The following is a 57,671-nucleotide window of genomic DNA, read 5'->3' as shown; positions in this document are numbered from 1 at the left end:
TGAATCCTGTCTGCTGGAGCTTGAAATTCGTGGTGCAGATGTAGCGCCAGGAGGCATCCAGGGCGGCCCGCAGGTGTGTAAAACGCAAGGGCCGGGCAACAACAGCCCGAACCCCTTTCTTTGCTCGCAACCGGCAACTGCCAATCAGTTAGGCATCACCGTCCTTGCCGTGCCTCCGATGACCAGTTTAAAAATATCAACCAATGAGCTGGCTATCGCCAAGCAGGGGATATTTACCGCAGCATCCGGCACTGGCCCTGCTGTCTCCAAAGCAAGACAGCTGATTATCACCAACATCGGTACGGCCGTGGCGCAGGATGTTGATTTCAGCATCAGTCCGGGTCTACCTGTAGACACTGACATTACGCCCAGTAGTACCTGCGGCAACATAGCCCCGGGCAAGGCGTGTATTTTAACGATTACGCCGGGTACGACCGCCAGTGGCGCACCAGCTACGGCCCCAACGCCCAGCGTCCTCACAGCCCAGGGCACCAACACCAATGCGGTGACCTCGGATATCATTATCCTGACCTATGGCCATATTTTCAAAGGCGGTTATGTTTTTTCCATTGATGACGCAACGGATATTGATCTTAGCGTGGGAGGAAGGGTAGTTTTGGAATCAGACCAGGTGGGTAATTTCGCATGGGGCCCTGCTGGTGTAACAGGCGCCGACAGTAAAGACAATGGCAAAACCAACACTGATAAGCTTGGTAGCACTTACCCAGCCGCCCAGCAATGCATCGGCCTGTCAGCCGGCGGCTTTAAGGACTGGTATCTGCCGGCGATTTGTGAGCTGGGGTATCAAACAGGTAACAGTTCTAATTCTGGCTGCGGCACTGAAGTTAACCCCCTGATACAGAATGTACACTCCAACCTGGGCCTTGAGGGAAACATTCCTGACTACGGTTTTGTCAGCGCGTACTACTGGAGTTCTACGGATGACGGTGTGTTCAGCGCCTGGCTCCAGAACTTCGGCAGTGGCGACCAGGAGATCTTCGGCAAGAGCAGCATCGGCATCAAGGTCCGTTGTGCCCGGGCTTTTACCCCTTAATCCCTTTATCCCTTTTCTTTTGAGGCAGCTTGCTGCCTCTTTGAAAAACCGCGTAAGCGGTTTGGTTTATTTTTTTTGGTTACTATAATGGCGTTATACACAGAATTGCCCGTTTACAAAGACGCTTATCAGCTGGTGCTGAAGGTATTTGAGGTGAGTCGCGATTTCCCAAGAGAACACAAATACAGTTTAGGTCAGGATATGAAGCGTGACGCTCTTCATTTGCTTCGCTGTATTTACCGGGCCAACAAGCATCAAAACAGACTGGACTTACGCAAAACCCATTAACTTGAGAAATAGATCACACATCGAAGAGCGAATGGATCAAAGATTAGTTATCTGAGTCATATTAGGGCAGGATCAAACTGTTATGATAATGCGGTCATGGAAAGCTTTTTTCATACCTTGAAAATTGAAGCGATTTACGGGGTTACTTTTAAAACTAGAAAAGAGGCTCAATTAGCTCTATTCGATTACATTGAAGTGTTTTACAATCGCAAACGCATCCATTCATCTCTAGGGTTTCAAACTCCCAGCAATTTTGGAATGGCTGCATAATGTTGGTGTCCGGTTTTTCGAGGTAGGATCATTATCAACGACAGCAACTGATTCAACATCTGATTGAATGGCTTTTTTTACTAGCTTTTCTTGGCTAAGTGAAGGTAATACCGATAGTTTTGGTTTTGAACTTAGGGTCGAGACACTTTCATTATCACTGGATGCTAAAATTTTATTTATAGGTATTATTCCTACAAGCTTTTGCGTATCAGAAACCACGTATACGACTCGTATATCTCCCCAATCCCGTTCAGATAATTTTAATTTGATTTTATCAAGAGTATCAGTGAGGTTTGCAATAGGGACAAGCGTAGTCATTAGACTGCCAGCTGTTTTTTGAGAATAGATAGACTGAGTGATACCCATACTATATTTGATTATCCAAACAAAAAGTGTACCAATAGCTTATCTAATAATACGTTGTAGTTGAATAGGACGGCTTAAATATCCCGTGACAAATGAATTTGTGTATTTAGCTTCACGGTTTTATAGCTTTGTTATTTTCTTGTGTCGCCACTTCGAGCACTTAATGGGATTCCTAGTCTCATTATGAGTCGCTAGGTGTAATTTGCTAGTTAGGGCTTTATGTTACAAAATATGTTATACGCCACAAATCATGATATGCCTGCTATGACGACTATATCTCAAGGAAAACAAGCACTGATTGATGCCTTTCAACGACATGTTGACGCGGAATTAAGAAAAGACTTAGACGCAACCTTGGCAACAATGACATCTGATCCGCATATAAATAATATTCCTACCATGATAGGAGGGGCGGGACAAGAAGGTGTGCGCAAGTTTTATAGCGAATTCATTCAGTCAGGAAAATTTTTTCCACCAGATACTGAAATGGTGCCTGTTTCAAGAACAATTGATGAACATCAACTGGTCGATGAAATTATTTTCAAATTTACACATAACTCCGAAATTGGTTGGATGTTACCTGATATTGCCCCGACAGGAAAAAGAGTAGAAATTCCTTTAGTTGTGATTGTCGGATTTTCCCAGGGGAAGGTGACGCATGAACATATTTATTGGGATCAAGCAAGTGTGCTTGTGCAAGTAGGTCTATTGGATGCAAGGGGATTGCCAGTTAACGGGATTGAGTCGGCCAAAAAGATGGAAGAAATACGTCAATGTTATTTTTAAACATTGCTATAGCATATCCATCCAGTACTCAATTATCATCACCATAGCCAAGGTATCCAGCTCACAATACCGCAATAGACCGTTTCTTAATCCTAAGCGTTCAACATCACTCATATCTGTGAACTGTGGTAATCACCCCCCCCTTTGTTAGTGCCTTGATCTTAATAAATCAGTGTCCATTATGAGGCTAGCCTATTTATTAGCATGATCAAGTTGTCTTTTTCTGTTCTTTGTGACGATATTATATGCTTGTTAGTTTTAAAATGAAAATTTTGATTTAATGTGGGGCTGGGTGTTTTTAAGAGGTAGATATTTCCGATGGGTATACATCCATACTTAAACAGTATGGACTCTACCCCAAATGTAGGGGCACTTTAATTGGATTATAGTAATCTAATTCTTTGATTCCCCGATCAAAAGAGGATTAAAGTGCCCCTACATTCTAGAGCTTATGGATTTAGAAATCTGAAAATTATTGATTATGAGTTAGAGTGCTGTGTGAGTGAGTGAGTGGGTGAAGTGCCCCCGGATTTGGGGAAGAGCTATGCTTCGCCGCACTTCGTGCTCTTCGCTGCGCATTTTGTCGAACCTCTTTCGGTTCGAACGCTTCCGGGACAGTAGTCCTGGTTTGCGTTGATATATCACACTATTTTATATTTTCAGTGTGGCTTTTTAGATGGCGCGCCCGGAAGGATTCGAACCTCCGACCCCCTGGTTCGTAGCCAGTGTCTTAAAATTAAAATTCATTTAAAATCAATGCCCTGCAATGCATTCCTGTGACGAAATACTGCCTAGAACTGCGTTAAGTACACTGTGTACAGCGACAGTTTGGCACGTTTTGGGCACAGTAAAAGAAATAAAATTTGTGACCAAATAAATAGATTGCTAACATTATTAACTATTTTAAATGGTATTATTTAAATGTATCCAGAGATAACTACGCAAAGAACTTTTATGCGCCTCATTTCAATTGAGGATCTTGAGCCTGTCGCAAAACTCAATGCTAATCCTGATGTAAGAAAATTTTTTCCTGATGGTATTCAAAGTAAAAGTCAAACGAAACAAAGAATATTTCAATTCCAATCATACTATAAAGATTTTGGACTGCCTTGTTTCGTTGTATTTGATAAATCAACTGGTAATTTTATTGGCCGTTGTGGCTTTGGCCCGCTAGAGACTGGTGAAGTAGAAGTTGGTTATCTAATTATAAAGGATTTATGGGGACAGGGTTATGCAACTGAAATTTTAAACGCGTTGCTTAACTGGTGCTGTGAAAATATTTCAACAGATTATATCGTTGCTCTAGCCCCATTAAAACATACAGCTTCTCATCGGGTTATGGAGAAGTGTGGTATGGAATATTACAAAGAAGAGCAGGGGTATGGAGTTTCATGTAAGTATTATCGATACTTCTTAAATAATGAGAAATAAGCGCCATCATTATGCAACTCTTTCAGCGGCTTCCTGCAAGAGCTGTCCAGACAAATGTGCATATCTTAATACAGTCTCATAATTGGACCACCCACCCAGCTGCTGTAATTCATGTAGTGAAGTACCATTTTGTACATGCCAGCTCGCCCAAGTATGCCTTAAATCATGCCAGCGAAAATTTTTAATTCCTGCACGATTTAGCGCTTTTCGCCATGCATGATTATTGCAACGGCTTACAGGATTCCCTTTGTAAGTGAATATAAAAATTGGGTGATTTCCTTTTTGTTGCTTAAGTATTTCAATGGCTTGTGTATTTAATGGAACTGGAATCCCTTTTTTGGTTTTAGATTCATCGGGATGAATTAAAGCATGCCGTCTATTTAAATCGATATCTTTCCACTTTAACTGTGTGACATTTGATTCTCTAAGGCCCGTTAAGAGTGTGAATCTTGCCATATCTCGAAGGTGGGTGGGGAGCTCTATAAGAAGCCTATCTGCCTCTTTACGAGTTAGCCACCTAATTCGTTTGTTATCTATTATACGCATCCGGATCGGGGGAACAGTTTGTAACCATCCCCATTGAGTTTGGGCTTTGCGGAGGATGGAGCGGATTATTTCTAGCATCCGGTTTACAGTAGCAGGGGATACGCCAGTTTCTTCTCTTGCTTTAGCAATTGTTTCTATATCATCTTGATTTATTTCAGTTAATAATTTGTTGCGTATAAAAGAATCGGTCCAGCGCAGGTGAATTTTATCATCAACTAAAGTTTTTTTATGCTGTGACTCGTTTAACCACCTAATAACTGCATCCATCCAGGATTTTTTAGGGATAGATGGTAGCACATTTTCCTGCCATAAATCATTTTTTAATTGATCATGTAACTGCTGTGCTTTAATTTTTATTTTAGTCCCAGTACTTTGACGTATTCTTCTTCCATTGTGTGTGATGTCGATCCACCAGATGTTATTTCTTTTGGTGATTGCCATTGTGTACTGCTCCTGCTCTTATTGTTTATTTCCAAGCTTCTATTATTTCTGTACAAAGATCTTACATATGTGATTAAATCTTGCTCGATAAATACCCATGCTCTACCTATTTTGACGCCAGGCAACACACCTGATGCGACCATACGTCTAACAGTTTCTTTATGCGCACCAAGAAATTTAGCTGCCTCAATTATATTCAGTGTTTTTGAGTTATCTGATTGTTGATAATTCAATGTAGTAGTACCCGAGGGAAAATTGGACTTCATAATTCAGCTCGAACAAAACATAACGTGTTTTTATTTGAAAACAAAACGTGTTATTTGTCAACCATGAGTTTATTAATAAAAATTAATAAGTGAACGTCGATTAATAAAATGTGTTTGCTTAGTGTTTAAAAATAGTTCTACTACTCAATTCCCAGACTTCATTTTTATCGTTATACTTTTGACTTAGTTGTTGGATTTAGCATCATGTTTTTGGATGCATATGGATTTACAATGAAAAACGCTAACTCAATTAAAGCTCTTTTAGCCGGTGTATCAGGTACAACTCTCCAATGGTATGACTTTGCGATATTCGGTTATTTTGCACCAATCATAGCAAGAACTTTTTTTCCAAGTGAGAATCATACTGCATCTTTACTGAGTACGTTTGGTGTATTTGCTGTGGGGTATTTGCTTGCACCACTCGGTGCAATTTTTTTCGGTTATATTGGTGATCGTTATGGAAGAAAGAGAGCGTTAAGTTTAAGTATTCTCTCAATGGCAGTTCCTACGGCCATGATAAGTTTAATTCCAAGCTATGCTGTAATTGGTATCAGCGCTCCGATTTTAATTACCTTATTTAGGGTGTTGCAAGGGTTTGTTGCCAGTTCAGAGTTTACTGGCTCAGCTATATTTTTGGTTGAACATGCAAAACCAGAACGACGAGCATTATTTGGTTGTTTAACCAGTTCAGCCTATAGTGCTGGAATGTTATTGGCAGGATTAGGAGCCTCTTTTTTCACCGCATCTTTTATGCCCTCATGGGGATGGAGACTTGGATTTGCTGTTGCGATTATCGCCGGAATATTGATTTTCTTTCTACGACAGCATGTAGAAGAAACACCTGCCTTCCAATCAATGGACAGCAATAAACCCAGGGTACCCTTTCTAACCGCTGTCAAGGAAATGCCATTGACTGTTATTGGCGTGATTGGGATAGCTTGGTTAGTTAGTATTATAACCTTTGGGACCTATGTATTCTCTGCAACTTATTTACACAGTTATTTTAACATTCCACTCAGTCTAGCCACATTAATTATTACTATGTCGCTGCTTGTAGATGCCTCTTTAGAACCACTCATCGCTTTACTTGCTGATAAGATAGGACTTTTAAAAGTATCGGCTACAGGAATGATTGCCCTTATGATTTTTGCCGTTCCTCTTTTTCATCTGCTTGCTTCTGGTAATTTAGCTTTGATTGCAGCAGGGATGGTTTCAATGTCAGTTCTAATTGCAATCATCTATGCGCCTTTAAATGCTTATATGGTTTCATTATTTCCATCACACTATCGGTATAGTGGTTTTGGCGTGTCATTCAATGTTGGCATTTCATTATTTGGAGGTACCACACCTTTGTTTATGATGTGGTTGGTGAGCAAAACGAGTAATTTTATGGCGCCGGCATGGTATTATGTGTTTGGTTCCGTAATAGGAATTGTTGCTTTGATGATTTGTGAGAAGAGCCAGAAAAAAGAAAGCCAAAACCTCAATCTGGTATTCAGTTAATAAGGTGTTTATATGAAGTTTTTTACCTCTGCTAAGCATAAACTTACTTTTACGAGACTCAGCGATTGTCTTGATTGTGCTCCAATTGCAGCAAAGTGGGCTGAAGATGAATGGGGGTATATTAGAAATAAGGGTGTTGAATATCGGGAACAGGTGCTTCGTGGAATCAGTGAAGATGTATACATTGGTTTTTATGCAGAACAACCCGTTGCAATGTTTGCATTATTGCCTCATAAATATCATATGGAACTGGCCACACGATCAAGTAAGTTACCCAACGCAACTGAACTAATGTATGTCTATGTTGATGAAAGAGTTCGTGGATTAGGTTTTGGCCGTCAAATCGTTGATAAGGCTAAAGCAGTCTCTCACGATGTGGGTGCGCGATTAATTTACTTTGATACTCTGAAGCAAAGCTTAAATCGTTTTTATGAAAATCAAGGCGCAAAGCAAGTTTGTGAAGGGCGTTTATTTACTGAGCCAACGGATGTTTTTTATATGAAAGCTTGAAAAACGGATTCGGCATTACATTAAGCTGATATCAAGACTAGCCGATCTTAAAATAATTGGTAGTCAGATCAATTATTTCCACACTGATAGCCGCATTACTAATATTTAAATCCTGGATAAAACGATTCAGAATATTGAGCACTTGCTTACCTACGCTACGTTTAACCTCATCTGTTCTACCAGGCATGATCTTTATTGTTAAATGTAAGAAAGAATTATTTTCAAAGTTAGCACCGATATAGTATCTGCCGTATGTAATGACCCTGCTTTTGCAGCTTGATATTTGAGTAGGCAATGCATCAGCCAGTAATTGGTGCAATTGTTGAAACAACGTTTTAAACTCGTTGATAGCAGCAATATTATCGCTACATTCTAGGATTAAATGTGGCATTTTTATGAATTCTCAAAACTTTTAATAAAATGGATGGAATGCGAAGTATAAAAGAAATTGAAAGCAACAAAACTATTGAAGCCCATATGGGCTTCAATAGTTAGAAAAAACGTGAACATATCCATTGAGTTCTACCGCACAAAAATCATTGATAAAAAGATCACGGGCAAATGCGTCGTAATCAAAATAGGCCATCAAATTGTCCGGTAGTTTCTCGCAGTAGCATTCATCGATAATTTGTTCGGCAAAATCAACTTCAGAGTCATAACAACCGTGATATTGATCCTCTATCATCACCTTGGCAGCATCGAAGCCGAAATCCGCAATTAATGCCTGTCCAAGTTCTTCGTGCTCGGCAATAAATTCAGCGTAGTCCGCTATGGTGCTGATAGATTCAAATTCATGAATCTCAATATCACCGAATCCTTGATAATCATGGATTGCCCAATCGCCTGGATCTGAAACAGGACTATCTTCAAGCATGGCTTGAATATCCTCCATAATCGCATCTTCAGATTGATTTGCATCAATCCATTGACCATGCAGGTAGCCACTATTATAAGATGCCAAACAAGCAACGTAGATTTCCGGTTTATCCATAGGGGTTGTCCTCCTTTTATATGACAATCAGAGAGCAAGCCCCTGCGGGAGCTTACTCCCGCAACTTGGGTTATGATTAAAACGGTAGGTCTTCTGAGTTTTGTTGCAACATTTCCCGCATTTGAGCCATATGGTTTTCCGCGGTTTTGTTAGCAGTCTCATCAACTGGTTTGGAATGACCAAGAAGCTGAAGATTATTTACCACAATATTGAGGCTATGGCGGCTATTGCCATCACCATCCGTCCAATGGTTAGAACGGAGTTTACCTTCAACATAAATCTGTGATCCTTTTTGTAAATATTCAGAAATTTTGGTCAACTTGCCAAAAATTACCAGCTGATGCCACTCAACTCTGGTTTTCCATTCCTCATTTTGTTTGAATGCTTCATTGGTTGCCAAGGTTGCGGTGACAAAAGACTGACCGTCTTTGCCGGCGATAGTTTTCGGATCAGCGCCAAGGTTGCCTATTAAAGTTACACGATTTAAAGCTGCAGTCATAAGGTTCTCCTGTTATTGATATGGTGCGCCACATAACAGAAAAACATCCGCATAGAGCAGGTGGTTTTCTGTTATGCGGAAATGGCTGGTTTAAATGCTTCAACAAGCAATTTGTCGTTGGGAAGCAATTTTGACAAAAGAGATTAGCGCTTGAAGTTTAGACAAACTCAGTTCTGCTTGATGAATGTTGTCCAAAGAAATCTGCATCCGGTAACCGTGCAGATCATTCACACAACAATTTAATTCAAACAGAATATGCTCAACCTCATTTTGTAAGATTGCTGATTTTTGCATGGTATTCTCCTTTAAAATAAAAGAGGATTATCCCCAAAAGGGATGATTAATCCCCAATGGGTTATGCAATGAAACAATCACCGACATATCGGTTGATTTGCCTAATTGTTAAAGATGATATGCTATTAAGCATTCCATCGGCGAAAAGCCGTAAGACATGTCCATAAATTTCCCGACTAAACGTTCCGCCACGAATTAGGGAAGAAAGATGGCGTTATCACAAGACCTTAAGGTTTCGCTAGATTCTCGCTAGCTCGTCAGTTGTGTTAAGTTCATAATAACATATGACGTGTAAATGTAAACACGAAATGTGTTTTATGTTTTAAGCATATATTGCCACGCCTCGATGATCATCACCATAGCCAAGGTATCCAGCTCACAATAGCGCAATAGACCGTTTCTTAATTCTAAGCGTTCAAAATCACTCATATCTGTGAACTGTAATTTTGCATAGGCAATTGTTGCAGCTCCACCTTCTTTTAAATCCTTACTTTCAAATAATAAGGGAGCATCTTCATCAGAGATATCTTTATTGATGGGCGGTAATAGATGATATGGGTCTTTGATTTTCTGATTTTCTTCGACTATCCAGATTTGATTAACAAAATTATGGCTAGGAATGCCATTAACAGCTCCATAAATAGGTTGACTGTATTTTTCTTGAAGGTATTTTGAGCGGTTAAGAATTGCAGGAAATACCTGCTTTATGGAATTGGAACCATTGGTCAGCGGATCATAATAAAATCGTTTGATCAACTCTAAAATATCCACCATACAACGTGGGCCTTCCCATTTCTCTTTGCTTTCAGAAGGTGATTTTGTGATTGAACGGATAAAAGAACAGAGCATTTCTTTATCATTGGGTGGAACAGGCATTTTTTCCAGTTGATTAAGAATGAAGTTGAGGTAAGTGTTTTCGTGATTGCTGTATCGAAAAATTGTCCCCTCATCATTTTCCAATTCTCTTTTTAAATGTCGAATAAAATCGATTGTAGGATTAACGCCTGGCTCAGAATTAAGATATTCACCAACATGAGCAATATCGCCATTTTTATCCAATGTATGATGTGAATATTGGAAGGCAATGCCTTGATAAGGGTGAGCGCCTTTATTGAAAGGAATGGGTAACATGGCTGTTTCAAAATCGATGAAGTGAAGCGGGTATTCCCATGAATTCATTTCAGCGTGCAGGTTATCTTCGTCTATCCAGACGATATTATCCTGATTTTTAACTTTTTCTATTTGCAGCCATTGCCGTTGAGTTCTGGAAAGCCCTGCTTCATCCGGCTCTTTGATTTTTAAATCAGACACATCGATATCTTTTAATTTAATTAGCCCATTAATAAAATATTTAGGCTTATCTCGGCAGTCCCATAAATCCAATATGGTGGGATCATTAAAGTCAGATTCTTTATATGCAAGAGCCTCTCGCCAGCATTCCTTAAAGCCAGAGAGCAAATTACTATCTGAACCAATGGTTTTAAACTGGCAAGAACCGCACTCCTTCTTCGCTTTAGGTGGAAATTTCTGATCATTGAAATAAAGTTGGCTGAATTGAAGAAATTGGTCTTTTACCGTTTCCCCGTTATCATTCTTCTCTTGCCAGAGTAATTCAATATGGTAATCAACATTGATTTCTTTAAGAATTTTTACCGATAAATCCTCTTCAGTAAGAGGCGCTGTGAGCGTAACTTTAGCTTTTCCCAGTTTATCTTTTTGTACCAGGAATTTTTGATTCAAGCCATCAGTAGGGCAAAAGGCATCTTTATCAACGAGCATTAAATAGCTGCTAATGGTGAAAGAGGGAAATAATTGTTTTAGAACCCATTTTTGAAAAGCGATATCAGCAATATAGGGACGCCATTCTGAATTAATAGCACCTTTTTTCGTTACCATTTTTGATTCATCTTTCTTACTGATTGACTTGGCTTTGACTTCAATTAATTTGATATGCCCAGGTCTTTTTTTCAGTATATCAGCACGTAGAAAATAATCCTGGTATTGAAACGACGCTTCAAATAAAGTCACTGCGTCTGTTTGAAACAAGTGCTGGGTCGCGTGAATGGCCTCTTTAGTACTTGAGGCCGTTATTGGTATTCCATCAGGATAATAACATCTGGCCAATGCTTCGACTTGTGCACCGCCTTCAGCTAATGCTTTTAAAAAAGAGTCTTCATCCTGCTTATTGGTATATTCATCTGGGCGATCGTAATACCAAAGCTTTGTTGGGCATTCCAAGGCCAGTTTAAATTTTGATTTGGTTAAAAATTTTGCCATTTCCGTCCTTGTAATCAACAGTTAGAATCGCTCCATTATTAAGTTTAGCAAATGGATTAGTTGGGGTTTTTTCTAGACACCAGAGACATCTCGTTATCCTAGATAGAGTCTGGTAATTGAGATACGCGAATGACCAAGCAGGGTACTGAGTATTTCTCTCGCTGTCCTATCAATGATTTTTTCTTCTGAAGAAAGATCTTTATAAGGTTTGCCACCTTGGATAGGACACAATAAGGGTGTTTTGGTAGGTGATAGCTGAGCGGTTAGTTCATGATAACGATTTTGAGCATAAGCATGGCGAAGTCCATGAAGTTTATTAACCCCAAGCAGTTCGATTTGCTTTTGGTAATGGCTTAAATGGCTTTTGTAGGTTCTGTTCTCGGGTATCAGTGAATGATGAGGTCTGATCGTTTTTGATACTTTGTATAACCAGTTTTGTTGTGCTTGATTGGTGATTGGCAGTGTTCTGCCAATGCCACCTTTGGTCCAGCTGGGCTTAATGACTAAGGCATTTCCTTGCCAGGCTTCTGATACCACCAATTTCATTGATTCCTCTCGCCGAAGGCCAAATAATGCTTGGGCTTCCAAGGATAAGCGTATATGTGGATCAGTGCATTTGTTGAGGTCGATATTGAATATCGCCTTGTTTTTGGTTGGGATATAAGTTCGGCGAGGGATATTGTAGCTGTCATTATTTCCTTTGACCAAATTGGGTTTATCAAGCAAATTGGCCGTTTTACGAAGCTTAGCCATGTAATTTTTAATCGTAGCGGGGTTTTTATTTTGTTCTTTCCAGTGCGCTACCAATACATGAATATGTTTTGGCTTTAACCCGTTGATATGGCCTAATTTGTAACCCAGTTCATGCAGGTCTTTTATGCACCGGTGCAGCATATGGCGCATATCAGCAAGACTTGCATGAGAATAATTGTCAATTTTATTGACGAACTCATTAACCGAAAACTGAGCATTGCGGAGTTTATTGCTCATTGAGATATCTCCACAGACTGGTTCTGGATTTTACGCCCAATTCTTCCATAATTACCCAGTTTAATTTGTATTGGCTTAAGGCGGATGATAGTTCCTGATTCAGCCATTTAGCGTAGAGGTATCGCCAGGATTTTGATTTCGGCAGTTTGAGCTGGTTATGGCTGCTTCGTAGTCTGGCCTTGAGGTTTTGTTCTCCATACACCTGCAATAGACTATAAGGACCTTGAGTTAATTCTTTTAGTGAATCAATAATGCTTGTCTGTATTTCATTGCGATAGGGTACTATTCTGTCTTGGCCGTTAAAGGTTATTTCTCGTGTCAGCCATAAATTGTTCTGTTGGGTGTGAATATTGGGTTTGATTCGTATGGCTTCACTGTAAGTCAGGCCAAAATGAACTTGTAAAACCAGAATGATGCGAATCAGAGGGTCTTCAATCTGCTGCCAGAAATCCTGCGTAACTGGTATCTTCTTTTTTTTCCTGAAATTGCGCACAATGCCCAACTGTCGATTGGTGAGAGTGGTTTGTTTATTACCAATATCATTTAAAAATTTTCTGATGACGGTAAGGTGATTTAACATGGTCGCTGGTTTGATTTTTTGCTTGCGCCAATGATTGGCTAATTGCTTTAAATGATCATTATTGAATGATAACCACTCATTGGGGGTATTCTTGATGATGTATACATCCTGAGTGAGTTTTGAGATGACATGATTACGAAAACGGCGGGTCTTTAAATCACCATGGCGATTATTTTTGATATATTGCTTGGCTTCCTTTCTTAATGAAAATTGCTGCATAATCTCACCTGAAAAAATTATTTGCCCTGACTTTGGTTTAGTGTTGGTCGAGCGGCTCACTCAAAGGCGATACCCAGCGAATGCTGCATGGCTCGAAAAGCTGGCAAATCAGTTATTGAACGTCAAATCAATTTGCCGTTCGGTTTTCTGGTTGTTTTCCTCCTTATTTTTAAAAAGTGACAGATACGACAAAGCCTAAGGCTTTATCCCGAATTCATAGATCATGAGAAAATGATCGGCTACCGAACGGTAACGACTCCTGAACAGCAATTTCCCGACTGAACGTCCAGCCACAGGTTAGGGAAGGGGAGTGGCTTGAGTACTAGACCTTAATGGTTTCGCCTGTTGCACAGGCTCATCAGTAGTACTTAGTTAAAAATTATCAAACTGGAGCAGGTTGGGCAAGGATTTTAGGGGTTTAATTTGTTCCATCCCGCAAATCGGGAAGGAACAAATGGTCGGAATGTACTGATTTTACTGGGTAAAATCAAGGATGGTTTTCTGCGTCACTGCATATGAACTGCAGTGACGCAGGTAAGGGTAAGGGAACTTTACGCTTGTCTGTGGACTTAAAGGTTTATCGTCAACCTACATTTAAGAATTATTCATAGCGCACCGGTTCCCTTCTCCAGTAGTACATCTGGATAAATTAAACTGCTTCTTCTATAGCCCGACAATAAGTTTCACGTATGAAAGGAAGGATGAGCAAAGCCAGGAAAATACCGACTGGTAAAATAGCCAATCCTATGTGATAAGCGTCTAAAGAATAAACTCGTACATTATTGACCAATTCGCCAGCCCACATTTTGTCTAAAGCATAACCGATAAACGGTTGGGAGAACGCAATGCCTATCATATTGAACATATTCATAAAACCAAGACCCGTTGCCACGTAATGCTTGCTGCACAACTCTTTTGCAACGGAAAATGACGGGAGAAAACCTGCTGAAAATATTCCAAAAGCCAAAAGCAGGCATTCCATTATCCAAGGCGTCTTAATTGGAGCGTAGATAAACAGCAGTGAAGTGAGTAGCGCGCCAACTGCTCCGATATACAAAGGAGGCTTTCTCAAGCCAATACGATTGGAGAAAACTCCCCATAAAGGGCTGGCAATGACCCAGCCAATCAAAACTAGAGAAACATAATTAGCCGCGACTGCTTTTACAATATTCATTTTGAGCATTAGGAAGGGTACGCCCCACAACCCACAAAATACTGGAGTTGCCATGAACATTAAGCTGCCATAAATTGCTATTAGCCACAACTGATTGTTTTTTAAAAGAATAAGTAAACTTCGCAATATAGGGGCTTGCTGATTACTCTCTTGTACTGTTGAAGAGTCGATTTGCTGTGCAGGCTGATCATTTACAATGATGAATATTAATAAGGCGAGGAAAAGGCCAGTAACACCAATTCCAAACATACTTTGTCGCCAACCATACTGATCAACTAATAAAGCCAGCGGTGCCTCACCACCTATAGCTCCCAGCATTCCAATAGTGACCATAAGCCCTGTGAGCAAAGCAAAACGCTTTGTGGAAAACCAGTTGGAGGCAAGCTTCATGGTACCTACTGCAGCAAATGCAGAGCCAAAACCTATCATTAAACGCGACATAAAAGCGATGAACAAGCTATCGGTCATTGAAAAAACAATAGTGCTCATGGCGCAAATAATTGTTGCAATGGTAAGCATTCTATGTGGTCCGAAACGGTCCATTAATATACCGCATGGCAATTGCATAGGAGTATACGAGTAGTAATAAAATCCAGATAAAACACCTAGTGTTTGGCCTGTAATTGAAAAATCCCGCATTAATTCAGTGCCCATTACGCCAGGGGATACTTGCAGTAAAAATTCGTAAAAATAAAAAACACAACCCAATATCCAGACAACCCAAGGTAAAAAAAATCTTGGGGAGGTATGAATTGTAATACTTCCGGAAGCTGCAGGCATGGCTAATAAAGTTCCTAATTCAATATTAAATAAACATAAAAAATCAAAATCGTAGCAGGTTGCCTAGGAAATGTCTATCCTATCCATCGTATGTCCCAGCCGTTTAAGTATGTCCCAGCCGTTTAAGTCACTCTTTTAAGAAAAAATCCCGCTTCAACAAAATAAGAACGATTTATATACAGAGCTCTCCCGAATATTAAATGCCTTTAAATTCAATGTGCTTTATTAAATGCTTGATTGGGTTATTGACGATCAACAATGAAGCAATTAATATGCAAATAATTAAAAGACAATTAAAAATCCATTTTTATTTATTAGTGCGTTATCCAGTGTCCAACCTTTAAAAAGCATTTTATCCATGGAAAGGTGATAGTACGCATAATTATGGCAGATCAACTGAATGAACAATCTTATTATATTGTTTAACCCTCCCTTTCGTAATAAGGTATTTCCATTTCACTCACATGAAGTGTTGAAAAAATTTCGTTCATTTATATTGGTCAATCCGCTCGATCTCGAAGCGCATCACCAACTCATTAAGAATCCTGAGATTGAACAGATTATTGCCTGTGACTTCAAAATGGAAACTCTTATTAGCCAATGTGACACTATTATTAACCACTATGGTCCAGTCTTTAATATAGTTTATCTCGCAGAGGAATGTGTTCAAGTTTGCGGGTTGTTACGCAAACATTATGGCCTATCAGTAAATAATTTAGATAGGTATATTGATAAAAACTTGATGGTTAAAACACTAAAGGAAGCTGGATTAAGAGTTCCATTAAGTAGAATATTTGATGAGCAATACTATCAAGTCAATAAAGAAAACTATATCGAAGAGTTAGAAAATCAATTATCGCACTTTCCTCTTTTTATAAAACCAATCAATCTTTGTGGCAGTGTTGCCACCACTAAGGTGAATAATAAAAAAGAATTTGAGAAATGGGTACTACAAAAAGCTAATCATACTTATCTCATCCAAGAATATCTGGAAGGCACTTTGTTCCACTGCGAAAGTTTTATTAAAGACGGCAATATTTTATATTCTTGTGTATTTGAATACTCCAATCCTGGTTACTTTTTTGCTCAAGGGTATCCGATAGGAAGCATCTCTTTACCAACAGAAGATCCAATGGCTCAAAGAGTTAAGGAGTTCGCCAAAGTTGTTCTAGATAATCTAGGAATTTTTGAGAATGGAGTTGCTCATGTGGAAATATTTCTGACCCAAGCTAATGAACTCGTTTTTTTAGAAGCCGCTGCCCGCCCCCCAGGCCTGGAAGGTGATCTTCTGTATCAAAAACATCTGGATATCAACATTAACGAAACTCATTTTTTATTGCAAGCTGGTGATTACCATGGTGATTTTTCTACAACGCAAATCATTTATTACGCTGCCCGCTATATTTTTCCCATACCGGACTCTGGCCGCATAAAAAAACACTGCAGCAAAATGGAGCTTAACTCTCAGTTTGTCGAACGATTTAGGATTGAAAAAGACGATATTGTTTTAAAATCTAAAGACTTGTTTCAAGTAGCCAGTACAATGGTTTTATGGAATAAGGATTACTTAAAGTTAAGAGAAGATTTCAATAAGCTTAAAGAATTTATTGCTGTAGATATTGAATGAAATTAATTAGCAAATATCAAATGCCATATAACCTGGAATTAGAGAGTCACGAATGAATCAATCAGTTAACCTCATCTCGAAAAAAGTTATTAAACACCTAACCAACAAGTTAGACAAAAGAGCTTATTATGCTTTTCTACTTGATAACATAGGGCCCTTTCCGGAAGAAATATCTCAACAATTACCTCCTAAAGTTTTTGATACCATTTGGCAAAGTTTTTATCATTATCTTTCTTTGGTTTCAGAAACTGCATATCCTGGTGGCGGCAAAAAGTTCATTGAATATGTAGAAGATAATACAAATAACCAATCATTAAGCAATCTATCTCATATCACCGATTGCCTTGTTTTTGATACTTTAGCTAACTGTCAGAATAAAATTAGCCTTGATTTTTGGTTAAATATCAGCAGTTTATTAGAATATGGCTTTCTTTATAACGACTTGTCACCTACGGAGCAACAACAGACTGAACGGTTTGAGTACCTTCAAGAACTCGACCATTTTAGTGAAATTATGGATTTGTCGCTATTAACCAAGCATCTTTTGCACGAGTTCCATTCACTATCGGTAACTGAAAAAAAACAGTTTATGGAACAGTATAAAACACTCTTTAACAAATATTTGGGTCTTGATACCGCCTTAACCAGCAATGAAGATACTTATAAACCAATTGCAGGAAGAAGCAAACATATCAATTTAGGTCTGGAACGGATGCTTGGAGAAGCATCTGCCAAACGAAAAAATTGTCACTACCAACTCTATACAGCCAAACATAATTTGGGTGAGTTCTCTGTAAAATATTATCCCATAAGATCTTCGGCGCTTGCTGAAGCAAAATATAAAGTTTTAGATCCTGCAAGCATTGGAGAAGTAAGGACTAATTATCCATATATCTCTTTATTACTCACCTCAAACTCCCCTGAAGCTCTTTCCCAAGCTAAATTAAAAGAGTTAAGTGGAATCTGCTCAAGCCTTATTATGCGTTATGGTCTGGAAATGGGTCTTGCTATGTTTGATGGATATATCTTTGATAATCATTATACAAAATATTATTTATCTTTAGTGATTGGCCAAATTTTTAAAGAAAATGAATACAGTCCTATTCAATTAAAATTGATGTCGATAGGCTGTGGAGCAATTTTAATTTATCAAAATAAGAAAATAGAGCATATTTCTGTCAGTGGCACAGAAGAACTTAATAGTTATTTAGGACATACTGGCTCAAGACATAAGCGTGAAATTATTACTCTTGATAACAATCTTCCTATTAAAATTGTTCTAGCGCCTTACTCCTATGGCCTTGCCTTGCAGACTATTTCTCCTAGTGACGCAGTACATCTGGCCAATCAAAATGCACATAATCCGTTGGCTTGGCTGATGACTACTTTTATAAAACCCTTTACCATACCTATCACTGCACGGAATATCCTACTCTCCAATATTAAGCCTAATGAATTGGAAATTATTGAGCGTCCCAAATGGATTTCGGAGCAAATCAAACAAATCCCTGAGTTTAACTTCCTCACTCAGCGGTGCAAGGACTATTTACAGTATTACCAGACTCTCGAAGTAAATATTTTATATGCTCATTTACATGCCGATCGTATTGTAGACATTCATCAGGAAATTTCTATCGATGTTGCACGAACATTAAAAAACGAAGCATTGGAATCAAATATAGGATTCACCCTGCAACCTTTAATCGATAATTTACATGTGCGTGATGTATTTGATTACAAAAAATATAATGATTTATTGGTACAAAAAGAGCTTGAACCTGATGTTATTCTTACTGAAGATAGCTTGCTTATAGACCGTATAGGTCAAGGAATACTTGACTGCTTTGTCAGTCAAAACGCTCAAGATAATTATCAAATCGTATACGAAGGAAATCGAGCGCTTAATGTACTGTTTCCTGATAACACTATTGTCCAGCTCATTGATCATATGGATAAAGAAGGTCGACTTTCTTGTGTCACCTTTGATTTAGCTCAAATTTACTATCGTCAAGCCCCCGAGCTATTTGAACAATTATTTCGTGAAGATATTCTTTTAAACTATTCGGAGTCCATTCTTGCCAGATGGTTCCAACAGTTTCCAGATAAAAACTATCATCAAATCATTTATGATCAAGTATATACCAACAGTGACATTCAACAGCGAAATAAGTTATTCCAGACAATAAAACAGGAAGTAAGACCAGATATTCATAACATTAGCTGTACCAAATTCATGCGTCATTATATTGATAAATTAAAGGTAGAGTTAATTGAAAGGGAAAGATCATGCGCTAAGAAAGTTATTTCCTTATATATTCTTGAAGGCAGTTATGATGCTCAATTTGATCGCTACGCCAAAGTTCATGCAGCCTTTGCCTTACCTGACATCGACACCTATCGTATTACTTTCACCTCGGAGGAGCTGGGTTTTAACGTCATGTGTATTAAATCCTGAGCACATGGATACATAAAACATCACTCATACTAAATACTAGTTAGAAGCACTTATATGCTGAAAGAAAAGAACTATCAAGAAGCAAACTATGACTGGAATAACACCGATAAAGAGAATCTGGATAATAAATTAATCACCCACTTATTTGAAGAGCAGGTGCGAAATACGCCTGATGCTCTAGCTGTAATTTATCATCAGGAACAATTAACTTATAAAGCGTTAAATGACAAAAGCAATCAACTGGCTCGATATCTCCAGTCGCAAGCCATTATTAATCCGGATACCTTAATAGCAATCTGCTTGAACAGAGGCCTGGATATGATCATTGGCATACTCGCTATTATGAAAGCAAATGGTGCTTACGTTCCTATCGATCCGGGATACCCCCAGGAACGAATAGGTTATATTTTGGAAGATACCAAGGCACAGCTGCTGCTTACCCAATCAACCTTTCATCCCCAATTAGAAGCCCTAACATCGGCTCATATAGTGGTATTGGATCGCTGCAATTATAGCTCTTATTCAACCTCAAATTTATTTACACAATGTACAGGAGAAAATTTAGCTTATGTTATTTACACATCAGGTACTACTGGTCAGCCTAAAGGTGCTACGACAATCCATTCCCTGTTAGTTAATCGATTATTATGGCAAAAAGATACCTATGCTTTTTCTTCACATGATAACGTGCTTCAAAAGACCCCTTTCGTTTTTGACGTTTCAGTTTGGGAATTACTTTTGCCTCTTATCGCTGGCAGCAGACTAGTTTTTGCCAAAACCAACGGTCATAAAGATGTGGAATATTTGTATAACATTATCGAAAGCGAAAAAATTAGCAAATTACACTTTGTACCCACCATGCTTAGCGCGTTTCTTTCTGGTTTAACAATCAATAAAACAAAGAATCTAAGCGGCATCAGTGATGTATTTTGCAGTGGAGAAGCATTACCTGTCAGACTTGCTAACCAGTTTAAACAATTATTTCCAACAGTAAAACTGCATAATTTATATGGTCCCACTGAAGTCGCTATCGATGTGAGCGCTTATAGCGACATTCCAGCCAATGCAGATCTAATCCATATTGGTAAACCCATCAATAATATTGTTTTTTATATTTTAGATAAATATAAAAAACCTGTGCCTCCTGGCGTTATTGGAGAGCTTTATATTGCAGCTCCACATTTGAATCGAGGTTATCTTAATCAACCGGTTCATAGTGCGGAGAAATTTATTTTAAACCCTTTTGCTACGGACACTGATATTAAACAAGGCCGTACACAAATATATAAAACAGGTGATCTCGTACGATGGCTGGTTGATGGAAATGTCGAATACATAGGTAGAAATGACTTCCAAGTCAAAATTCGTGGATATAGAATTGAGTTGGCTGAAATTGAGCATGTCTTAACATCCATCGATGGAGTAACACAAGCCTGTGTATTAAATAAATATAAAAATGAGACTCAATATTTAGTTGGTTACTTAATTATAGCGTCTAACTGTGAATTAAATGATGACTTTATTTTCAATCAACTTCAAAAAAAACTACCTGAATACATGGTTCCTGATGTATTAATTCGATTGACCTGTTTTCCATTAACGATTAATGGAAAGTTGGATAGGAAAGCACTACCAGATCCTCAGTTTATTTCCAATAGCGAATATGTGCCGCCATCGACTGATTTAGAAATTCAGATAGTTTCTATTTGGCAGAATATTTTAAAAATAAATAATATTGGTCTGACAGACGACTTTTTTAAATTAGGAGGAAATTCGATCTCTGCGATTTGCCTTGTCAGCCAAATCAATCTCGAACTTGGGGTGCAAGTTAGTGTAAAAGACATTTATAAACACAAAACAATAAGCCAATTGTTGAGCATAATTCAGCACTCTACGGGGAATTTTATATACCAAGATTTTTTAATCACAAAGGGGTTTACTGATGAGCATCTCCCCTTTGAGCTCACCAATGTTCAACAAGCCTATCTCTACGGCCGATTGGCTGACTTTGAAATGAGTAATGTATCAGCACATCATTATTCTGAATTATTCTTTAGTCATTTTCATGTTGCTCGATTTGAAGAGGCTTTGAATCAGCTTATTAATATACACAGTTCACTAAGAACTGTTTTCCAGGATGCGTCACAAAGCGTTATTGCTGATGTTCCCTTTTATAAAATTAAACAACACGGTCAGATTACCCAAAATGAGTTTGCCCAAATTCGCGCTCGTTTATCGCATAAAGTATATCAAAGTGATTGCTGGCCATTATTTGATTTTGAATTAAGCGAAGTTAATGGTCAATTAATACTGCATATAAGTATTGATGTTTTAATTCTCGATGGCATTAGCATCCGGTTATTTTTCAATCAATTAGCTCAGCACTACAATGTCAGTAACAGTGCCCCCTTAAAAACCACTCATCTTGAGATTAACTTTAAAGACTATGTACAAAAATACCATGAAGTACGTGCCAGCTCTCTTTATCTAGAAGCCAAACATTATTGGCTTAATAAATTGGATCAGTATAATTTTGAAGCCAAAATACCACTCGCGGCTATTCCAGGGACGATAATACAACCTAAATTCATTCGTAAATCAGCAACTATTCAGCAAAAAAAATGGCAATTAATTAAGGACAAGGCTTATCAATTTAATTTAAGTCTTACCTGTGTCGTGTTGTATGCCTACGGACTCATTTTATCAAAATGGAGCGGTCACTCTCATTTTTGTATTAATTTGACTTTATTCAACCGGTTGCCGTTACACAAACAAGTTAATGAGCTTTTAGGGGATTTTACTGTTTTGGAATTATTTAATTTCAAAAGAAGTCCGAATGAAACAATTTATAGTGGAATTGAAAAAGTCCATAATGAATTATGGGAAGATATTGAGCATAATTTATTTGATGGCATTGATTTTCAGCGGTTAATTCGTAAAAATTTGGGAATAAGTCAGGAACAATCTTTATCACCAGTAGTATTGACTAGCTTGCTAGGGGGTACTACAGACTCTATACCTTTAGATGGACATATAGGCAATGGTTACTCGATAAGCCAGACATCTCAAGTCTATCTAGACAACAAAGCATATGAAAATGAAGAAGGATTTATTGCTGAATGGGATTATGTCGAGCAACTGTTTGCTCCTCATATAATAGAAGAAATGCATGATGACTATTGTGCTGTCCTTGAACTGTTTGCAGAATTGAAATGGGATCAGCCACTACCTCCATTGACCCTTTCTACCAAAGACCAATTCCTTATTACTAAGGCGAATAGTGACATCCAGCCTGAAATTAAACAAACCCTAGTTGATCTGTTTCTATCCCATGTAAAAACAGCTTATAAACAGATCGCAGTAATTGATAGTCAGGGAACATATACTTACGGTGAGATCTATCTTTTTAGTGAGTATATCACTCATCATCTGCTTTCGCGCATCACCGATAAATCTCAGAAATTAATTGGTATTTTAAGTGAAAAAAGCTATCAGCAAGTAGTTGCGGCCTTGGGAATTATGAGAAGCGGGATGGCTTATTTACCACTGCATATTGATTGGCCTGAAGGAAGAATCAGCAGTATTTTAAAAGAAGCCGCTGTTAACACCATACTAATATCCCAATCGGCTTTTTCAAATTATATTAAGGGGAAACAAATTGAGGATGAGTACTGCTGGCTAATTATTGGCACACTGATTAACTCACCCCCGCCAATAAAAAACAGTCAGTTACCCAAGATTAATTTCGACGATGTTGCTTATGTTATATACACATCAGGAAGCACAGGAAAACCAAAAGGGGTTACCATTGCTCATCAAGCAGCTGTTAATACGATTACTGCTGTCAATAATCGTTTTCAAATAAAATCAACTGATAAAATTTTAGCCCTGTCCGATTTGGGTTTTGATTTATCTGTTTATGACATTTTTGGTGTACTTGGTGCAGCCGGAACAGTGGTATTTCCCGATCAGGAACAAATAAAAGAGCCTTCCCATTGGTATGAATTAATCGTTACTTATCAAATTACTTTATGGAATACTGTTCCTCAATTAATGCAACTGCTGGCAGTTTACGTTACAGATAGAGGGAAATTATTAACACCGTTAACCACTATTTTATTAAGCGGTGACTGGATTCCTTTGCAATTACCAAACCAGCTTAAATCACTAACTAAAAATGCCACTATAATGAGTCTGGGGGGCGCCACAGAGGGTGCTATATGGTCGATATGGTATGAAATAAAGAACATCCAATCTGAATGGGCATCGATTCCTTATGGTTACGCGATGCCTAATCAGAAAATGTATGTTCTTAATAGCTTTCAAGAACAATGTCCTGTTGATGTAACCGGTGAAATTCATATAGGGGGGATGGGGGTTGCACTTGGCTATTGGAACGATGAGGAAAAAAGTCAAGCACGCTTTATTAATCATTCTGATTTGGGAAGACTTTATAAAACCGGGGACTCAGGTAAATGGCATCAAGACGGCTATATAATTTTTCAAGGCCGTAAGGATTTTCAAGTCAAGCTTAATGGATATCGAGTAGAACTTGAGGAAATATCGCATCATCTCACTCAATTAGAAGGCATTGATGGTGCGTTAACTCGGGTACATGAAAACCGTCTGATTGCTTATTTATTATCATCTTCATTTAAAAAGTCACAGGAGAAAGAGAATAAAGAGCATTTTATTCTTGAACAGCACAATATTAGAACTGATTTGGCTTGGAAATACTCATTAAACCCCTTATTATGTGAAAAGAAATATCGTCGTAGAAAAAGTTACCGATATTTTCTCCATGAAAAGAATGCTACACCATTCTTACCCGCACCACATCACTTGAACAATTGGAAAAGGCCTTTTGGAAAACCAATTTGTCTTGGGCAATTAACAAGCATACTTCAGCCTTTAAGTGCCCTTATTTTAAAGGATAAAATAACACCTAAATATATTTATCCTTCGGGAGGGAGTACCTATGCAATCCAGAGCTATCTATCTATCCCTGCTAGACGAATACATGGTGTCGAAGCTGGAGAATATTACTACAATCCTGTGACATATCAGTTGCAACACACTAACTCCAGCAATAGTGTGGATTCTTTTAAAATTGACTTCAAACTCTATTTGCCGGCTATAGAGCCTTTGTATCAAGAAAAATCTTCCCGGTTAGCTTATTTGGAAATGGGACACATTCTTTACTGTTTAGAGCAAGTTCTCACGAATCTTAATATTGGCTATGACATTGAAATAAGAAATGAAAAAAACGATATGTATCATTCGCTGTTAACGATTCATTTTGATAATCTGTTAAATCCTTACCGAGCACCGGCACTAAAAAAGGTAATGCTTGTAAATCAATCAGGATATTTTCATCACCCCCTCCATAGCTTTGATTTAAAAAAACAATCCATTTTTATGCAAATATCCGAACAAGGCCAACTATTAGCTAATGCGGAGGGAATATTGGCCCTTGAGGGAACACATACCCCTGAACACTATATTCAGGCAGGATTCGAGGCGCAAGGAATATCTGAACTTTGGTATGAACGCAATATAGGTTCTTGTACTATTGGCTTAATGCCTTATGATGAAGCCATCTATGCTCTTGCCTTTGGCAGCATTAACAAGGCCATGTTGGGTGAGTCCCAAAGCATGGCGCAGCCTATCAGTCTCGATCGCTATATAAGCGAACAGTTAAAACTTAAGCTTCCATTTTATATGGTTCCAGAAACCTACTTTAAGTTAAATCATTTTCCTTTAACAGCGAATGGAAAAATTGATCTTCAATCCTTGCCTCTACCTGACTTCAGTTTGGAAAAAAAATACATAGCGCCTGAAACGCAGCTAGAGAAAGATATTGCCCAAATATGGCAGGAAATTCTCCAAATCGAACGAGTCGGTCTCAATGATGATTTTTTTAGAATCGGTGGGAATTCGATACTTGCAATACAGATGGTTAACAAATTGAATAACCATACTGGGCTTCATATTAAGGTTACTGAGCTGTTTAAAAATAAAACTATAGCCACATTGTTAGAACGTCTAACTGGTAGTGGTAATGCTCCACGTATTAATGCCACTGAGCGAACAACAGCTCCGCTATCCTTTGCTCAAGAGCGATTATGGTTTATAGAAAACTATGAGCAAGGAACCAATGCCTACCATATTCCTTTATGCATTAAACTAAATGCTTCTGACTTAGTTGATGCAATGAAGAAGTCGCTTCAAACTATACTTGTTCGTCATGAGATTCTCCGCACTGTTTATCTTCAAAATGCTCAAGGAGAATATTATCAAGAAGTGACTAATTTACCTTTGATTTTCCTAGAAGAGACTATTAGCGAACAGCAATTGGAATATAAGCTTTCAGAACGTATTAATCAGCATTTTGATTTACGCCAGGAATTACCTATTCGAGTGGTGATTTTTCGTAGTGCAGTTCATTATTATTTTTCAATAACCATTCATCACATTGCATTTGACGGCTGGTCCTCAGCAATATTTATAGATGAACTAGCTCAGTTGTATCATTATTATCTCGGTAAAACACCATTAAATTTAAGTAGCCTCCCCATTCAGTATATAGATTTTGCTCTTTGGCAGAGAGATTATTTTCAAGGTGATATTTTAAAAAATCAAATAAAATACTGGCAGAAAAAACTAAAAAATACTGAGATACTCTATTTTCCATGCGATTATACCCGTACAAAAAAAATAGATTATCGGGGTAATCGCATTTTCTTTACCCTCGATTCTCAAATTACACAGAAGATAAAGAATTTAGCCAAAACCGTACAGGTTACTCAATACACTTTATTATTATCGGGATTTTATATCTTACTCAACAAATATACAGGACAGGAGGATATTCTAATTGGCACCCCGGTCGCCAATCGCCACTACAGTCAAATTGAACATCTTATTGGTTTTTTTGTTAATACGCTAGTCATTAGACAAACTGTTTCCCCTCAAGGAAGCATTAAAGCGTTAGCTCACGATATCCATCAAACAGTTTTACAGGCACAGAAGCATCAGGATTTACCTTTTGAAAAATTAGTTGAAATTTTGAATATCGAACGTGATCCAGGCCGACACCCACTATTTCAGATCATGTTCAGAGTGCAAAACTTCATAGATAACAAAGATTTTGATTTTTATGAAGTCGACAAATTTCTTAAAGCATCGCAATTCGATTTTGATCTGTTAATTAATGATAACGGTCCTGAATTTAAAGGACAATTTACTTATTTAACTTCGTTATTCAAAAGGGAAACTGCTGAACGGATTATTGCTCACTATGTTCATATACTGGAAAGAATGTGTGAAAACCCTCATCAACTTATTAAAGATATTTTAATTATCAGCAAGGAAGAATACCATCAGACTGTTTATCAGTGGAATAACACCGACAGGGACTTTCTAGATTATAAAAGAATTGAGCAACTGTTTGAAGATCAGGTTTTAAAAGCCCCGCATCATATCGCCCTTGTTCATCAAAACAATCAAATGACCTATTTTCAACTCAATGAAAAAGCCAATCAATTAGCTAGATACCTTCGGTCGAAAGCCGTCCTAAAATCTAATACCATTATCGCTCTATGCCTGAATAGAGGTATGGAAATGATTATTACACTATTAGCGATCATGAAAACAGGTGCAGCTTACTTACCTGTCGATCCAGAATATCCTAGCGCACGAATTAACTACATGCTGAACGACTCACAAACGCCATTAGTAATAACCCACAGCAGTTTCGTTAAAAAATTACAAGGTGGCTTTAATGCTCATCTGCTCCTATTGGATACTGAGTGTTATAAGTATCATAATTCAACTAATCTGAATATTAAGGCTTCGATGGAGGATTTGGCTTATGTCATTTACACATCGGGTACAACTGGGAAACCCAAGGGGGTAATGATTAGCCATAGTTCGGTTTTTAACTATTTAAAGAATGTGGAGCCCTTGTTACACTATGTTAAAAATATGGATTACTCCAGTAATCTTTCTTTTGACTTATCAGTGACTACAACTTTGCTTCCTTTAATTTGCGGGAAAAAAATTTGTATTTATGATGGTCATCTCACTGAATTTAAGCGCTATATAAATCATTTAAATAAACACAAAATCGATTTTTTAAAAGCCACTCCCTCTTTTTTAAATCATCTTCCACTTGAACTACTTACTCATAAAATACATGCCTGTTTTATAGGTGGTGAACAAAGTGATGTAAAACAAATAGATTACATCAAAAACTATATTGACAATATATACGATGAATATGGTCCTACCGAGGCTACAGTAGGAGCCACTAATTATTTATGTAAAAATAACTCCCACTCTATAGGAAAACCTTATAATAATTATAAGGTTTATGTGCTAGATAAACAGGGTAATCCGCTTCCTATCGGTATCGTAGGTGAACTGCATATTGCGGGAGCAGGTTTAGCTCGTGGCTACTTGAATAATCCTGAATTAAGTACAGAAAAATTTGCTGTTAACTCCCTGGCAACTCCAGAAGATATTGAAAAAGGATATATGCGACGTTATAAAACTGGCGATCTAGTTCGATGGTTACCTGATGGTAATCTGCAGTATATTGGTCGAAATGATTCCCAGGTAAAAATCCGAGGGCATCGAATCGAATTATCTGAAGTCGAGCAGGCACTTAGTTCTATTGATGGAATAAAACAGGCTTGTGCGGTTGTCAAAACAACTGTGTCAAGCCAATTCCTAGTAGGCTATGTTGTACTTGAAATCAATAAATCTATTACTACAGCCCATATATTAACCCAGCTTCATGAGCAATTGCCAGATTATATGGTACCTGATGTATTAATCCACTTACCCGTCTTCCCATTGACAGCTAACGGTAAATTGGACAAAACTAATTTACCTGAAGCTTTTTTCATGGATAAAGAAGTTGACCAGCCTCCTTCAACCGATCTTGAGAAGCGTCTTGCAGCTATTTGGAATGATGTTTTAAAAATTAAGAATACAGGTGTTACCGATGACTTTTTTAAAATAGGAGGCACCTCTCTTTCCGCGATGCAGGTAAGTTACCTTATGAGCAATGAGCTTAAGTGCGATGTAAAGGTGGCTGATTTATTTCGGTATAAAACCATTTCCCAAATAATTAAACATAGTTTATTAGAAGCGAAACCTGATAGTTCTTGTCTGATTTTGCTCTCCGCCAATGAGTGCATCAACAAAGAATGTATTTTTTTGGTTCATGGAGTAGGGGGGAATATATTAAGTTATTATCAAATCATCAAACAGCTCGAAAAAGATTATAATGTCTATGGAATTCAAGCAAGAGGCCTCCATTCAAATCAAAAATGTTTTGAAAGCTATCAACAAATGATAACGGTTTATTCAACAGAAATGAAAAACGTGTTAAAAAATAATGGTGCTGAAAAATATCATATTATAGGTTGGTCTTATGGTGTAGCGGTGGCATTGGAACTAATTTCCGCCCTACAAAAAAACGCTCGCTGCAAAAACGCCTTTTTAATTGACGGATCGTCAGTGGCTGATAGAAACCTCAAAAGCTTACATTTTAAGTTAAATAACAGTGACTTATCTGATGATTTAAAAACGCTGATTCTATTTTATAAGAATACTTATAGAAGTGAAGGTGAAATAAATAATCTGACAGAAGATGAGCTTTTTCATTATGCACATCAGTTATTTGGCTATCCTTCTACTGAAAAAGAATTTAATAAAATCAAGAGAAGAGTAAACGTTGCCTTACACAATATCAAAAACCTCTTATCCTTTTCCCAATACCACACTCCTACGTATTGCGCTGATAAGTTCCACATTATCAATGCAGACCAAACGAAAAATGGAAAGACTCAATGGCATGATATACTCAACTGCGATTATATAAGCACCATGAATTTTGAGGCTGACCACTGGTCTATAATGGTTTCAAATCAACTTTTAACCTATTTAAAATGCCAATTATTGCAAGTAGAAGAGGTTATTGCTTGATAAAGATCTTTGAAAAAAACAGATATTGAAGTTGTTTTAAGCAAAAATGCTCCTAAAGGGTAGGTTATTAACAAACCGTGGTTGATGGCATAGGCAGCCTAGTTTTATAAACTTTCCCACCACTTACCAAAACAAAAGCCTGTCCTTTAGGCAAAGAAACAATATCTTCAACCCCGATCATTGGCACATAAGAAATCTGTACCCGATCCTCATTAGTCGTATTAAAATAAACTCCATCATTCCCATGCGGGGTATCATTAACCATTGAAACCTGGGTATGACCAATCACGCCAACCTGCGGTAGGACTTTGACTAGCAAGTTTGCTGTTTCCTCGTTTTTCACCCGAAGCATGATCAATGTATTAAAATTTCCTTCCGAAACTTCAGCTTTGGGTCGTGATCCAAGGGCTACTTCCATATCCTGAATGGTTTGGGCATAAGCAGTAACTTGAAAGCCAGCACCTCCGGCTTTATTAAGAATTTTAACGAAAGAATCCTGGATAATCTCTGATAACTCATCACAGTGCAGATTTAATGTGTAATGGGCATTTTCTTCTTTATAGATTTTCCCAGCAGTTGAGACGAGATCAGATAAAAAGGCTTTGCCGACTGCTTGAGCAATGTTGGGGTTGGTTAGGCTATCAAGACCAATGTAGAGGATTTTTTTGTTTTTAATGATGTCCATAAGCTCGATGTTTTCTGGTTTTGATTTAGATGACAGGATTTTTGATGCGTTGCTTTTATTAATTTCTGATAACACTGGACCAACACTGGCAGTAATTTTATCGTAGTAATTTTTGTCCATGACAGCGGCATCAAATAGGTCAATCAGGATTTGGTCATGAAGGCTTTCCGTGTTGCCGGTTTTAATCGTTTTATTGATATGGTCTTTGACGTATTGGATAACGGCTTGATGGCGTTCCATCGGGGATTTTGTTTTATTGTTTTTGCCAATTTTACTGTCATGCTCTTCGATAATTTGTTCAATATGCTGGTGGTAATCGGAGTAATGGGAAGGCAGGATGGTATCGGCGTAGGTCATAAGCAATTGATCCAGGCGGCTGATGTAGAATGCTATGGATTGGTAGTTGATTTCCTGCTTCATTTCTTCAAGGCAAATGGCAACAATGTTGACGTACTTCCAGGCGAAGGCTGCGAATTGTTTGCCTTCTCCTTCAGCGGCGATTGCGTCGGTAATTCTAGTAGCGACCTCGCTGACTTGGTGGTAATTTTTCAGTGGGTTGTAATGGGCGGATTGTTCGGGGAAGCCTAGGTGGACGATATGGAAGTCCTCGCTTCTACCGGTGACTTTGGCGGCTGCTTTCATGTCTCTGACCAGGTCTTGATCGCCTTTTGGATCCACCACAATCACAGCATCACCATTGCGGATGTCCTGGTTGATTAGGATGCTTGCAAGTCTTGTTTTACCAACCCTTGTGGTGCCGACTACGAAGGTATGGCCATTTCTGACATCTTGTGGGATGTACACCGGTTTGTCTTCTTCACCAACGCCATGCAGAAAAGGGCTACCACCCACGGGCGGATCAGGGCAGAATGGATTGAGTCTTGATCGGCTATTTAGCCATTTTGCCAACCTGGTTTGTTCGTGGTTTTGGCAAAAGCGTCTGGCGTTTTGATATAGCTTGCCTCGTTGCATGAAATGTTCATTTTTGACTTGTTTAATTTGGTGCAGCTTTTGAGTATGGCTGGGTTTCCAGCGAAATCCTTTACCGATGAATAGCCAGTTTTTTGATAGTGGAATTTCTGTGGTTGATAGGGCATAAGTGGGCATGGCGAGTAAGCGTCGGTGATAGCGTTTGACTTTGATGGCTTGCCAGGTTCGGTATAGTCCTGGAATCAAAAGGGTAATGACTGCATAGGTTGTCATTTTTTCAGTGAGCAGGAAAATGTGTGGTTGGTTGTAAGCCAGTAGCGCGAGAGTTAAGCAAGTTAAAGCTGACCATGCTTCTGTTGGTTCTCTTAAATGATTTTCTATTGGGTAATGGCTCATAAGGTGACTATCCTTTTGCAGTACATTTAACGTCGCATAAAGACCAACAGCATGTTATTTGCTGGCATGGCGTGGCGCTGGACTAAGGTCAGTTGGTTTATATGAGCTTCTTGTTGAATATCGTTTAAGTCCCGTATGCCCATTTGTGGATTTTGGCGGCGCAAGGAGGTGTCGAATCGTTCATTGGAATCGCTGGTGAATTGGCCATTAAGATTAAAAGGGCCATAACAAAATAAGAATCCTTTTGACTTTAAGCAACTGCCGGTAAGTTTAAAGAGGCAGGTGACTTCTTGCCATGACATGATATGCGTTGTATTGGCTGTATACACTGCATCATATTGAATCTTTGGCCATTGAGTAGGATCTGAAACATCTAGCGTCAATGGTGGTTGAACATTATTAAAGCTACACTCTTTTATCCAGGATTTAATGCCTACATGCTTCGCTGGCAAATCTGAGGTTTGCCAAGAAACTTCTGGCAAATGATTGGCAAAGTAATGGGCATGCTGACCTGTGCCACTGCCAACTTCAAGTATTTGCTCGCTACCTGATAAATATTGGTTAAGAGTTTCTAAAATAGGTGCTTTATTGTTTTCACAGGCCTGGCTAAATGGTTTATTCATTCATTGACTCCTATGCACGTTATCAAATCAATCAAAAGAAAAATGCAGAGCAAATACCATCTTGCTTGAGTGGCAAGTTGTATTTGTCTTGGCGTTGTTTCTTGCGTCTTCAATGCAGTTACAAGCCTGGGCCATAACAGAATGAAGGTAAAGTAAAATAAGCCATGCATGATGAATAGGGTATATTTTATTTTTGACAAGTAAGAATCCCAACTGGCAAGTGTTGAGCCTTGGCTGAGCAACCAGGGTCCGATGATTAACAGCACCAGAGTTGGAAAAATGGTTTGTGCTGTGACTATAATAGTTGAACGCAGATAATTTTTTTTCATAGGGAAGTCTCCAAATGCGCAAGGTATTTCGATTGTTGGGCATTATTGCCGAAGCAATTTTTGATATTGCCGAGGATAAGCCTGTAAAAAATAAGGTATGTATATTTGAAGCTAGACGCTTGTATGAGTCTGGTTCGATCAGCATGGAAGAATATAACGAAGCATTTGAAGCTGATAAGTAATCGTGTTTTTTTCATCGTATTACCTTTGCAGCTAGTTTTGATCCAGTTAGCCCTGTAGCCAGTTGTGCACCAGCCTTAGCCGTTTGTGCCCCTGAGTTAGCAAGTTCACCACTTTGCTTATTTGATGCACTGACTAATTCTGAAAGACTTGCACCAGCATCACCACCAAAATGACTGGATAATCTCAGCAAAAGCACAGGTGCGACAAAATAAAACATCACCGCCATATTTTTCATCGCAGAAATCGCTTTATTCTCGCCTAGCGGATCAAGCACGGATCGCTCAACAAAGCCAACCAGATGCCAGAGGTATTGCAGAAATATGCTCATAATAAATAAACCGCAAAGGCTTCCAAGTGCTTTAGGGCTGTAGTTACTCAAAGAAAGCACAATTGGGGTGAGGATGATTAAAAAGAACATGAAAAACGCTTGCATCACGGGCAGGGTTTGCATGATGGATTCTCGTTTTAGAGGTGTTGAAGTCCAAGACTTAGCCAGTTGACCTACATTGACTAAACCATTGGTGATGACACTGCCGACTCTGCTGTTATTATTATCCATCATGTTCTTGATAGAATTGAGCTGCATATCTTTGCTTTCATTAAGCAGCATTTTTGCGATGTAATCCTCTGCAGCGATATCCGCTTGCCATGCTTTGGGGTGTTTGAATCTGTATTCTCTAACTCGCCCTAACATGGTGTAGTAGTTCAAATGTTTGTTAAAGAAACTGGCTTTGTTGGCAACTTCAATCAGATCCGTTTTGATTTTATTCCACCATTGTTGGCAGCTTGGATAGCCATTTTCTGGTAACTGTTCGCTGGGCAAGTCGCCTCGATTGGCTGCTTTTTGCAGGTTCGGACTCGGTGCTTGATTGAAGGTAAATCCTTTAACCGGATGACGGGCATGGATTTTAGTGTAATACATTTGCTGCAGGATTTTTGAGCCCATCCATGTTAGATCGTCTTCACCACCATAACGGTTTAATAAAGCATTTAACTCATTGGGTTCATGCTTATCGCTGTTGAACTGTGTTCTGGCTTCAATAAAGCATTGTCTGTGAAAATCCAAAGCCTGTTCACGCACATTGTGAGGCAAATAGGTTGATACCAAATCCCCCTCAATTGCTTGCAGACTATCGGTACAGCCTGTGACTTTCATTAGGCTGTAAGTAAAGCTGGACATGAAATTCTGGATAATGGCAAAGCCGATGGGGATTTTGATTTGATGGGTTAAGACATCAGCAAAGGCTTCATCATAGGTTGTGCCCGTATCGCCAATGGTGGCGGTAGAATCGATTTTTAATCCGCATAAGGGTTTAAATTGCAGTGCTTTGGTTTCTAATGGAACGCAAGGGTAGACAAATATACCGCATATTAAAACCGTAATCGCCAGCTCATAGAGAAAATGGTTAAGGGCGTGCTCCACAGCGAAAAAAGCAGCAGCCGGCACCAGTACATTTTTTAAGAAACGATAGCCGACCGCAAGAAAGCCGAGATATAACAGCCCTGTTTGCCACAGGGCATTAAAGATGATTTCGTATTGCTGCCAGCCAAGGTAGGTGGTGTATAAAGAAAGTGGATTAAAAACAATCATATTATCCCCTTTGTTGTTCTTTGAGATAAACAGCGCCATTTTTCACTGCTGGTTGCTCGTGATCCTGACCTGGGATACTGGCGTTTTGCGCTTGATGACGGATGTCCATAATCATAGTGAGTGTGTCAGTCATCATTTTTTTGCGTACTTCGTTTTCAAAGGCCAATGAATGGATATCATCATCGAGTTTCTTTAAAGCAAAACGCACCATGTTTAGAGCAGGTTTTAAGTTTTGCACTTCCTGAACTTGAAGGCCGGCCTGTAGTATTCGCCGCATCATCAAGGCTTTATCCAGCATGTTTTGTACGGCGATTTCTTCGGCCAGCTTGGATACGGTGAGCAGTTGTTCTTCACGGGGTAAATGTTGAATGGTTAGGATGATTTCATCTGTAATCAAAAGGTTTGAGGCACTGACTTTGTGAAGATTTTCTTCGGTTAAGGTCCAGCTGCCATTGACCAGATTCCATAGTGCTTTGGCGATATTCTGGCTGCAGGTATTGGCATTATCACAACTTTGCAATAGCGCAGATAAACCCATGCCTGCTTGTGTCTCATGGTTTTCTTTGTTTTCACTGCTACTGACGTGAATGTCGCCTAACACTTTAACTGCCCAATTGGCCGCATCATTTGGGGTTGCCCAAGCGTGGGTCATGGGCGTTTTCTCAAAAGGCTTGGTGGTTGAATCAAGCGGTTTGCGCGTTAATAAGATGTTGTAACCTGCAATCACCACATCATTTATGACTTTGATGGGCCGCTGAAATTTACCGCCGGCATTGCCTTTATCGCTACCTATCCAGGGTAGGCCGTATTCATCCCGTTTTTTCGCAATGCTTTTTGAAGTTTCGGTCACATCAACGTTCTCTTTTTGGGCTCGCCTGTATGCATCAAGCCAGCCCTGGCTGTCCGATACCGAAAGCATGCTTTCTACAGGAGACTGATTTTGTTCTAAGGCTTCTTTGACCTTCTGGCAGTCTTTGACTTTGAGGGTAAATTCATTTTGCGCACTGGATGCTGTATTTTGCAGGACATTATATAAAGCAGGCATGGCTTGTTGCAGCTTATAAAGTGGATAGCCTGCAACAGAACCTTTTAAGTTGCTAATCACACCAGCCGGAATGTTAAGTGATGATTTTTTTAAATCCTGCATGGTGTTGGTAATGGACACCACCGGATTAAATCCGCTGCAAGAAAATCCCATCCGTTCATCAATATCCGCACCAATTTTCAAGGTCTGATCTTTGTTGATGGGAGGCACAAATAAATTCGACGCACCACCCAGCTGATAATAATAATCCGATTGGCTGGGCATAAAGCCACTGGCATAGAGGCTTACTGGAAATAGTGTGGTCAATACTAATAATTTTCTCATAATAAACCCTTATCGTTTTTGAGGTTGCCCTACTTTGGGAAAGGTTAAAAAGCGAATCAGATTGCCATGGTGTTGCACGCAGCCTCGGTATTTACGCCAGACTACAAAAACATAATTGCCATTGCCTTTCTTATCATCTTCAATGCCAAAATCTTCTGCGTCACCTGGACGAAAAGTACGGTTGTTTGGATAGACTTCCTGCCAGATGACTTTTTGGTTATTGGGATCAAAAACGGCATTGGCCACCACACAGTTTTGACCGCAGCGGTTAGCTGTGGATTTGGTAACATGCAATGGATTTTGGTTGGTGACGATATCAACGGCATGCATGGCCGCCACAACCGATGCGCGGAAATTATAGGGCTGGGTGACTCGCATTAATCTTGGAATTTCTGTACCCCAGATGTGCGTTGCAGTGCCTATATCATGATTGATTAACAGTTGTGGGTGAGAGGCCATATACACCAGTTCGGCGGCTTCTGTTCTATCCATTACCGCATCTAGCTCGGATAGATAATAAGGCATGCCAAAGTGGGTTTCCGGTTTTAGCGACAAAAAGGGAAAACGGTAAAAGGCAGCGGGGCTGCCAATGACATCAACGACCCGTGTGCGCTCATCATTACCATGCAAGCTGGTGGTTTGACTGCTGTCATTGCCAAAACCTAAATCCATACCAGTCGCAAGTTTGTAGGCTTTTTGGTAGGCGAATCGATTGGCTTTGTTCTCATACAAGGCTCTTGCTTCAAGCCAGGGGTTTTCTTCAGGTTTATTGCTGACGGTCACAATTAAATCAGGTAAAAATTGTTCAACCGCTGCTGTAAAAGAAACTTTGGGTGGAAAGTGTCCATGCTCCCAGGCGCAAGATCCAATGATTTTATAGTGGGAATTATGAAATACCTTGGCCAGCACTCTACCGGAAATGGTAAAAGTATTCACTGGATGGGGCGGTTTCGTGCTTTCAGTCGCATGAGTTGGATTAATCATAAAAATAAGCCCCAGCATCATGCTTAACTTTAGGCTGCTCCAGAATTTCTGCCATAATTTCAGCAGCTTTAAGTACGCCATAATCTTTCTCCAGTTGGCCTCTGGCTACCTTTTCACTTTTTTCATTCATTAAAAGAGCAAGAAGATAACGGGGTGGGATGACTCGGAATAAACCTTGATAGCGCGAACCTAAAAGCACTGCTTCTGCATACAAACCTTTTTGTGAGTCAATCTCTCGAATCAAGGCTTCTTGCTGTGGTGTCAGATGCTTAAATTGCTTGATGTCTTTGAGCTCATTTTCATCCAGACCAAGGACAATCCAGGTTTCCATCAATGACAAAATCTTCGTTGCTTTGGCTGAGCGCATGTCAGCCACATTTTGGGTGACTGGAATGAGCCAAAGTCCCAGTTTTCGGGCGACTTTGGCAATGAGCAGGGCGCTAGAGACAATGACATCAATTTCAAACTGGATGTGCGCCTCATCGATGATTAAAAACATCGGACGTGAATCGTTTTGGGTGCGTTCTGCCATGGCCAGTATTCGGGGTAAAAGAGAGACCATTACTAAGGCTAATTTGCCACGGTCATCTTTGATGGCGGAGATGTCGATATGAAAGATATCAAAATCATCCAGCGGTTCAGTTGGGACATTAAAAAAACGCGATTTTGAACTGTTAATGACGTAACTTTTAAGGCGATCGGCCATATCCTGCAGGCGTTCTTTTTTCTTAGTGGACGTTTCATTTTCTATGCGCTGTTCAAAAGCTGAAAGCACATGCTCGGTTAGCATTTGAGGAATGTTGTTTTTTGCTGACGCAACGATGGCATCACTTAATATTTCTATGAGCAGGGTTTCATCGGCAAGGGTGAAGCCTTCTTCCTCTTTGGCGTTGGCTTCAGTAATCATGGTGCGAAGGGCAAGCGTTAGTTCAGCCAGATAGGATCTTGACTCGTCTTCGCAGTAGCGTTCTGATTCGTTAGCAGGCTTGGATTTGTCCTGTTTTAACTGCTCCAAAAGTGCTATTGCTTCACTGGATTGTGCGCTGATTTCAGGCAAGGCTTTATAGGCATCGCAAAAAGGATTTAAGGGCACGGCTTTGTCTTTTTGATTGGAGAGCAGTAATTGTTTGCTTTTTAAACCATGCTTTTGGCAGTGGGTCAGAATGCGGTCAAACGAATTTCCCATTTCAAATAAAACAATACGGGCGTTTTTCATCGCCAGTAGTGACTGCACCATCCAGCCGGTTAAAACGGACTTACCTCCACCTGAGTTGGCAAAGATGGCGCAATGCGAATTTTGCGACACAAAATCATGATGCAGTAAATCCAAAAATACAGGTTCACCTAAACGATTGAAAAAGATAAAGCAGGGTAGGTGTCTTGCGCCTTGGTTTCGTCCATACACTGGCAACAATGCTGCCAGTTCTGATGCATACATCAAGCGGTCATAACATAAATAACGTCTTGCGTATTGCGGTATAAAGTTAAAGGGCAGGGCGTTAAGGTAGGAATTTAAGGGATGGATATCAAAACGAGACTCAATCAAAGGCATTTTTGCTTCCATAAAAATATCTTGTAAGCGCTTTTCAATGTCTTTTGCTTCTGGCTCATCCTGGACGCGGTAAAATACGGCTTGATTAACCCAGAATAAGCGATTGCCCATGGTCAACTCATTACGGGCGGTCTTAATATCTTCCCGAACTTGAGATGGTTTTAAGCTGGTGCCGACTATGCCTTTTTCCAGTCGGGTTAAATGGGCATCGAGTGAGGCATCATGCGAGAAGACCACTTGAATGGTATAGATGCTGCCTTCAGGTAAGGTATCTAATAACGCATAGCGGTGTTTTGGGTTGGCTTGAGGCCGTTCACGGGATATAAGACCAATTTCTGGGGCTTCTTTTAATCCATCCACATATAAAATGCGATGTTTCAAGCCGTTAAAAATAAAACCTTTATCATCACTTTGCGGTGGCGTGAACAAGACATTTTGTGCCAGATTAAAGCCTGCTGGTTTGGTTTTGGGGTAGGGGTATTGCTCTAACAAAGACTCCCCATTGGCAGGATTAAACCAGCGAACCCACCATTGATAATAGTCTTTACCGGTCAGGCGTTTTAACTGCAAGCCAGGTGAGCGGAGTTTGGACTCAATCTGGGCGATAATCTCCTGATGTTCCTTTAAAGCGGTTTGGCGATCAGGGTTGGAGTCATTCAATAGCCGATAAAACAAAACTCGAATACGCCTTCTTCTGCCTCTATAAGGAAGGTCTGTTTTTGGATCAACAAATAATCCTTGTGGCCGGCTCATTTTTTTGAATAAATCCTGCAGTCTTTGCAAGTAATCCTGTGTCATGCGGCTGTTAATGAGTTTTTCATCAACATGATTTTTGATATGGTCAATCACCGGTTCAAGGTTATAGTCATCCTGAACAAACATCTGCATGATCCAAGGATCAACCTGATGAAGCGGCACTACTGAGGCAAAGGTATCACGAACTTTACCAAATACCGCCTGCAAATATTCGGGTGCTGCAGCCTCTGCCGGAATATCACTTAGTTCAAAGCCAGAGCCCAGACTTTTGCCATCTGCCAACAAAAAGACTTGATGCTCGTCATCAAAATCCGCAATAGCGAGCTTATCGGCAAACGAGGGCAGAGGATTCGCAAAACGTTTTTTTACCGTCTTTTTCTGCGCTCCTTGTGGATTATGAGCGCCTAACAGCCAGTTAATCATGTTCTTCATAATCCACCTCAATACAATTCTGATGCTAGTGCATACTGGTTGTGCTTATAGAGAAAAAAGCGCGTGGTGTAAGCAGGCTTTATGATTTGCTCATCACCAATATTGGCGACATGCGCAAAGACATGAATGGGTACTTCTGGATTAGGTAAGGCTTTAAACTGTTGTGAATTTTTTTGAGCTTGTATTTTGGTTGCGCTTTTCTTGGGTAAAGGTGCCGGTTTACTGTGGTGGTAAAGCTGGCTCACCGTTAACCCTTGTTCCGGTATGGTTCCCTGAGATACTTTTGCCGTAGAGCAAGCACTTAAGCTCAGACTAACGCAAAGCATAATCAGCGTGTTTTTCTTCTGTGCGACCATAATCTAATACCCTCCCGTTGAGTTCTTTATCGATGGCTATGGTTTGATTGAAATGAAGGTTGAAGTGATTGGGAATAAATCGGTTTTGTACCTTAAGACTGGCAGGTACAAAGACCATATCAAAGCTGCCTTGAATCCGTTTTTCCATCCAGTCGGTAATTTTCTGACTGCCTTCGTTTAAAGCGCCACCTGCTGAAGAATGTCCAAGCTGGCCTGTTGGGGTGGCAATGGCGTTACCCCCTTCGGCCTGATAGGTCATCTGCCATTTAGATAAGGCGTTTCCAGCACCTTGAAGTCCGCCTGCAGCCATAAAAGACGTTAATACCTGTGGGGCGTTGGTGATGTACTGACCTTTAATGCAAGGATTGCCGTATTGGGTGGTGAGATAGCCAATGCTGTCATTGTTGATTAGCTCGGCGGAACTTTTCATTTGCTCCTGACCCACGGTGACAAAATGACCGTCATCAAAAACAAAAAGTGCTGAGGTCACATAGGCGCGTACACAACTGATGTTATCGAGAAAAGAGCCGACACCGATGGAATAACCGCTCAGTTTCATGCCAATAATTTCATCGGGTAATTGCATGCCGTTGGCGGTCATTAAATCGCCGCGGGAAATTATGGCTGAAAAGGGGAACAGCGGTTGCATAAGTTTTCCTTCAACCGGTACTTCACCAATCAAGGCTGATAACAACATTACTTTACTGAAATCACTGCCGGCTGGGATGGTATAGAATGGCGTTGCTTTGGGGGCTTCTTCCTTTTCTTTTTGTTCATCCCATAAAGACAGTTCTTTATGTTCAGCTGCCGGCTTGTCTAATAACTCATCCAGATCTTTGATTTGCTTAATTTCAACCTTGCCTTCCACCGGATAAGACTTGGTTGTGCTTTGGGCAATGGACGCAATTTGATCTTTTAAAGCCAGTATTTCTTCTTTGAGTTGATAGCTACTGTCTTGTTTGGGTTGTTGAAGCTTGGTTTGCAGGGTTTTATTTTCCTGTTGCACTTGCTCCAGCCGTTTTTCCGTTTCTTGAAGACGGGCTGAGACATCACGAATATTGTCGTTAAACTGGCTGGCAATGGCTTCATTAAAATTGTTGGTGTTGGTTGTAGATTCTATAGCCGGTGGGGTGCTTCTGCTGTTAAAGAGAATTAGGATCGCAACCAAAGCCACCGAGCCTGATAGGATTTTGATTCCGCTGTTTTTATTCATCGGCTATACCTCGCGTGCTGAATTAAGGCTTCATGAAATGGCTTATCGGATACTAAAAAAACGGTGGTACTTTCGTGCTTGTTTCGGGAAAGCAGTCGGTTAGTTGGATAAAAGCTTGCGGTTTGCCAGTGACCAATCAGGTTGTCTGGTTTCAATTTGATGGTTTTATTGAGCAGGTTTTTTAATTCAATCGCTGTAATATGTAATGCGCCACCGCGCCATGAAGCGATAGGGTGGGCTTCAATACTGGCACCATAAAATAACGGAATGGTTTTATGCGTTTGCATTGGCGTGCGGTAAACGCCATTTGGAATTTGTTGCACACGTTCCGGCGCGTATAAAGCCTGAATGGCAAAACGAGTCAGTTGAATGGCGTTGTATTCATAATGACTGTTGGCAGCTTGACCTTCTCGTTTAGGATCATCGGTCAGAATTTCAATGGGTGTGGTATTGTTAAACTGCTCATCGGCTTTCAAATTTAATAGGATCACTTCACCGTCAGGGATCATCTGCACAATAATTCTTGCGTGTTTAAAACTGTCTTGCGCTATGAGATAAAGACTGCCTTTGACTTTCAAAATATCCAGCGCAGGGCTTAGGTTTTGATCGATAATTTTGATGACTTGTGGAAATTGAATCAGGCGCTCCTGCTTTATAGGCAATTCAATATTCAAAGGGACTTTTTCCCAGACCATATGTTCGCTTTGCAGGGCATAACTCATATTGATAAAGCAAATCCACAAACTTAACGTTTTAATTATTCGCATATTCATCCTCCGGTTGAACCAGTAAATCTTTGACTAATGTTTCGGGCTTACTGTAGCCATCTAAGGCCAGTTGGAAGGGGTTATGCAGACGAGATAAATTAAGCTTCACCACCCGTAAGTGATAAGCCACGACTTTATCGGCAATGACCATGGGAGAATTGTCTTTTAAGCGTTGGGTAATCCGAAGAACCAGCTTCACTTCCCAGCTGTTGGGGCCGATTCGTTTAATGTCATCGGGTTCCATAAAACGATAGAGACTGGTTATTTGCGTACGATTAAACAGTTGTGCGTTTTTATAAACGGAGAAGGTTTGCTCGAGTAATTGCTCATGACGTGGTGTGAAATAATAATGAAACGCTTTCATATTACGGTTAAATTCATCTCGGCCATTGGCTTGCCAGCTGTACAGCGTTGGCATTAAGGATGTGACAAACCCTTGTACATATTCATTAGGGATATCACGGGCCTTGATCAAACCACCATTGGCTGCCATGCCTGGGCTTAGCCAGAATTCATAGCGCTTGGGTAAGGAGTATAAAGTGATGATTAAAGCCAAAACGATGATGCTTAATAAAGCGACAAAAGCCAGCAATAAGCGGTTGTGATGATGCAGGCTGTCGATTTTCTTCCAGTAGTTAAACATGATGTTCTCCTACTGATTTGTTCTTGTTCCACTGTCCTTTATAATGAATCCAGGGCGAGTGTTTGAGCCTTAATCGCACCAACAGTTGAATGGAATTTTTTGTGACATAACCATAAGGCTTGCCTGCTTTTATGCAAGCAATGCTTTTTGGACAGACGGTAATCGCCAGAATAAATCCGACAATAAAGCCCACACAGCCACAGGCAATTGGATAGCCAATCAGACATCCCAATAGGATAAAAACCAGGGTGGTCAGTGGTGTTGCAGTCACTACAATCCAGAACAACTCCCGCAGACTTAAGCCTTTCCAGGCAGGAAAGTCATGGGATAAATGGCGCGATGAAGGCTGACTCATAATTTCACCTCCTTAGATTTTGAACTTGGTAATCATGGAATAACCGACATAACCTGAAGCGATACTGATGGCAAGATAAGTAATGCCCATCACGGCAAAGGTACCGAAAGCTACCATCGAACCTTCATTTTTCTTCGATTCTTCAATGCCGTGTTGCACGGTGGTAATGAATTTGATGAACGTTACGACGGCTGTGATAAAGAGCAATAACCCCAACCCTTGTTTCACATAACTCCCCGTCACTGACATCATGTTTGTAGTCCCATTCTCAATGTTGTCGGCATCGGAAATCTTGGGAAACCAACCATCGGCTGCAAACAGGGTGGGTGCGTAAAACAGACTGATTAAGCTTAAATAGATGATTCGCGCGATTGTTTTCATAGTTATCCCCTAACCGTTAGCAATAAAATAAACACCATCAGACCAATGACGAGCCTGATAAGACGAGAGCCCAGACGATTTAGAAAACCATCCTGTTCTTTTTCATCAAGACTCATGAAGTGGTTCACAGACCACATGACCGCTAAAATCACCAGGGTAATGGCGATAAAGCGGATACTGTTGGAAAAGACGCTAACCGAAATGCCTTGGCTTGACTGCTGAAAGCTTGTAGCAAAGAGCTTTGCGATTTGGTCTTTACTCATTAGGGTTTCCTCACAAAATCACGGTTTAGTGGTTTGACTTTGCGAGGGGAAACGACAGGCTCGTTGATGTAATCAATCAGGCCATTGCGAATCATTAACAAATCTTCGCGAACGCCAACGTGGTGATGGCCTTCATTATCGTTAAAGCTTTCAATGTGTAGTTGAATACGCGCCTTGGGATTGAGTTCAGATTGCGCTTCATCCAGTAAAGGCGTGATGGCATTAATCTGATTGATAATGCGTACCAGTGTTTCATTAAGATTTGGGTTACTGGCCTGTGCAGTAAGACTTAAGAAAAAAATGGTTGCCGTGAATATTTGTTTCATGATTTCTCCTTATAAATATTTCTTAAATCGGCTGGCAGTCATTGCCACCATCAGCGCCAGCATCAGACTAATGGGAATAAATACAAAATCTGGTGTGATACTGATTGGCGTGCCTAGCCAGGCCATCAGTACAATGACCAAACCTTTTTTGAAGTAGTGATTTAAACGATGAAACACATAGGATGATTCACGTCCAAGACAAGCGGTTCGGATGGCTCTTTGGTTCAGACCATCAACTAAGCCTGCAACCATTGCCAAAGCGAATAAAGGTATGGCTGCCAGAAGAATCATGAGTTTGATTAACATGCATTGACTGGTAAGCAGCATGAGTTTGATAAATTGCTGTGTTTTTGTGACTAAATCAGTGGTTAATTCGTTAAAACTAAGCTTGGTGAGATAAGGATGTTCTAGTGATAATTGAAAACGGGTTTCCAAAGGCAGGGCTGATAATAATGATCCCTGATAAACCGGTGTGATGGCTTGCCTTTGATTGTCTACCAGTGTGCTGACCGTATCGAAAGCATGCACATATCCATGTAACATCCATTGCCCAATAGCCCATATGAATAAGAACAACCACCCCAAAAAGACAACCAGGGTAAGTTGTATGGTCATTTTTCTGGAATATTGTTTTATTGCCATACTTCCCCCTGGGCTATGACGATGGGGTAATGTGTCACGCCCAATAATTTCATGAGCGGATCAACATTGACCGGCAACAGGGGTAACTGGCTTTGTTCTTGCAGCTGGATAATCGTTTCAAAGTCATCGACATTGGTTATAAACCCAATGGCCTGCATGTCTTGTAATTGTTTTTGGTGTTTGGTTAACCACTGCTTAGAAAGACGGTCGGCGCCAATCACAAATAACGTGTCATGAAATAAATGGGTATCAGCTTTCCTGTTATCCACTTTGCCGAAAGTAGCTTGGCTTTTAGCCGGCACCCCAATGGGGCTGGATAAATCCAGCTGACTGGATGTTTCAGAATGGCTCAGCGTTAAAGGAATCACCTGCAGGCTAAATGCTTTAAACGCAATCAACATTAAAAACAAAACACGCATCGTTAAAACCTCCCCATATCGACAATCTGAGTGGCCTTGCCATTGGATAACAGCAAGAGGGGTGTGTGCTTTTTCTTGACCGTCAAAGCATCGTATTGCTGTTTGCCATCGTTTAACGTAATTTGCTGGGAATTGACCAAAGCCAATGGGATCTGCTGGCGGTTCGCCCATAATTGAATGGCATCTGAATCCATATCGACAAAAAGTAGGTTTAACTTGGTCTTGGATGTTCGGCTAACTGCATCAACGAGCTGCATTAAAATGGTTTTCACTGCATCATCAGCTTTAACAAACAAATACAAATGTTCACCCGATTTCAACTGAATCGGTTGGTGAGCAAAGGGTGAATAAGGGGATGGATCAAAATCACCAACCACCGGCACATCTTTAAAAAGCTTGTTATACGATTGATAAAAGGCATTGTTCCAGGCAATATTTTGCGCAACTTTCTGGGCTTCCTGCTTGGCCGCCAATTCGGCGAAGTGTTCTCGTTCCGCATCATCACGGGCATTGAGTCCTAAAATATCAATCGGACTCATACGAAGCCCTTGGTAATATAAACCGCTTCGGCTTTGCATTAACTGGATGTAGCGCTTTTCTTCAGCATCCGTTAGTTGCCAAACCTTGGCTTCATGTTGTTGGGGCTTGGAGAGTTCAAAGTTTTTTTCATCAATCACTTCATCCTGAAAATCAGCGACTCCTGCCTTGGCCAGCGCATTATTAGCCGTTTTAATCGAAGGGCTGATAAGACTAGGAATCGAGAGATTGGCAAATGTAGCAGAGCTAACAATAAGTCCAAAAGCCAAAGCGGATAACTTAGCCATGTGTCACCCCATTGGATTTCAAAGTGAGTGAAACATGAGCCTTGTCCGTATTTTCAAATTCAATAAACTGCCTGGCAAAATCAACTTGAACCACCAACCAGCCAGCCAAAGAGTCGCCTATTTCTAAGGCTTGAGTTTTATAGTTGAAAGCCACCGATGCAACACTGACATCCTGAATGCTGTCAATGCTTAATACTTGGAAAGGCAGGCTTCTTGCTGGTAAGGTTTTGACGGGGTGTTTTTGCTCATCCAATCGCGAAAGTAATTCGACAATGCCATTCAGCTGCTTTTTAATTGCAACCTGGCCGGTTGAAAACACTTCACCCAACTGGTGATCATCTTTATTTTGCAACTGCTGAATGAACTGGCTTAATTGTTTGAGATTATGGTTAATTGACGATAAATCAGGTTCTTTAGCAGGTTGCCGCAGTTGAGAGGTAATAGCTGTCAATCGATTTTCTAAGGATGATAAATCCTGAATTTGGGTTTTAACGGGTTGGCTTTTCAAACATACAAATAAAACCAGCACCGCATTGAGTAGAACCAGCAATAACAACCATTTACTATCCAGATAATGTCTCATGCCTTGCTCCTTTTCTTAAGGGTAAAATTGACCTCCCGTAACAAGTCATCATGTCTCAGTGAAAACAAATGCTGGCCAACCAACACGGTTAAGCCATCTTCAATAGATAAAGGTCCAAGGTTACGATCCACTTGGGGTAATGGTTGTTTGAGTATTTTCTTTAAGCCAGAGCTTTGTTTGTCTTGTGAAGCCAAGTGATAACCGGAGTAGGTAAGCCAATGATGAACGGCATCGCTAATGGTTTGAATCGAGGATGGAAAATGAATCTGTTGAATGGATTTCAGTGGATTGACTTGCGCTGGTAGTGGCTTATTTCTGACGGTTGCATAACGGCTGACTTGAGTGACATTGGCTGCCTGTACTTGAAAATTAATTACTGATAAAGCCAAACAAAATAAAATCTTATACATACACACCTCCGCCGGCTTACGCCGGCATTATTTATTTGATGATTTCTGCTAAGCCTTTAGAATTAGTTGGTTTCCCAATATTTTTGTAAAAGATTTCTTCGCGAACAATGTCAACTTGCTTGGAGGCGATAAAGCCTAAGTGAACCTGGCCTCCTTGGACTTTGATGACTTTGATTTGTATTCGTCCTTTATCGATAAAAATGCTTTGTTCTTTGGCCCTGCTCAATATAAGCATGTTTGAACTCCTTGTTTTATAAACGGGTTAATGTAGCTTTCATCATTTTGATGTGATGCTTAGCCACTTCCGGTGATGGTTTTTTAATGGGTTCAGATGTCATTGTTGTTAGTCGCTTGCGTGCTTCTTTATCCTTACAGCAAGCAATAAATTCAGGAATGCTGGGCGGGAATCGATGTCTTTCACGAAATTGGAGTAAAGCTTCTTTGACAATGGCATTATTGAAAGGCTTTAAACCTTCTGACCATTCTTTTTTTGCAAAATAAAGGGTTCGTTCATCATTGAAATTATTGATCCAAAAATGCCCATAAATGGCAGCAAACCGGACAAAAAGTGTATCAATCCGCTTGTCATAAATTGCGTTTTCGTCCGAATTGGATGACGTTGTCTGGACTTTTGGATTCTTCTTCAAAGTCGAAGCTTGCCTCTCGGCAGGATTCGCTGAGAATGTCTGCTGAAGTTTTGCGCTGACGATTTGATCGGCTCTTTGCATTTTGCTGCTCCTTTGTAACAATGGTTTCAATTTCTTCTAACCAGCATTGCTGCAATAGCCAGTTGGCAGGGTATTTCCATTTGGGTACCCAATGACCTGCAGCAACTAATTCGTGGTGGTTTTTGATCTGTGCCTGAATGGCTGTGATAATTTGTTTGAATAAATCTTCAGAAGGATTGAGTTTTACAAACACATCGAATGCTTGCCCACGGTTTTTCTTCTGTGGATAAAGAGTCCAAAATTTTTCAAATTGGTCGCGCACATACACACAATTATTTACTGAGTTATGAGGTATGTCGGCTTTTGCATTAAGACCTGTGTCGCCTTTTTGATGACAACTACCGTATCCATCTGATTTTTCTTTACTTTTTGATTCCGGTTTTGTGTCGGCTTGAGGTGTCGGGATAGTGTCGGCTTTATTTTGGACAGAATAATTCCCATCCGCTAAAAGGCATTGTAAAACAAGGTGTTTGCTGTTTGAGTGAATCGCAATTAAGCCTGATCGTTCAAGGCTTTTAATGACACGGCGAAGTTGTTGTTTTGATGGCGAGCCAGATTGAACACCAGGATGCGGTTCAATATATAGGGCTTCAGCAAGCGATTGATAGCTGATTCGTCTCTTGATACCTACAAAGCCAGTTTGACGGTCCATAAAAGGGCGGACTCCTATTAAGTAGGCTGATTGTTGAATATAAGGCAATCCGATCAAGGCTGATAATTCCCGTGTATTTACAAATAAAAAGTCCATCTAAAACAAACACCTTAATAAATTATTTACACGACTCGATAATTGATATAGCATTATTCCAATCAGAATCATTGAATAAAAAACACAAAACGTTGTTTTAAGATTATATAATAAATCAATATGTGTATGTGTCAATGGTTTTTTGAAAATGAATGGACGAATGATATGAACATCAAAGAAAAAATTGGCAATCGCATTAAAGAATCCAGGAAAGCCGTTGGATTAACCATTAAAGAACTGGCAGAAAAAACGCATGAGCTTTCCCCTGCAAGAATTGGGAACTGGGAGCAAGGTACAAGAAGTCCTGGTCCTGTTGAGGCTAAGATTTTAGCCGATCATTTAAATGTTTCAGCATCCTATCTTCTTTGTTTAACTAATAGCCCACAGGGTGAGCTAACTCGTCATGCTAATCATGGCATGCGCCATATTCCTGTTTTGAGCATGAAGGATGCGCATCATTATAAAGAATTGCTGAATGCAGCTGATTATAGTAATGAAAAGACGATTGTTATCGACAGTTTTAATAAGGCTTTAAATGCTGAGAAATTATTTGCTGTGGTTGTTGAAGACAATAGCATGGAACCAAAAATTCCTGCTGGTTCAATTGTTGTGATTAATGGGGACCAATCTCCCAATCCTGGTGATTATGTCCTTGGCTACTTTGAAAATAAAAGTCAAACGGTGTTGCGAAAATATGGTGAAATAGATGAGAGTCTTTTTCAGCTAATTCCTAGTAATGATCTGTGGGCAATAATTAATATAAAAGATAAAAGCGAGATCCGTATATTCGGCGTGGTTGTTGAGATGAGGAATTATCAAATATAAATCATATTTGTATGAAATTTATCTTTTTCTTTTCACATTATATTGTTGCAGCTTTTAGTCGATAGTAGAGTGATTGCCTTCATCAATAACTTTATTGCAGTCTCCGGTCTCTCCGTACTTTGGTTGCTTAACTTACCGTGCTATTAGTAAAGTAGTATTATATCTAATATCAAGGGTAATAAATATTTGCCTTAATTGTGTATAACTTAGGTGGCAAACTTGCCGTTCCCCCTATTTTCGTTTATTTTCTCATATAGAACCAATTTTCATTCAAGAAAGGTGCTTCGTTAATGCAAACAGAAGAAATTTTTACCTTAAAGGAATTATCAGCATATCTTAAACTGGCTGAAAAAACTGGATATCGACTTGCATCTGAAGGAAAAATACCTGGTTTTAAGGTGGGTGGTTCATGGCGTTTTCGGAGAAGTGAAATTGACTCATGGATTAAACAACAAGAAACTAACGCACGTAATGGAAATAACAGCTAAAAGAAGTGTATTAACAATGTCCCCAACTAATACCAATCAGCAAAGTTACACTCCCCATCAGTGCGCTTATTTGGCGTATTCTTTAACATTAGGTGGCTCTGCTGAAGAAAAGATTTCTAAGTCACTAGCTGCATCAAAAGTTGATATGAACCCACACCAAGTTGAAGCGGCAATTTTTGCCCTCCGCTCTCCATTGTCTCAGGGGATTATTTTAGCTGATGAAGTGGGATTGGGGAAAACTATTGAAGCGAGTTTGGTTATTGCTCAGAAATGGGCAGAGAGAAAAAGAAAGATTTTGTTAATAGTACCTGCCATGTTGAGAAATCAATGGACACAAGAATTATTAGAGAAGTTTAATATACCTAGTTATATACTTGAATCAGCATCATATAACTTACTTAAAAAATCAGAGTATTTGAATCCGTTTGATTATAGAGAAGACCAAGTAATCATTTGTTCGTATGAGTTCGCATCAAAAAAAAATATTGACATTAAAAGCATCAATTGGGACTTAGTAATTTTCGATGAGGCGCATAAATTAAGAAATATCTGGAAAAAAGATGGTGCAAAGATTGCCAAAAAATTACAGGAAGCACTAGATGGTAGAAAAAAAATTTTATTATCAGCAACACCACTTCAAAATTCGCTTTTAGAGTTATATGGATTGGTTTCTATCATTGATCAGCATTTTTTTGGTAATGTCGAATCTTTCCGCGCTCAATATATTGGTAGGAATGCTTCTGCGCATAACCTGGATATTCTTCGTCATCGATTATCAAAAATCTGCTTTAGAACACTTCGTCGCCAGGTACAAAAAGAGGGAGGTATAAGTTTTCCGCGTAGATGGTCTATAGTGGAAGATTTCCGCCCTTCTCATGAGGAGTTGAATTTATACGAACAAATATCCGCATACTTACAGCGCGAAGATATTGTTTCTATAAAACCTAACGCACGCCATCTAGTTACCTTAGTCATTAGAAAAATTTTAGCATCATCTAGTTTTGCCATTACTGGCACATTGGAGAAGATGATTCAGCGTCTGACAAAAAATCTTGTCACTGATATGGAGTCATTCAGTGATTATGAAACAATTAATGAATCTATTGATGAAATGGATATAGAAAATGATGGAGATAGCGCTAATCCTGAACAACTAATACAAGAGCTTGAAGAACTTAAATCTTTTAAAAAATTAGCTGAGAAAATTCAAAAGAATACTAAAGGTGAAGCTTTATTAACTGTTTTAGAAAAAGCCTTTACTAAGGTAAAAGAACTAGGTGGACAAAGAAAGGCTGTAATTTTTACAGAATCTTGTCGTACCCAGCAATATCTCAAGGAGTTACTAGAAGCTAAAGGATATAAAGGTGAGCTGGTGCTTTTGAATGGATCAAATAATGATAATGAATCTAAAGATATTTATAAACAATGGATGGAAAGGCATCAGGGGAGCGATAAAATATCTGGTTCAAAAACTGCTGATATGAAGGCTGCTATTGTTGAGAAATTTAAAAATGACGCACCTATCTTAATATCCACTGAGTCTGGTGCGGAGGGAGTTAATATGCAATTTTGTTCTTTGCTAGTTAACTTTGATTTGCCATGGAATCCACAAAGAATAGAACAGAGAATAGGAAGAGTACATCGGTATGGACAAAAGAATGATGTAGTTATTGTTAATTTTCTTAACAAAGGAAATAAGGCAGATGAAAGAGTCTTTGAGCTGCTCAACCAAAAACTAAAACTCTTTGAGGGTGTATTTGGTGCAAGTGATGAAGTGCTTGGCGCAATTGAAGCAGAAATTTCATTTGAGTCTAGAATTAATGAAATTTATCAGAAATGCCGTCATACCAATCAAATTGATGAAGAATTTAATCAGTTGCAAAAAGAGTTGGATGAAATCCTTACAGAACGAGAGTTAGATACTCGAAAAAGTCTTCTTGAGAATTTTGATGAGGATGTAATTAAAAAAATTCGTTCACGTAAAGAAAGCATTACGGATGATCTGGATGATTTTGCTAAAAAAATCCGCGCATTTTGTAAAGGTATGTTACCTAATGCGCAACATTTTCAGGAAGGTTTTTCTTATCGTAATGAGCATTATTACTTTGATTGGAAACAAGCCGATGAAAAAAATGGTCATTTTTTTAAAGTTGATAATCAATTGGCATCTGAGCTTCTATATAAAGCAAAAAGCATAAAACCATTACCTGCTCAAATTACATTTCATTATGAAAATTACGGTCTCCAGCTGGCTGATCTACAAAAATTAAGAGGAAAATCTGGATGGCTATACTTGGGCAAGGTTGAAATAGATTCAATTGATGTTGTGGAAAAAATGTTCTTTATTGCTAGAACGGATGATGGAGAATCTCTCGATCAATATCAATGTGAGCGTTTAATGCTTATTCCAGCGGATCATGTCGGTTTGATAACCATAGATGAAATTTTCTACCAGGAAATTATTAAAAAAAAGCAAAAATTAATTACAGAATTTATTGAAGAAGCGAAAGAACGAAACGAAATTTATTTTGAAGAAGAGCAGGAAAAATTAGACCGCTGGGCGGAAGACTCAAAAACAGCAATAAACATGGAATTGGAAAGGATAGAGAAAGAAATCAAACAAGAGAAAAGACTTGCCAGAGGTATGAATACTTTAGAAGAAAAAACCAAAGCACAACGTCAAATAAAAAAACTTGAAAAAAAACGGGATAAACGCATGCTGGAATTTTTTGAAACCCGTAAACAGGTTGATGAAAAGTCAGATGAATTATTAGAAGAAATTGAAATGAAATTGAATTTAACCTGGAAAACTTCCGAATTATTCATGATTCGTTGGAGTTTAGTCTGAGGAATATGCTATGAACCATAAAAAGAAAAAGTTAGAACTGACATGGATTGGTAAGGAATATAGACCGAGACTTGAACCAAGAATTTTACTAGAAGATGTAGAAAAATCTTATTTTCCTTATGAAGAAACTGATAGTGAGAATATTTATGACAATAAGCTTATTTATGGTGATAATCTGTTAGCTTTGAAATCACTCGAATCAGAATATACAGGAAAAATTAAGTGTATATATATTGACCCTCCCTTTAATACTGGACAAGCATTTGACCATTACGAAGATGGTTTAGAACATTCTATTTGGTTGGATTTGATGAGTAAAAGATTGGAAATTCTTTATAGGTTATTATCTGACCAGGGTTTGTTATGGGTTCATCTTGATGATAGTGAAGTTCACTATATGAAAATTATTTTAGATGAAATATTTGGAAGAGAGAATTTTGTTAATCAAATTGTTTATGAAAGATCTGGAAGTGCTGGTTTAGGTCAAGGTGGAGCATTTGTAGATACAGCAGAATATATTTTGCTGTATAAAAAACAATCTAGTGTTGAATTAAATAATATAACAAATAATATACCTTTAGACTTAAAGGTGATGAAAAGATATAAAAAAATTCTAATAGATGAAGGCAGTAAAGAATTGATAAAAGAATTTCCTTCAAGATCGAATGATTTACCAGTTAAGATTTATAAACATAAGAATTTTAAAATGTCTTCTATCTCTCTTAAAGAGTATGAAAAGCGCAAGGAAGAAATAAATAAAGAGTATGCTATTTATTATGACCAAATATTTAGGACAACAAACCCACAAAAAGAAAATTCATTTCAGAATGATATAATTTCTAATTTAGACAAAAGTTCCTTATACACTGTTGAATATACCCCTAGCAGGGGAAAGTATAAAAACATCCCAACGACTCTTTATTACTATAATAAAGAAATTTTTGCTTGGCTAAAAGATAGTGCTGAACTTGTAGATGGTCAGGTTGTAAAAACAAATAAACTAACAAATATATGGGTGCATGCAGATATACCTAAAGCTGATTTAGCAAATGAAGGCGGGGTAAATTTTAAACGGGGTAAAAAGCCTGAAAATTTGATTAAAAGAATCTTAGAGCTGTCAACTCAGCCAGGTGATATAGTATTAGATTCATTTGCTGGCTCTGGAACCACGGGTGCTACTGCCCATAAAATGCGACGTCGCTGGATAATGATAGAACTGGGCGAGCATTGCCATACTCACATTATTCCCCGATTAAAAAATATTATAAATGGCCGAGACAATGCTGGTATTTCAAAATCTGTAAATTGGACTGGAGGAGGTGGTTTTCATTATTACAAGCTTGCTCAGTCTATGTTGGAAAAAGACAAATGGGGTAATTGGGTTATTAATAAAAAATATAACGCCAATATGTTGGCTGAAGCAATGTGTAAGCTTATGGGATTCACTTATTTTCCTGATCCAAATCATTATTGGAATCATGGGTATTCAACAGAAAAAGACTTTATTTATATTACTACTAATGTTTTGACTAACGAACAACTTCGCGCAATAAGTGAAGAGGTTGGCAGAAAAAGAACTTTATTAATCTGTTGTAAAGGATTTAATGCTAACTCTGAAGCATTTTTTAACATAACACTTAAAAAAATTCCACAAGCAGTATTAAAAAAATGTGAATGGGGTAAAGATGATTACAGTCTGAATATAGAAAATATTGACGATCTAATTGAAGAAGGCCATTCGTCTTTTTGTACTGAAAGTAGTGAGGCAATTTAATGGTTAATGATGTAAAAACAATATCTTCACGGTTATCGCTTCGACAGCCACAACATGAGTCGTTAAAGATATTGGCGCAAGTTATTAATGAAGTTACATTGTCAAAAAACGCAGACATAAAACAGTCTTTGAAAGCAATTCACCATTTATATCCATCAGTGGAGGATTTCGAACGAAATTTTCCATCAATTTGTTTTGCTTTAGCGACAGGAGTTGGTAAAACTAGATTGATGGGTGCTTTTATCAGCTATTTATATTTAACTCATAAAAGTCGCAACTTTTTTATTTTAGCTCCTAACTTAACTATTTACGAAAAGCTAAAGGAGGACTTTAGTCTTAAAAGCCCAAAATATGTTTTTAAAGGTATATCTGAGTTTGTCTTTAGCCAACCAGTTATTGTTACTGGTGAAGATTATAAAAACAAAGGGTTTAGGCTGGAAGAAAATAAAATTCAGAGGACATTATTTGAAGATGATGATGTACCATTTATTTATATATTTAATATTTCAAAAATTAATGCTACTGAAAATAAGCCTGGGGCTACAAAATCTAAAACTCCACGAATTAAGCGATTACAGGAAACTTTAGGAGAAAGTTTTTTTGACTATCTTGCAAGCTTACCTGACTTGGTTTTATTAATGGATGAAGCGCATCGCTATAGAGCAACTGCTGGTGCAAATGCAATTAATGACTTAAAGCCGATTCTTGGTATTGAGTTGACAGCCACCCCTAAAACAATAGGTTCTACCTCAAGTAATTTCAAAAATATTGTGTATTCTTATTCTCTTGCCGAGGCTATGGACGATGGTTATGTGAAAGATCCTGCCGTTGCTACCAGAAAAGATTTTAAGCCTGAAAATTATACACCAGAACAGTTAGAAAAGATAAAACTGGAAGATGGGATTCACCATCATGAATATGTAAAGGTTGAATTATTAAATTACGCGAAGCAATTCAATAAAAAAATAGTCAAGCCATTTGTGTTAGTAGTTGCTCAAGATACTGAACATGCACGTACACTACGTGAGTTTATCGAATCAGAAAGTTTTTTTAATGGCAATTATAAAGGTAAGGTTGCAGAAATTCATTCAAAGCAGTCAGGAGCAGAAGAAGATAAAAATATTCAAAAATTGATTGCTATAGAAGATTCAAATGATCCCACAGAAATAGTCATTCATGTAAATAAGTTAAAAGAGGGATGGGATGTAACAAATTTATATACAATCGTGCCTTTAAGGGCTTCAGCATCAGAAATTCTTACAGAACAAACGATAGGAAGAGGTTTGCGCCTTCCTTTTGGAAACCGTACTGGCATTGATGCTCTGGATAGATTAACCATTGTTGCTCATGATAAATTTCAAGAAATTATTGATCAAGCTAACAGTCCAGATTCAATAATTAAAAAGAAAGTCGAAATAGGGAATGACGCAGATATTCCTTTTGAAAAACCACAAAATATAGTTATTCCTTCCCTAGCTACTGTATCTTTAACACATGATATCTTTGAGAAGGATCAAGAATATGAAGGTGATAATTTAATTAAGACAAGTCAGCAATATCGTATTTTGGACATTACTCTTGATATTGTAAAACGTTATGAACGATTAAAGTCTTCTAAAGAGTTGCTAGATATTTCTATTCAAGAGCAAATAACAAAAGAAGTACAAGAAATAACCATACATAATGAAGAAATATCAAATAATGAAGTAAAAAAAATTGTTGAAGTTTTAACAAAGAATATTGCGGAATATACTATTGATATTCCTAATATTGTTTTAATTCCAACTCGGAACATTTCATATGGGTTTGCCAACTTTGATTTAGAAGGTATAGAACGAATTAACTATCAACCAGTTAGCCAAGAAATATTAATGAAGTATCTTCGGACAAATAAAAGCAGTATTTTAGCTCGTGATGATGCAGTAAATGAAAAAGAGCCTTTATTAGAAAACTATATTGTTCGAGTGCTCATAGATAATGATCTTATTGATTATGATGAACACGCTGATTTGCTGTATAAGCTTGCCGGTCAAGTAGTTTCACGACTTAAGTCATACTTAAAAGATGAGTCTGATATTGAAAATGTTCTAAAATATCATCAAGAGAAAATATGTAACTTTATTATGACGCAGTTAATGCAACATTATTGGGAAACACCAACTGACTATCAGGTCAATGTAAATAGAGGATTTACTATCCTAAAACCATTTAATTGTGTAATCCAACAAGGGCAGCAACCAAGGGATTTTAGGTATATACCAGAAGTTAAAAGTGACGTTAAAAAAATTATTTTTAATGGTTTTAAAAAATGTTGTTACCCAATACAAAAATTTGATTCAGTCGATGGTGAACTGCGTTTTTCACAAATTTTGGAAGATGATAAGAATGTAGTCAGGTGGATGAAGCCCGCTCCAGGTTTTTTTCAAATTGAGTATAAAAGTGGCGAGTCATATGAGCCTGATTTTGTCGTAGAAACCTATGATGAAAAATATATTTGCGAACCTAAAATGGCTTCGGAAATGGATAATCCTATTGTTTTAGCAAAAAAAGCCGCAACGATGAGATGGTGCGAATATGCGACTAAACATGCTTATGAGAATGGAGGTAAACCTTGGTATTACTTATTGATACCTCATAACGCTATAACTTCAGAAAGAAGCTTTAATGGATTAGTAAAGGAGTTTAAAGAATAATTTAGGTTAGGATAAATTGGTTAATTATTCAGAGTTATTAAAGCAAATGAGCTATTATTTGTTATTTAAGTTTGGGCCTGTTCAGTGATTAATTAATAGAAAAGTTAATGAGGAATGTGGCGGTCAAAGAAATTGTATCTTTGACCAAGTTATACTCAAAATCAGCTTTTAGTTAATCACTAAACTGAATCAAAAACAAACGGCCTAATTCTTCTGCATCCCTTGAATCCAGGAATTCAGCACCAATCAGCACTTTCAATAATCGCTTGCTACAAATATCCAGTATTTCTGCAATACCGTTTAAATCAATCTCACTATATTGAATAAGCGCAGCCAGAAGCATTTTTTGCTTGAGTTTATTTTGAACAAAGTTAAATGTAATGTCTGGATCTTTGAGTTGAATGAAACATCCCATGTTAAAGCTCCTACAACTAATTTTTTAACGATCCAAAGAGTATCTATTAAATAATGTGCTTATTGTATCCCCAAATTTGGTGAAATTTTGTGTCTGAAAAGATCCGATTTGAAGGCAATTGCGACCGCTTGTATGGTTGTTTTGCAATTTAATTTTTTTCGTGCCGACTTAAGATGAGAATTGACCGTATCGACTGACAGACAAAGTTTATCGGCTGCTGTTTGTGTATTCTCACAGTGAGCCATGAGAAATAGACAATCAAGCTCTCGGTTCGTCAAAATTGCATTTGTTAAGTTTGGTTTTCCAGTTAGCACTTGGTTTCTGAACTCCTGATTATTAAAAAAGTTCAAAAATTCAGATTCCGGTATCATCGCTTTTAAATCAGTTTCCATGTCCTGGATAAATCCAGAGATGAACCGCTCCATTGCAACCCTATGTTTGAAGTAGAGTCCAGCTTTATTCTCTAATGGCGTGCTATTATAGGTTTCAATAATGATATCGCACTCGTAACACTGTCTTACCATGGCGAAAACAGTATGCAGGTTGTATCGATGCTGCATTTCTTCCAGTATATCCATTTGGGTAGAGTCGGGTTTAATTTGCCCTTGGATGTAATATTCCTGACCATCATACACATTAAAAGCATGATCGATATCGCCCCGGTCATAACCTTCGGTACGATAAGGATGTGTATTTCGGCTTGATCCGAACGCCGATTACGGCAACATTCAAACGGCCATTTCGGTTTTATCCGAACGGTGATTTCACTCTGATCCGAACGCTGATTTCGGCAACAT

At 38.8% G+C, this 57,671-nt stretch carries 51 protein-coding genes and 1 pseudogene (1 of these 52 running past the window's edge); 17 read left to right on the top strand and 35 right to left on the bottom strand.

What is annotated here, in order from left to right; translation table 11 throughout:
* The 3 genes and pseudogenes from E1O47_RS05470 to E1O47_RS05460 form a co-directional block, all read left to right on the top strand.
* A protein-coding gene (locus E1O47_RS05470; RefSeq protein ID WP_133130262.1) for a DUF1566 domain-containing protein crosses the window boundary here: on the top strand, nt 1-1,054 show its 3' portion. It extends 266 nt beyond the left edge of the window; the window shows 1,054 of its 1,320 coding nt (coding positions 267-1,320); its start codon lies off the left edge, out of view; it ends in the stop codon at nt 1,052-1,054.
* Between the two features lie 87 nt (nt 1,055-1,141).
* Nucleotides 1,142-1,342: a four helix bundle protein gene (locus E1O47_RS05465; protein ID WP_133130261.1), complete on the top strand. Its 201-nt coding sequence runs from the start codon at nt 1,142-1,144 to the stop codon at nt 1,340-1,342.
* Nucleotides 1,343-1,417: 75 nt separating this feature from the next.
* Nucleotides 1,418-1,612: pseudogene (locus E1O47_RS05460) on the top strand (IS3 family transposase); the annotation flags it as partial.
* On the opposite strand, the gene E1O47_RS05455 reads toward E1O47_RS05460, so the two are convergent.
* Nucleotides 1,571-1,978: a CBS domain-containing protein gene (locus E1O47_RS05455; protein WP_133130260.1), complete on the bottom strand. Its 408-nt coding sequence runs from the start codon at nt 1,976-1,978 to the stop codon at nt 1,571-1,573. The pseudogene E1O47_RS05460 and the gene E1O47_RS05455 sit on opposite strands and share 42 nt — an antisense overlap.
* 219 nt (nt 1,979-2,197) lie before the next feature.
* Between E1O47_RS05455 and E1O47_RS05450 the strand changes: the two genes are divergently transcribed.
* Nucleotides 2,198-2,764, top strand: coding sequence for a nuclear transport factor 2 family protein (locus E1O47_RS05450; RefSeq protein WP_242602021.1), 567 nt, complete (start codon nt 2,198-2,200; stop codon nt 2,762-2,764).
* A 921-nt stretch (nt 2,765-3,685) separates the two neighbouring features.
* Nucleotides 3,686-4,195, top strand: coding sequence for a GNAT family N-acetyltransferase (locus E1O47_RS05445; RefSeq protein WP_133130259.1), 510 nt, complete (start codon nt 3,686-3,688; stop codon nt 4,193-4,195).
* Nucleotides 4,196-4,204: 9 nt separating this feature from the next.
* On the opposite strand, the gene E1O47_RS05440 is transcribed toward E1O47_RS05445, so the two are convergent.
* Together E1O47_RS05440 and E1O47_RS05435 are read right to left on the bottom strand one after the other, a co-directional pair.
* On the bottom strand, nt 4,205-5,182 hold the full coding sequence (locus E1O47_RS05440; RefSeq protein ID WP_133130258.1) for a tyrosine-type recombinase/integrase: 978 nt from the start codon (nt 5,180-5,182) through the stop codon (nt 4,205-4,207).
* Nucleotides 5,095-5,448, bottom strand: coding sequence for a helix-turn-helix domain-containing protein (locus E1O47_RS05435; protein WP_133130257.1), 354 nt, complete (start codon nt 5,446-5,448; stop codon nt 5,095-5,097). Before E1O47_RS05435 ends, E1O47_RS05440 begins: the two co-directional genes overlap by 88 nt.
* 231 nt (nt 5,449-5,679) lie before the next feature.
* Between E1O47_RS05435 and E1O47_RS05430 the strand changes: the two genes are divergently transcribed.
* Together E1O47_RS05430 and E1O47_RS05425 are read left to right on the top strand one after the other, a co-directional pair.
* Nucleotides 5,680-6,951 carry an MFS transporter gene (locus E1O47_RS05430; protein ID WP_133130256.1) on the top strand — a complete coding sequence of 424 codons (1,272 nt, stop codon included), beginning with the start codon at nt 5,680-5,682 and terminating at the stop codon, nt 6,949-6,951.
* Between the two features lie 12 nt (nt 6,952-6,963).
* On the top strand, nt 6,964-7,461 hold the full coding sequence (locus tag E1O47_RS05425; protein WP_133130255.1) for a GNAT family N-acetyltransferase: 498 nt from the start codon (nt 6,964-6,966) through the stop codon (nt 7,459-7,461).
* Between the two features lie 37 nt (nt 7,462-7,498).
* On the opposite strand, the gene E1O47_RS05420 is transcribed toward E1O47_RS05425, so the two are convergent.
* From E1O47_RS05420 to E1O47_RS05385, 8 genes are all read right to left on the bottom strand, one after another.
* Nucleotides 7,499-7,852 (bottom strand): 5-carboxymethyl-2-hydroxymuconate Delta-isomerase, encoded by a 354-nt coding sequence (locus E1O47_RS05420; protein ID WP_133130254.1) that lies wholly within the window; start codon nt 7,850-7,852, stop codon nt 7,499-7,501.
* Between the two features lie 93 nt (nt 7,853-7,945).
* The gene (locus tag E1O47_RS05415) at nt 7,946-8,452 is read right to left on the bottom strand and encodes an antirestriction protein ArdA (RefSeq protein ID WP_133130253.1); all 507 of its coding nucleotides are present in this window, start codon (nt 8,450-8,452) and stop codon (nt 7,946-7,948) included.
* A 76-nt stretch (nt 8,453-8,528) separates the two neighbouring features.
* Nucleotides 8,529-8,951: a single-stranded DNA-binding protein gene (locus E1O47_RS05410; RefSeq protein ID WP_133130252.1), complete on the bottom strand. Its 423-nt coding sequence runs from the start codon at nt 8,949-8,951 to the stop codon at nt 8,529-8,531.
* A 99-nt stretch (nt 8,952-9,050) separates the two neighbouring features.
* On the bottom strand, nt 9,051-9,245 hold the full coding sequence (locus E1O47_RS05405; RefSeq protein ID WP_058502306.1) for a hypothetical protein: 195 nt from the start codon (nt 9,243-9,245) through the stop codon (nt 9,051-9,053).
* Nucleotides 9,246-9,560: 315 nt separating this feature from the next.
* A complete protein-coding gene (locus E1O47_RS05400; protein WP_133130251.1) occupies nt 9,561-11,522 on the bottom strand; it encodes a DUF2779 domain-containing protein in 1,962 nt (653 codons plus the stop codon).
* A 93-nt stretch (nt 11,523-11,615) separates the two neighbouring features.
* The gene (locus E1O47_RS05395; RefSeq protein ID WP_133130250.1) at nt 11,616-12,512 is read right to left on the bottom strand and encodes a phage integrase N-terminal domain-containing protein; all 897 of its coding nucleotides are present in this window, start codon (nt 12,510-12,512) and stop codon (nt 11,616-11,618) included.
* On the bottom strand, nt 12,502-13,311 hold the full coding sequence (locus E1O47_RS05390) for a hypothetical protein (RefSeq protein WP_133130249.1): 810 nt from the start codon (nt 13,309-13,311) through the stop codon (nt 12,502-12,504). The genes E1O47_RS05395 and E1O47_RS05390 overlap by 11 nt, the downstream gene beginning before the upstream one ends.
* Nucleotides 13,312-13,960: 649 nt before the next feature.
* Nucleotides 13,961-15,265: an MFS transporter gene (locus E1O47_RS05385; RefSeq protein WP_133130248.1), complete on the bottom strand. Its 1,305-nt coding sequence runs from the start codon at nt 15,263-15,265 to the stop codon at nt 13,961-13,963.
* Between the two features lie 400 nt (nt 15,266-15,665).
* Here E1O47_RS05385 and E1O47_RS05380 point away from each other — a divergent pair, with 400 nt between their 5' ends.
* From E1O47_RS05380 to E1O47_RS05370, 3 genes are read left to right on the top strand one after another with little or no spacing between them, the layout of a single operon-like run.
* Nucleotides 15,666-16,892, top strand: a complete 1,227-nt coding sequence (locus E1O47_RS05380) for an ATP-grasp domain-containing protein (RefSeq protein WP_133130247.1) — start codon at nt 15,666-15,668, stop codon at nt 16,890-16,892.
* A 52-nt stretch (nt 16,893-16,944) separates the two neighbouring features.
* Complete coding sequence (locus E1O47_RS05375) at nt 16,945-19,347, top strand: hypothetical protein (RefSeq protein WP_133130246.1); 2,403 nt, start codon at nt 16,945-16,947, stop codon at nt 19,345-19,347.
* A 54-nt stretch (nt 19,348-19,401) separates the two neighbouring features.
* The gene (locus E1O47_RS05370) at nt 19,402-29,343 is read left to right on the top strand and encodes a non-ribosomal peptide synthetase (RefSeq protein ID WP_133130245.1); all 9,942 of its coding nucleotides are present in this window, start codon (nt 19,402-19,404) and stop codon (nt 29,341-29,343) included.
* Between the two features lie 67 nt (nt 29,344-29,410).
* On the opposite strand, the gene traD is transcribed toward E1O47_RS05370, so the two are convergent.
* From traD to E1O47_RS05355, 3 genes are read right to left on the bottom strand one after another with little or no spacing between them, the layout of a single operon-like run.
* A complete protein-coding gene (traD, locus tag E1O47_RS05365) occupies nt 29,411-31,354 on the bottom strand; it encodes a type IV conjugative transfer system coupling protein TraD (protein ID WP_133130244.1) in 1,944 nt (647 codons plus the stop codon).
* A gap of 26 nt (nt 31,355-31,380) precedes the next feature.
* Nucleotides 31,381-31,977 (bottom strand): DUF938 domain-containing protein, encoded by a 597-nt coding sequence (locus E1O47_RS05360; RefSeq protein ID WP_133130243.1) that lies wholly within the window; start codon nt 31,975-31,977, stop codon nt 31,381-31,383.
* Nucleotides 31,974-32,306, bottom strand: coding sequence for a hypothetical protein (locus E1O47_RS05355; RefSeq protein ID WP_133130242.1), 333 nt, complete (start codon nt 32,304-32,306; stop codon nt 31,974-31,976). Before E1O47_RS05355 ends, E1O47_RS05360 begins: the two co-directional genes overlap by 4 nt.
* Before the next feature lie 14 nt (nt 32,307-32,320).
* On the opposite strand from E1O47_RS05355, the gene E1O47_RS12240 reads away from it, so the two are divergent.
* Entirely contained in the window at nt 32,321-32,488 is a 168-nt protein-coding gene (locus E1O47_RS12240) for a hypothetical protein (RefSeq protein WP_165475042.1), read from the top strand.
* An 11-nt stretch (nt 32,489-32,499) separates the two neighbouring features.
* Here the strand turns inward: E1O47_RS12240 and E1O47_RS05350 are convergent, their stop codons facing one another.
* Genes E1O47_RS05350 through E1O47_RS05265 form a run of 18 tightly spaced genes read right to left on the bottom strand, consistent with a single transcriptional unit; the run spans nt 32,500 to nt 46,590 of the window.
* Nucleotides 32,500-34,080 carry a conjugal transfer protein TraG N-terminal domain-containing protein gene (locus E1O47_RS05350; RefSeq protein WP_133130241.1) on the bottom strand — a complete coding sequence of 527 codons (1,581 nt, stop codon included), beginning with the start codon at nt 34,078-34,080 and terminating at the stop codon, nt 32,500-32,502.
* A 1-nt stretch (nt 34,081) separates the two neighbouring features.
* Nucleotides 34,082-35,449, bottom strand: coding sequence for an integrating conjugative element protein (locus E1O47_RS05345; protein ID WP_133130240.1), 1,368 nt, complete (start codon nt 35,447-35,449; stop codon nt 34,082-34,084).
* 9 nt (nt 35,450-35,458) lie between these two features.
* Complete coding sequence (locus tag E1O47_RS05340) at nt 35,459-36,433, bottom strand: TIGR03756 family integrating conjugative element protein (RefSeq protein ID WP_133130239.1); 975 nt, start codon at nt 36,431-36,433, stop codon at nt 35,459-35,461.
* Nucleotides 36,426-39,173 (bottom strand): conjugative transfer ATPase, encoded by a 2,748-nt coding sequence (locus E1O47_RS05335; protein WP_133130238.1) that lies wholly within the window; start codon nt 39,171-39,173, stop codon nt 36,426-36,428. The genes E1O47_RS05340 and E1O47_RS05335 overlap by 8 nt, the downstream gene beginning before the upstream one ends.
* Before the next feature lie 8 nt (nt 39,174-39,181).
* Nucleotides 39,182-39,529: a TIGR03751 family conjugal transfer lipoprotein gene (locus E1O47_RS05330; protein ID WP_133130237.1), complete on the bottom strand. Its 348-nt coding sequence runs from the start codon at nt 39,527-39,529 to the stop codon at nt 39,182-39,184.
* Complete coding sequence (locus E1O47_RS05325; protein ID WP_133130236.1) at nt 39,486-40,742, bottom strand: TIGR03752 family integrating conjugative element protein; 1,257 nt, start codon at nt 40,740-40,742, stop codon at nt 39,486-39,488. The genes E1O47_RS05330 and E1O47_RS05325 overlap by 44 nt, the downstream gene beginning before the upstream one ends.
* Entirely contained in the window at nt 40,739-41,509 is a 771-nt protein-coding gene (locus E1O47_RS05320; RefSeq protein WP_133130235.1) for a TIGR03749 family integrating conjugative element protein, read from the bottom strand. The genes E1O47_RS05325 and E1O47_RS05320 overlap by 4 nt, the downstream gene beginning before the upstream one ends.
* Nucleotides 41,496-42,152 carry a DUF2895 family protein gene (locus tag E1O47_RS05315; RefSeq protein ID WP_133130234.1) on the bottom strand — a complete coding sequence of 219 codons (657 nt, stop codon included), beginning with the start codon at nt 42,150-42,152 and terminating at the stop codon, nt 41,496-41,498. The genes E1O47_RS05320 and E1O47_RS05315 overlap by 14 nt, the downstream gene beginning before the upstream one ends.
* The gene (locus E1O47_RS05310) at nt 42,145-42,507 is read right to left on the bottom strand and encodes a TIGR03750 family conjugal transfer protein (protein WP_133130233.1); all 363 of its coding nucleotides are present in this window, start codon (nt 42,505-42,507) and stop codon (nt 42,145-42,147) included. The genes E1O47_RS05315 and E1O47_RS05310 overlap by 8 nt, the downstream gene beginning before the upstream one ends.
* A gap of 12 nt (nt 42,508-42,519) precedes the next feature.
* Complete coding sequence (locus E1O47_RS05305) at nt 42,520-42,888, bottom strand: hypothetical protein (RefSeq protein WP_133130232.1); 369 nt, start codon at nt 42,886-42,888, stop codon at nt 42,520-42,522.
* 2 nt (nt 42,889-42,890) lie between these two features.
* Nucleotides 42,891-43,151, bottom strand: a complete 261-nt coding sequence (locus tag E1O47_RS05300) for a hypothetical protein (RefSeq protein WP_133130231.1) — start codon at nt 43,149-43,151, stop codon at nt 42,891-42,893.
* The gene (locus E1O47_RS05295; protein ID WP_133130230.1) at nt 43,151-43,477 is read right to left on the bottom strand and encodes an RAQPRD family integrative conjugative element protein; all 327 of its coding nucleotides are present in this window, start codon (nt 43,475-43,477) and stop codon (nt 43,151-43,153) included. The genes E1O47_RS05300 and E1O47_RS05295 overlap by 1 nt, the downstream gene beginning before the upstream one ends.
* 9 nt (nt 43,478-43,486) lie before the next feature.
* A complete protein-coding gene (locus E1O47_RS05290) occupies nt 43,487-44,119 on the bottom strand; it encodes a TIGR03747 family integrating conjugative element membrane protein (protein WP_133130229.1) in 633 nt (210 codons plus the stop codon).
* Nucleotides 44,110-44,538: a PFL_4695 family integrating conjugative element protein gene (locus tag E1O47_RS05285; protein WP_133130228.1), complete on the bottom strand. Its 429-nt coding sequence runs from the start codon at nt 44,536-44,538 to the stop codon at nt 44,110-44,112. Before E1O47_RS05285 ends, E1O47_RS05290 begins: the two co-directional genes overlap by 10 nt.
* Before the next feature lie 2 nt (nt 44,539-44,540).
* Nucleotides 44,541-45,362 (bottom strand): TIGR03759 family integrating conjugative element protein, encoded by an 822-nt coding sequence (locus tag E1O47_RS05280; RefSeq protein WP_133130227.1) that lies wholly within the window; start codon nt 45,360-45,362, stop codon nt 44,541-44,543.
* Entirely contained in the window at nt 45,355-45,945 is a 591-nt protein-coding gene (locus E1O47_RS05275) for a hypothetical protein (protein ID WP_133130226.1), read from the bottom strand. Before E1O47_RS05275 ends, E1O47_RS05280 begins: the two co-directional genes overlap by 8 nt.
* Entirely contained in the window at nt 45,942-46,355 is a 414-nt protein-coding gene (gene pilL2, locus E1O47_RS05270; protein ID WP_133130225.1) for a PFGI-1 class ICE element type IV pilus protein PilL2, read from the bottom strand. Before pilL2 ends, E1O47_RS05275 begins: the two co-directional genes overlap by 4 nt.
* Nucleotides 46,356-46,386: 31 nt before the next feature.
* Nucleotides 46,387-46,590 (bottom strand): carbon storage regulator, encoded by a 204-nt coding sequence (locus E1O47_RS05265; protein WP_133130224.1) that lies wholly within the window; start codon nt 46,588-46,590, stop codon nt 46,387-46,389.
* Nucleotides 46,591-46,676: 86 nt separating this feature from the next.
* On the opposite strand from E1O47_RS05265, the gene E1O47_RS05260 reads away from it, so the two are divergent.
* The gene (locus tag E1O47_RS05260) at nt 46,677-46,856 is read left to right on the top strand and encodes a hypothetical protein (RefSeq protein WP_133130223.1); all 180 of its coding nucleotides are present in this window, start codon (nt 46,677-46,679) and stop codon (nt 46,854-46,856) included.
* An 84-nt stretch (nt 46,857-46,940) separates the two neighbouring features.
* Here the strand turns inward: E1O47_RS05260 and E1O47_RS05255 are convergent, their stop codons facing one another.
* Nucleotides 46,941-47,831: a hypothetical protein gene (locus E1O47_RS05255; RefSeq protein ID WP_133130222.1), complete on the bottom strand. Its 891-nt coding sequence runs from the start codon at nt 47,829-47,831 to the stop codon at nt 46,941-46,943.
* 165 nt (nt 47,832-47,996) lie between these two features.
* Here E1O47_RS05255 and E1O47_RS05250 point away from each other — a divergent pair, with 165 nt between their 5' ends.
* From E1O47_RS05250 to E1O47_RS05230, 5 genes are all read left to right on the top strand, one after another.
* Nucleotides 47,997-48,656 carry a LexA family transcriptional regulator gene (locus E1O47_RS05250; RefSeq protein ID WP_133130221.1) on the top strand — a complete coding sequence of 220 codons (660 nt, stop codon included), beginning with the start codon at nt 47,997-47,999 and terminating at the stop codon, nt 48,654-48,656.
* A 290-nt stretch (nt 48,657-48,946) separates the two neighbouring features.
* Nucleotides 48,947-49,144 carry a helix-turn-helix domain-containing protein gene (locus tag E1O47_RS05245; RefSeq protein ID WP_133130220.1) on the top strand — a complete coding sequence of 66 codons (198 nt, stop codon included), beginning with the start codon at nt 48,947-48,949 and terminating at the stop codon, nt 49,142-49,144.
* The gene (locus E1O47_RS05240) at nt 49,128-51,992 is read left to right on the top strand and encodes an SNF2-related protein (RefSeq protein ID WP_207384294.1); all 2,865 of its coding nucleotides are present in this window, start codon (nt 49,128-49,130) and stop codon (nt 51,990-51,992) included. The genes E1O47_RS05245 and E1O47_RS05240 overlap by 17 nt, the downstream gene beginning before the upstream one ends.
* A gap of 10 nt (nt 51,993-52,002) precedes the next feature.
* Entirely contained in the window at nt 52,003-53,766 is a 1,764-nt protein-coding gene (locus tag E1O47_RS05235) for a site-specific DNA-methyltransferase (protein WP_133130219.1), read from the top strand.
* Entirely contained in the window at nt 53,766-56,459 is a 2,694-nt protein-coding gene (locus E1O47_RS05230; RefSeq protein ID WP_133130218.1) for a DEAD/DEAH box helicase, read from the top strand. The genes E1O47_RS05235 and E1O47_RS05230 overlap by 1 nt, the downstream gene beginning before the upstream one ends.
* Nucleotides 56,460-56,631: 172 nt before the next feature.
* On the opposite strand, the gene E1O47_RS05225 is transcribed toward E1O47_RS05230, so the two are convergent.
* The gene (locus tag E1O47_RS05225) at nt 56,632-56,874 is read right to left on the bottom strand and encodes a hypothetical protein (protein WP_133130217.1); all 243 of its coding nucleotides are present in this window, start codon (nt 56,872-56,874) and stop codon (nt 56,632-56,634) included.
* A 59-nt stretch (nt 56,875-56,933) separates the two neighbouring features.
* Nucleotides 56,934-57,509: a helix-turn-helix transcriptional regulator gene (locus E1O47_RS05220; RefSeq protein WP_133130216.1), complete on the bottom strand. Its 576-nt coding sequence runs from the start codon at nt 57,507-57,509 to the stop codon at nt 56,934-56,936.
* Between the last annotated feature and the right edge of the window lie 162 nt (nt 57,510-57,671).

The sequence above is a fragment of the Legionella yabuuchiae genome (assembly GCF_900640115.1).
GTDB classification, from domain to species: Bacteria; Pseudomonadota; Gammaproteobacteria; order Legionellales; family Legionellaceae; genus Legionella_A; species Legionella_A yabuuchiae.
Note: the sequence above shows the minus strand (reverse complement) of the source record. Positions and strands in the feature narration are given on the sequence as shown.

What these genes read in the sequence shown, in the direction of transcription:
- E1O47_RS05305 (WP_133130232.1), bottom strand. Translation starts at nt 42,888, where the DNA reads ATGAAAACAATCGCGCGAATCATCTATTTAAGCTTAATCAGTCTGTTT.
- E1O47_RS05420 (WP_133130254.1), bottom strand. Translation starts at nt 7,852, where the DNA reads ATGCCACATTTAATCCTAGAATGTAGCGATAATATTGCTGCTATCAAC.
- E1O47_RS05285 (WP_133130228.1), bottom strand. Translation starts at nt 44,538, where the DNA reads ATGCGTGTTTTGTTTTTAATGTTGATTGCGTTTAAAGCATTTAGCCTG.
- E1O47_RS05250 (WP_133130221.1), top strand. Translation starts at nt 47,997, where the DNA reads ATGAACATCAAAGAAAAAATTGGCAATCGCATTAAAGAATCCAGGAAA.
- E1O47_RS05335 (WP_133130238.1), bottom strand. Translation starts at nt 39,173, where the DNA reads ATGAAGAACATGATTAACTGGCTGTTAGGCGCTCATAATCCACAAGGA.
- E1O47_RS05300 (WP_133130231.1), bottom strand. Translation starts at nt 43,151, where the DNA reads ATGAGTAAAGACCAAATCGCAAAGCTCTTTGCTACAAGCTTTCAGCAG.
- E1O47_RS05440 (WP_133130258.1), bottom strand. Translation starts at nt 5,182, where the DNA reads ATGGCAATCACCAAAAGAAATAACATCTGGTGGATCGACATCACACAC.
- E1O47_RS05370 (WP_133130245.1), top strand. Translation starts at nt 19,402, where the DNA reads ATGCTGAAAGAAAAGAACTATCAAGAAGCAAACTATGACTGGAATAAC.
- pilL2 (WP_133130225.1), bottom strand. Translation starts at nt 46,355, where the DNA reads ATGTATAAGATTTTATTTTGTTTGGCTTTATCAGTAATTAATTTTCAA.
- E1O47_RS05385 (WP_133130248.1), bottom strand. Translation starts at nt 15,265, where the DNA reads ATGCCTGCAGCTTCCGGAAGTATTACAATTCATACCTCCCCAAGATTT.
- E1O47_RS05340 (WP_133130239.1), bottom strand. Translation starts at nt 36,433, where the DNA reads ATGATTAATCCAACTCATGCGACTGAAAGCACGAAACCGCCCCATCCA.
- E1O47_RS05435 (WP_133130257.1), bottom strand. Translation starts at nt 5,448, where the DNA reads ATGAAGTCCAATTTTCCCTCGGGTACTACTACATTGAATTATCAACAA.
- E1O47_RS05450 (WP_242602021.1), top strand. Translation starts at nt 2,198, where the DNA reads ATGTTACAAAATATGTTATACGCCACAAATCATGATATGCCTGCTATG.
- E1O47_RS05360 (WP_133130243.1), bottom strand. Translation starts at nt 31,977, where the DNA reads ATGAATAAACCATTTAGCCAGGCCTGTGAAAACAATAAAGCACCTATT.
- E1O47_RS05395 (WP_133130250.1), bottom strand. Translation starts at nt 12,512, where the DNA reads ATGAGCAATAAACTCCGCAATGCTCAGTTTTCGGTTAATGAGTTCGTC.
- E1O47_RS05410 (WP_133130252.1), bottom strand. Translation starts at nt 8,951, where the DNA reads ATGACTGCAGCTTTAAATCGTGTAACTTTAATAGGCAACCTTGGCGCT.
- E1O47_RS05380 (WP_133130247.1), top strand. Translation starts at nt 15,666, where the DNA reads ATGAACAATCTTATTATATTGTTTAACCCTCCCTTTCGTAATAAGGTA.
- E1O47_RS05330 (WP_133130237.1), bottom strand. Translation starts at nt 39,529, where the DNA reads ATGGTCGCACAGAAGAAAAACACGCTGATTATGCTTTGCGTTAGTCTG.
- E1O47_RS05425 (WP_133130255.1), top strand. Translation starts at nt 6,964, where the DNA reads ATGAAGTTTTTTACCTCTGCTAAGCATAAACTTACTTTTACGAGACTC.
- E1O47_RS05355 (WP_133130242.1), bottom strand. Translation starts at nt 32,306, where the DNA reads ATGAAAAAAAATTATCTGCGTTCAACTATTATAGTCACAGCACAAACC.
- E1O47_RS05280 (WP_133130227.1), bottom strand. Translation starts at nt 45,362, where the DNA reads ATGGCTAAGTTATCCGCTTTGGCTTTTGGACTTATTGTTAGCTCTGCT.
- E1O47_RS05465 (WP_133130261.1), top strand. Translation starts at nt 1,142, where the DNA reads ATGGCGTTATACACAGAATTGCCCGTTTACAAAGACGCTTATCAGCTG.
- E1O47_RS05405 (WP_058502306.1), bottom strand. Translation starts at nt 9,245, where the DNA reads ATGCAAAAATCAGCAATCTTACAAAATGAGGTTGAGCATATTCTGTTT.
- E1O47_RS05375 (WP_133130246.1), top strand. Translation starts at nt 16,945, where the DNA reads ATGAATCAATCAGTTAACCTCATCTCGAAAAAAGTTATTAAACACCTA.
- E1O47_RS05225 (WP_133130217.1), bottom strand. Translation starts at nt 56,874, where the DNA reads ATGGGATGTTTCATTCAACTCAAAGATCCAGACATTACATTTAACTTT.
- E1O47_RS05350 (WP_133130241.1), bottom strand. Translation starts at nt 34,080, where the DNA reads ATGATTGTTTTTAATCCACTTTCTTTATACACCACCTACCTTGGCTGG.
- E1O47_RS12240 (WP_165475042.1), top strand. Translation starts at nt 32,321, where the DNA reads ATGCGCAAGGTATTTCGATTGTTGGGCATTATTGCCGAAGCAATTTTT.
- E1O47_RS05235 (WP_133130219.1), top strand. Translation starts at nt 52,003, where the DNA reads ATGAACCATAAAAAGAAAAAGTTAGAACTGACATGGATTGGTAAGGAA.
- E1O47_RS05260 (WP_133130223.1), top strand. Translation starts at nt 46,677, where the DNA reads ATGGGTTCAGATGTCATTGTTGTTAGTCGCTTGCGTGCTTCTTTATCC.
- E1O47_RS05315 (WP_133130234.1), bottom strand. Translation starts at nt 42,152, where the DNA reads ATGTTTAACTACTGGAAGAAAATCGACAGCCTGCATCATCACAACCGC.
- E1O47_RS05275 (WP_133130226.1), bottom strand. Translation starts at nt 45,945, where the DNA reads ATGAGACATTATCTGGATAGTAAATGGTTGTTATTGCTGGTTCTACTC.
- E1O47_RS05230 (WP_133130218.1), top strand. Translation starts at nt 53,766, where the DNA reads ATGGTTAATGATGTAAAAACAATATCTTCACGGTTATCGCTTCGACAG.
- E1O47_RS05240 (WP_207384294.1), top strand. Translation starts at nt 49,128, where the DNA reads ATGGAAATAACAGCTAAAAGAAGTGTATTAACAATGTCCCCAACTAAT.
- E1O47_RS05295 (WP_133130230.1), bottom strand. Translation starts at nt 43,477, where the DNA reads ATGAAACAAATATTCACGGCAACCATTTTTTTCTTAAGTCTTACTGCA.
- E1O47_RS05290 (WP_133130229.1), bottom strand. Translation starts at nt 44,119, where the DNA reads ATGGCAATAAAACAATATTCCAGAAAAATGACCATACAACTTACCCTG.
- E1O47_RS05390 (WP_133130249.1), bottom strand. Translation starts at nt 13,311, where the DNA reads ATGCAGCAATTTTCATTAAGAAAGGAAGCCAAGCAATATATCAAAAAT.
- E1O47_RS05310 (WP_133130233.1), bottom strand. Translation starts at nt 42,507, where the DNA reads ATGAGTCAGCCTTCATCGCGCCATTTATCCCATGACTTTCCTGCCTGG.
- E1O47_RS05455 (WP_133130260.1), bottom strand. Translation starts at nt 1,978, where the DNA reads ATGGGTATCACTCAGTCTATCTATTCTCAAAAAACAGCTGGCAGTCTA.
- E1O47_RS05345 (WP_133130240.1), bottom strand. Translation starts at nt 35,449, where the DNA reads ATGAGAAAATTATTAGTATTGACCACACTATTTCCAGTAAGCCTCTAT.
- E1O47_RS05320 (WP_133130235.1), bottom strand. Translation starts at nt 41,509, where the DNA reads ATGCGAATAATTAAAACGTTAAGTTTGTGGATTTGCTTTATCAATATG.
- E1O47_RS05245 (WP_133130220.1), top strand. Translation starts at nt 48,947, where the DNA reads ATGCAAACAGAAGAAATTTTTACCTTAAAGGAATTATCAGCATATCTT.
- traD (WP_133130244.1), bottom strand. Translation starts at nt 31,354, where the DNA reads ATGAGCCATTACCCAATAGAAAATCATTTAAGAGAACCAACAGAAGCA.
- E1O47_RS05265 (WP_133130224.1), bottom strand. Translation starts at nt 46,590, where the DNA reads ATGCTTATATTGAGCAGGGCCAAAGAACAAAGCATTTTTATCGATAAA.
- E1O47_RS05430 (WP_133130256.1), top strand. Translation starts at nt 5,680, where the DNA reads ATGAAAAACGCTAACTCAATTAAAGCTCTTTTAGCCGGTGTATCAGGT.
- E1O47_RS05325 (WP_133130236.1), bottom strand. Translation starts at nt 40,742, where the DNA reads ATGAATAAAAACAGCGGAATCAAAATCCTATCAGGCTCGGTGGCTTTG.
- E1O47_RS05255 (WP_133130222.1), bottom strand. Translation starts at nt 47,831, where the DNA reads ATGGACTTTTTATTTGTAAATACACGGGAATTATCAGCCTTGATCGGA.
- E1O47_RS05445 (WP_133130259.1), top strand. Translation starts at nt 3,686, where the DNA reads ATGTATCCAGAGATAACTACGCAAAGAACTTTTATGCGCCTCATTTCA.
- E1O47_RS05415 (WP_133130253.1), bottom strand. Translation starts at nt 8,452, where the DNA reads ATGGATAAACCGGAAATCTACGTTGCTTGTTTGGCATCTTATAATAGT.
- E1O47_RS05400 (WP_133130251.1), bottom strand. Translation starts at nt 11,522, where the DNA reads ATGGCAAAATTTTTAACCAAATCAAAATTTAAACTGGCCTTGGAATGC.